This is a genomic window from Aeromonas sp. sif0611, assembly GCF_019218845.1.
Classification (GTDB): Bacteria; Pseudomonadota; Gammaproteobacteria; order Enterobacterales; family Aeromonadaceae; genus Aeromonas; species Aeromonas media.
Genome location: NZ_JAHUWU010000001.1, coordinates 749,071 through 804,450, shown reverse-complemented (window position 1 = coordinate 804,450; position 55,380 = coordinate 749,071). Strand labels below are relative to the sequence as shown.

At 61.0% G+C, this 55,380-nt stretch carries 55 protein-coding genes (2 of these 55 cut by a window edge); 21 read left to right on the top strand and 34 right to left on the bottom strand.

Translation table 11 applies throughout. The annotated features are described in order from the left end of the window. Together KW824_RS03490 and pepT are read right to left on the bottom strand one after the other, a co-directional pair. Positions 1-1,601, bottom strand: partial view of a lysophospholipid acyltransferase family protein gene (locus KW824_RS03490; RefSeq protein WP_218408919.1) — the 5' portion only. The gene continues 109 nt to the left of window position 1, outside the view; only the first 1,601 of its 1,710 coding nucleotides appear in the window; its start codon is at positions 1,599-1,601; its stop codon lies off the left edge, out of view. A gap of 175 nt (positions 1,602-1,776) precedes the next feature. After that, positions 1,777-3,003, bottom strand: coding sequence for a peptidase T (gene pepT / locus KW824_RS03485; RefSeq protein ID WP_218408918.1), 1,227 nt, complete (start codon positions 3,001-3,003; stop codon positions 1,777-1,779). Positions 3,004-4,067: 1,064 nt separating this feature from the next. On the opposite strand from pepT, the gene speA reads away from it, so the two are divergent. After that, the gene (gene speA, locus KW824_RS03480; protein ID WP_041206114.1) at positions 4,068-5,969 is read left to right on the top strand and encodes a biosynthetic arginine decarboxylase; all 1,902 of its coding nucleotides are present in this window, start codon (positions 4,068-4,070) and stop codon (positions 5,967-5,969) included. 278 nt (positions 5,970-6,247) lie between these two features. Further along, on the top strand, positions 6,248-6,436 hold the full coding sequence (locus KW824_RS03475; protein ID WP_043130089.1) for a hypothetical protein: 189 nt from the start codon (positions 6,248-6,250) through the stop codon (positions 6,434-6,436). 61 nt (positions 6,437-6,497) lie between these two features. Here the strand turns inward: KW824_RS03475 and KW824_RS03470 are convergent, their stop codons facing one another. Further along, a complete protein-coding gene (locus KW824_RS03470; RefSeq protein WP_005332718.1) occupies positions 6,498-6,788 on the bottom strand; it encodes a hypothetical protein in 291 nt (96 codons plus the stop codon). A 217-nt stretch (positions 6,789-7,005) separates the two neighbouring features. Next, positions 7,006-9,150, bottom strand: coding sequence for a bifunctional diguanylate cyclase/phosphodiesterase (locus KW824_RS03465; RefSeq protein ID WP_256351237.1), 2,145 nt, complete (start codon positions 9,148-9,150; stop codon positions 7,006-7,008). Positions 9,151-9,615: 465 nt separating this feature from the next. Here KW824_RS03465 and KW824_RS03460 point away from each other — a divergent pair, with 465 nt between their 5' ends. After that, positions 9,616-10,203, top strand: a complete 588-nt coding sequence (locus KW824_RS03460) for a histidine phosphatase family protein (protein ID WP_218408917.1) — start codon at positions 9,616-9,618, stop codon at positions 10,201-10,203. 347 nt (positions 10,204-10,550) lie between these two features. After that, on the top strand, positions 10,551-11,774 hold the full coding sequence (locus KW824_RS03455; RefSeq protein ID WP_218408916.1) for a type II restriction endonuclease: 1,224 nt from the start codon (positions 10,551-10,553) through the stop codon (positions 11,772-11,774). Between the two features lie 42 nt (positions 11,775-11,816). Here KW824_RS03455 and KW824_RS03450 read toward each other — a convergent pair whose 3' ends face one another. Next, positions 11,817-13,223 (bottom strand): DNA cytosine methyltransferase, encoded by a 1,407-nt coding sequence (locus tag KW824_RS03450; protein ID WP_305730011.1) that lies wholly within the window; start codon positions 13,221-13,223, stop codon positions 11,817-11,819. 116 nt (positions 13,224-13,339) lie between these two features. On the opposite strand from KW824_RS03450, the gene KW824_RS03445 reads away from it, so the two are divergent. Next, positions 13,340-13,819 (top strand): very short patch repair endonuclease, encoded by a 480-nt coding sequence (locus KW824_RS03445; protein ID WP_218408915.1) that lies wholly within the window; start codon positions 13,340-13,342, stop codon positions 13,817-13,819. Positions 13,820-13,889: 70 nt separating this feature from the next. Here KW824_RS03445 and KW824_RS03440 read toward each other — a convergent pair whose 3' ends face one another. Beyond that, positions 13,890-14,285 (bottom strand): hypothetical protein, encoded by a 396-nt coding sequence (locus tag KW824_RS03440; protein ID WP_218408914.1) that lies wholly within the window; start codon positions 14,283-14,285, stop codon positions 13,890-13,892. Positions 14,286-14,502: 217 nt separating this feature from the next. Between KW824_RS03440 and KW824_RS03435 the strand changes: the two genes are divergently transcribed. Next, a complete protein-coding gene (locus tag KW824_RS03435; protein ID WP_218408913.1) occupies positions 14,503-14,871 on the top strand; it encodes a VOC family protein in 369 nt (122 codons plus the stop codon). A gap of 25 nt (positions 14,872-14,896) precedes the next feature. On the opposite strand, the gene KW824_RS03430 is transcribed toward KW824_RS03435, so the two are convergent. Together KW824_RS03430 and gdhA are read right to left on the bottom strand one after the other, a co-directional pair. Beyond that, a complete protein-coding gene (locus KW824_RS03430; protein ID WP_218408912.1) occupies positions 14,897-15,100 on the bottom strand; it encodes a DUF3955 domain-containing protein in 204 nt (67 codons plus the stop codon). Between the two features lie 186 nt (positions 15,101-15,286). Next, positions 15,287-16,639 carry an NADP-specific glutamate dehydrogenase gene (gdhA, locus tag KW824_RS03425; RefSeq protein WP_218408911.1) on the bottom strand — a complete coding sequence of 451 codons (1,353 nt, stop codon included), beginning with the start codon at positions 16,637-16,639 and terminating at the stop codon, positions 15,287-15,289. Positions 16,640-17,274: 635 nt separating this feature from the next. On the opposite strand from gdhA, the gene rluF reads away from it, so the two are divergent. After that, positions 17,275-18,288, top strand: coding sequence for a 23S rRNA pseudouridine(2604) synthase RluF (rluF, locus tag KW824_RS03420; protein ID WP_043130079.1), 1,014 nt, complete (start codon positions 17,275-17,277; stop codon positions 18,286-18,288). Positions 18,289-18,331: 43 nt separating this feature from the next. Here rluF and KW824_RS03415 read toward each other — a convergent pair whose 3' ends face one another. Then, positions 18,332-19,570, bottom strand: a complete 1,239-nt coding sequence (locus KW824_RS03415; protein ID WP_218408910.1) for an MFS transporter — start codon at positions 19,568-19,570, stop codon at positions 18,332-18,334. Next, positions 19,563-20,066: a nucleoside deaminase gene (locus KW824_RS03410; RefSeq protein WP_256351236.1), complete on the bottom strand. Its 504-nt coding sequence runs from the start codon at positions 20,064-20,066 to the stop codon at positions 19,563-19,565. The genes KW824_RS03415 and KW824_RS03410 overlap by 8 nt, the downstream gene beginning before the upstream one ends. Before the next feature lie 121 nt (positions 20,067-20,187). Between KW824_RS03410 and KW824_RS03405 the strand changes: the two genes are divergently transcribed. Then, positions 20,188-21,045, top strand: coding sequence for a LysR family transcriptional regulator (locus KW824_RS03405; protein WP_218409084.1), 858 nt, complete (start codon positions 20,188-20,190; stop codon positions 21,043-21,045). A 71-nt stretch (positions 21,046-21,116) separates the two neighbouring features. Here KW824_RS03405 and KW824_RS03400 read toward each other — a convergent pair whose 3' ends face one another. The 5 genes from KW824_RS03400 to KW824_RS03380 all read right to left on the bottom strand — a co-directional run bounded on the left by KW824_RS03400 (position 21,117) and on the right by KW824_RS03380 (position 23,513). Next, complete coding sequence (locus KW824_RS03400; RefSeq protein ID WP_103859193.1) at positions 21,117-21,584, bottom strand: GyrI-like domain-containing protein; 468 nt, start codon at positions 21,582-21,584, stop codon at positions 21,117-21,119. A gap of 55 nt (positions 21,585-21,639) precedes the next feature. Then, positions 21,640-21,795 (bottom strand): pleiotropic regulatory protein RsmS, encoded by a 156-nt coding sequence (gene rsmS / locus KW824_RS03395; RefSeq protein ID WP_081805738.1) that lies wholly within the window; start codon positions 21,793-21,795, stop codon positions 21,640-21,642. A gap of 85 nt (positions 21,796-21,880) precedes the next feature. Beyond that, a complete protein-coding gene (locus tag KW824_RS03390; protein WP_041207030.1) occupies positions 21,881-22,351 on the bottom strand; it encodes an acyl-CoA thioesterase in 471 nt (156 codons plus the stop codon). Between the two features lie 14 nt (positions 22,352-22,365). Continuing rightward, the gene (locus KW824_RS03385; protein ID WP_182310770.1) at positions 22,366-22,665 is read right to left on the bottom strand and encodes a hypothetical protein; all 300 of its coding nucleotides are present in this window, start codon (positions 22,663-22,665) and stop codon (positions 22,366-22,368) included. Beyond that, positions 22,665-23,513, bottom strand: coding sequence for a DMT family transporter (locus tag KW824_RS03380; RefSeq protein ID WP_218408908.1), 849 nt, complete (start codon positions 23,511-23,513; stop codon positions 22,665-22,667). Before KW824_RS03380 ends, KW824_RS03385 begins: the two co-directional genes overlap by 1 nt. 63 nt (positions 23,514-23,576) lie before the next feature. Here KW824_RS03380 and KW824_RS03375 point away from each other — a divergent pair, with 63 nt between their 5' ends. Together KW824_RS03375 and KW824_RS03370 are read left to right on the top strand one after the other, a co-directional pair. Further along, entirely contained in the window at positions 23,577-24,230 is a 654-nt protein-coding gene (locus KW824_RS03375; RefSeq protein ID WP_218408907.1) for a tellurite resistance TerB family protein, read from the top strand. A 181-nt stretch (positions 24,231-24,411) separates the two neighbouring features. Continuing rightward, a complete protein-coding gene (locus tag KW824_RS03370) occupies positions 24,412-24,870 on the top strand; it encodes an N-acetyltransferase (protein ID WP_218408906.1) in 459 nt (152 codons plus the stop codon). 94 nt (positions 24,871-24,964) lie between these two features. Here the strand turns inward: KW824_RS03370 and KW824_RS03365 are convergent, their stop codons facing one another. From KW824_RS03365 to KW824_RS03345, 5 genes are all read right to left on the bottom strand, one after another. Beyond that, the gene (locus tag KW824_RS03365) at positions 24,965-25,669 is read right to left on the bottom strand and encodes a hypothetical protein (RefSeq protein ID WP_218408905.1); all 705 of its coding nucleotides are present in this window, start codon (positions 25,667-25,669) and stop codon (positions 24,965-24,967) included. Beyond that, positions 25,654-26,181 carry an RNA polymerase sigma factor gene (locus KW824_RS03360; protein ID WP_043130067.1) on the bottom strand — a complete coding sequence of 176 codons (528 nt, stop codon included), beginning with the start codon at positions 26,179-26,181 and terminating at the stop codon, positions 25,654-25,656. The genes KW824_RS03365 and KW824_RS03360 overlap by 16 nt, the downstream gene beginning before the upstream one ends. A 7-nt stretch (positions 26,182-26,188) precedes the next feature. Next, positions 26,189-26,608: a hypothetical protein gene (locus KW824_RS03355; protein ID WP_218408904.1), complete on the bottom strand. Its 420-nt coding sequence runs from the start codon at positions 26,606-26,608 to the stop codon at positions 26,189-26,191. Between the two features lie 52 nt (positions 26,609-26,660). Further along, entirely contained in the window at positions 26,661-27,467 is an 807-nt protein-coding gene (locus KW824_RS03350) for a substrate-binding domain-containing protein (protein ID WP_218408903.1), read from the bottom strand. Between the two features lie 120 nt (positions 27,468-27,587). Then, a complete protein-coding gene (locus KW824_RS03345) occupies positions 27,588-29,003 on the bottom strand; it encodes a PLP-dependent aminotransferase family protein (RefSeq protein ID WP_218408902.1) in 1,416 nt (471 codons plus the stop codon). Between the two features lie 121 nt (positions 29,004-29,124). Between KW824_RS03345 and KW824_RS03340 the strand changes: the two genes are divergently transcribed. From KW824_RS03340 to cydX, 3 genes are read left to right on the top strand one after another with little or no spacing between them, the layout of a single operon-like run. Further along, positions 29,125-30,696: a cytochrome ubiquinol oxidase subunit I gene (locus KW824_RS03340; protein ID WP_218408901.1), complete on the top strand. Its 1,572-nt coding sequence runs from the start codon at positions 29,125-29,127 to the stop codon at positions 30,694-30,696. Further along, positions 30,696-31,823, top strand: a complete 1,128-nt coding sequence (gene cydB / locus KW824_RS03335; RefSeq protein ID WP_218408900.1) for a cytochrome d ubiquinol oxidase subunit II — start codon at positions 30,696-30,698, stop codon at positions 31,821-31,823. Before KW824_RS03340 ends, cydB begins: the two co-directional genes overlap by 1 nt. 24 nt (positions 31,824-31,847) lie before the next feature. Further along, entirely contained in the window at positions 31,848-31,961 is a 114-nt protein-coding gene (gene cydX, locus KW824_RS03330; RefSeq protein WP_005310033.1) for a cytochrome bd-I oxidase subunit CydX, read from the top strand. Positions 31,962-32,024: 63 nt separating this feature from the next. On the opposite strand, the gene KW824_RS03325 is transcribed toward cydX, so the two are convergent. Further along, positions 32,025-33,197, bottom strand: coding sequence for an MFS transporter (locus tag KW824_RS03325; protein WP_218408899.1), 1,173 nt, complete (start codon positions 33,195-33,197; stop codon positions 32,025-32,027). Between the two features lie 471 nt (positions 33,198-33,668). Here KW824_RS03325 and KW824_RS03320 point away from each other — a divergent pair, with 471 nt between their 5' ends. Then, on the top strand, positions 33,669-34,475 hold the full coding sequence (locus KW824_RS03320; protein WP_218408898.1) for a Shedu immune nuclease family protein: 807 nt from the start codon (positions 33,669-33,671) through the stop codon (positions 34,473-34,475). Positions 34,476-34,720: 245 nt separating this feature from the next. Here the strand turns inward: KW824_RS03320 and dkgB are convergent, their stop codons facing one another. The 5 genes from dkgB to KW824_RS03295 all read right to left on the bottom strand — a co-directional run bounded on the left by dkgB (position 34,721) and on the right by KW824_RS03295 (position 37,450). Further along, complete coding sequence (dkgB, locus tag KW824_RS03315) at positions 34,721-35,524, bottom strand: 2,5-didehydrogluconate reductase DkgB (RefSeq protein WP_218408897.1); 804 nt, start codon at positions 35,522-35,524, stop codon at positions 34,721-34,723. 87 nt (positions 35,525-35,611) lie between these two features. After that, the gene (locus KW824_RS03310; protein ID WP_218408896.1) at positions 35,612-35,902 is read right to left on the bottom strand and encodes a putative quinol monooxygenase; all 291 of its coding nucleotides are present in this window, start codon (positions 35,900-35,902) and stop codon (positions 35,612-35,614) included. A gap of 174 nt (positions 35,903-36,076) precedes the next feature. Then, positions 36,077-36,442 (bottom strand): VOC family protein, encoded by a 366-nt coding sequence (locus KW824_RS03305; RefSeq protein WP_139750858.1) that lies wholly within the window; start codon positions 36,440-36,442, stop codon positions 36,077-36,079. 46 nt (positions 36,443-36,488) lie between these two features. Further along, positions 36,489-36,875, bottom strand: coding sequence for a DUF6404 family protein (locus KW824_RS03300; RefSeq protein WP_171269115.1), 387 nt, complete (start codon positions 36,873-36,875; stop codon positions 36,489-36,491). A gap of 227 nt (positions 36,876-37,102) precedes the next feature. Next, positions 37,103-37,450, bottom strand: coding sequence for a GFA family protein (locus KW824_RS03295; RefSeq protein WP_041206103.1), 348 nt, complete (start codon positions 37,448-37,450; stop codon positions 37,103-37,105). A gap of 246 nt (positions 37,451-37,696) precedes the next feature. On the opposite strand from KW824_RS03295, the gene KW824_RS03290 reads away from it, so the two are divergent. Beyond that, complete coding sequence (locus KW824_RS03290) at positions 37,697-38,599, top strand: LysR substrate-binding domain-containing protein (RefSeq protein ID WP_218408895.1); 903 nt, start codon at positions 37,697-37,699, stop codon at positions 38,597-38,599. 179 nt (positions 38,600-38,778) lie between these two features. On the opposite strand, the gene glpK is transcribed toward KW824_RS03290, so the two are convergent. Further along, on the bottom strand, positions 38,779-40,281 hold the full coding sequence (gene glpK, locus KW824_RS03285; RefSeq protein WP_041206102.1) for a glycerol kinase GlpK: 1,503 nt from the start codon (positions 40,279-40,281) through the stop codon (positions 38,779-38,781). Positions 40,282-40,310: 29 nt separating this feature from the next. Next, a complete protein-coding gene (locus KW824_RS03280; RefSeq protein WP_005327692.1) occupies positions 40,311-41,159 on the bottom strand; it encodes an MIP/aquaporin family protein in 849 nt (282 codons plus the stop codon). 489 nt (positions 41,160-41,648) lie between these two features. Between KW824_RS03280 and glpT the strand changes: the two genes are divergently transcribed. From glpT to tyrA, 6 genes are all read left to right on the top strand, one after another. Continuing rightward, positions 41,649-43,004 carry a glycerol-3-phosphate transporter gene (gene glpT / locus KW824_RS03275; RefSeq protein ID WP_218408894.1) on the top strand — a complete coding sequence of 452 codons (1,356 nt, stop codon included), beginning with the start codon at positions 41,649-41,651 and terminating at the stop codon, positions 43,002-43,004. 100 nt (positions 43,005-43,104) lie between these two features. After that, a complete protein-coding gene (locus tag KW824_RS03270; RefSeq protein ID WP_005328190.1) occupies positions 43,105-43,863 on the top strand; it encodes a DeoR/GlpR family transcriptional regulator in 759 nt (252 codons plus the stop codon). A 449-nt stretch (positions 43,864-44,312) separates the two neighbouring features. Then, a complete protein-coding gene (gene glpD / locus KW824_RS03265; RefSeq protein WP_218408893.1) occupies positions 44,313-45,800 on the top strand; it encodes a glycerol-3-phosphate dehydrogenase in 1,488 nt (495 codons plus the stop codon). A gap of 100 nt (positions 45,801-45,900) precedes the next feature. Next, positions 45,901-46,980 (top strand): glycerophosphodiester phosphodiesterase, encoded by a 1,080-nt coding sequence (gene glpQ, locus KW824_RS03260; RefSeq protein ID WP_218408892.1) that lies wholly within the window; start codon positions 45,901-45,903, stop codon positions 46,978-46,980. 330 nt (positions 46,981-47,310) lie between these two features. Then, complete coding sequence (locus KW824_RS03255) at positions 47,311-48,384, top strand: 3-deoxy-7-phosphoheptulonate synthase (RefSeq protein WP_218408891.1); 1,074 nt, start codon at positions 47,311-47,313, stop codon at positions 48,382-48,384. A 118-nt stretch (positions 48,385-48,502) separates the two neighbouring features. Further along, entirely contained in the window at positions 48,503-49,642 is a 1,140-nt protein-coding gene (tyrA, locus tag KW824_RS03250) for a bifunctional chorismate mutase/prephenate dehydrogenase (protein ID WP_182310523.1), read from the top strand. 66 nt (positions 49,643-49,708) lie between these two features. On the opposite strand, the gene hdfR is transcribed toward tyrA, so the two are convergent. From hdfR to KW824_RS03220, 6 genes are all read right to left on the bottom strand, one after another. Further along, a complete protein-coding gene (gene hdfR, locus KW824_RS03245; protein ID WP_218408890.1) occupies positions 49,709-50,584 on the bottom strand; it encodes an HTH-type transcriptional regulator HdfR in 876 nt (291 codons plus the stop codon). Then, positions 50,584-50,943 carry a DUF413 domain-containing protein gene (maoP, locus tag KW824_RS03240; protein ID WP_005328181.1) on the bottom strand — a complete coding sequence of 120 codons (360 nt, stop codon included), beginning with the start codon at positions 50,941-50,943 and terminating at the stop codon, positions 50,584-50,586. Before maoP ends, hdfR begins: the two co-directional genes overlap by 1 nt. A gap of 290 nt (positions 50,944-51,233) precedes the next feature. Continuing rightward, positions 51,234-51,716: a serine protease inhibitor ecotin gene (eco, locus tag KW824_RS03235; protein WP_005328180.1), complete on the bottom strand. Its 483-nt coding sequence runs from the start codon at positions 51,714-51,716 to the stop codon at positions 51,234-51,236. Between the two features lie 187 nt (positions 51,717-51,903). Then, a complete protein-coding gene (locus KW824_RS03230; RefSeq protein ID WP_218408889.1) occupies positions 51,904-52,461 on the bottom strand; it encodes a DUF1566 domain-containing protein in 558 nt (185 codons plus the stop codon). Further along, positions 52,458-53,816 (bottom strand): DUF1566 domain-containing protein, encoded by a 1,359-nt coding sequence (locus KW824_RS03225; RefSeq protein WP_218409083.1) that lies wholly within the window; start codon positions 53,814-53,816, stop codon positions 52,458-52,460. Before KW824_RS03225 ends, KW824_RS03230 begins: the two co-directional genes overlap by 4 nt. Before the next feature lie 62 nt (positions 53,817-53,878). Next, positions 53,879-55,380: the 3' portion of a proprotein convertase P-domain-containing protein gene (locus KW824_RS03220; RefSeq protein WP_218408888.1), read on the bottom strand. The gene runs 913 nt beyond the window's last position; the window shows 1,502 of its 2,415 coding nt (coding positions 914-2,415); its start codon lies off the right edge, out of view; its stop codon occupies positions 53,879-53,881.

Below are 55,380 nucleotides of genomic sequence, written 5' to 3'. Positions count from 1 at the left end.
GGGTCTATGCCAAAGTCCATGAACTGCACGCCCCCCGGCTCGCACAGCTCGGAGTATTGCTTGTAGAGGGTGGGGATGGCGCAGCCCAGGTGGTCGAGGCGGGCCTTGAGCGCCTTGAGATCGCTGCCGTAATCCACCCCCTCGAACAGGGGCGCCGTCTCGGGGTAGGGGCGGCGCGAGGGGGCCAGCGCCAACTCGGGGGCGAAGTGCTGGCGGTAGAAGCCCACCAGCAGATCCTTGGCCGCCGGCGGCAGGCTGCCGGAGAGGGTCACGGGCCCGAACAGATACCGATACTGGGGGTAGCGGGCCAGGTAGGCGCCTATGCCGAACCAGAGATAATCCAGCCCCCGCTTGCCCCAGTAGGCGGGCTGGATGAAGCTGCGGCCCAGCTCGATGGCCTGCTCCAGCCGGGGCAGCAGTCTCTCTTCAAACCCGAACAGGGTGTGGCTGTAGAGGCCGCTCACCCCTTTGCGCGCCAGCAGCTCGGCCACGGGGGCGAAGCGGTAGGCCCCTATGATGTCGAGGCGGGCCGGATCCCAGAGAATGAGGTGGTGGTAGTCATCGTCGAAGGCATCGAGATCCCGCCGCCTGCCCGAGCCTTCCCCCACGGCGCGAAACGCGATTTCCCGCAGCCGCCCCAGCTCGCGCAGGATCACAGAGTGGCCCTGCTCGTGGCGGCGATAGAGCAGGATGCGCTGGCCATCCGGGGTCTGCCCGAGCAGCTCGCAGCCATCCATGGCCTGATTGAGCTGGCGGCGATCCTCCGGCAGGGCGATGGGGGCCTCGGTCGCCAGGGGGCCCTTCTTCCCCTTGCCGAGGCGATAGAGATGGCGGCGCACCAGGGCGGCGGCTGTCTTGGGGGCGAGCTCCCCGAAGCTCTGGGGCGGGATGCGCTCCCCCAGGGTGAGGGAGATGCGCCGCCCCTGCTGGCGAAACAGCTGGCGCACCAGCAGCAGGGCGGAGGCGGGCTTGTGGAGCCAGGAGGCAAGATAGAAGGGGAGGCCATTGCGCCCGTCCAGATGGATGGGCACCAGCGGCGTGCGGGTGCGCCTGGCCAGCTTGATGAAGCCCCCCTGCCAGGGACCGTCCTTCACCCCCTTGGGGCCGAGGCGCGACACTTCGCCGGCGGGGAAGATGATGAGGGCTCCCTCCTGGGCCAGGTGCTCCCCCATGGCCAGGATGGCGCGCCTGTCGGTCTTGCCCCCCAGGTTGTCCACCGGCAGCAACAGGGGACGCAGGGGGGCAATCTGTGCCAGCAGCTGGTTGGCCACTATCTTGACGTCGGGGCGGATGCGGCCAAGCAGGCGCAGCAGGGCCAGCCCGTCCAGGGATCCTATGGGGTGGTTTGCGACTATGATGACCCGGCCGCTGGCGGGAATGTTCTCGAGTTCGGCCTCGCTCACCCTGTAGTCAAAATCGAGGGCGCCGAGGGCCTGCTCGACGAAGTCCAGGCCGCGCAGGTGAGGATGGCGCTTGGCAAACTCGGCGAAGGCCTCCTCGTTGAGCAGCCAGCTCAGCCCCTGCCGGAGCAGGGGACGGATCAGGGGTTGGGTGGCGAGGCGGGGCAGATGCTGCCCCAGCAGGGTATCGACGTTGAACATGGGCAAGGCTCCGCGGAACGTTGCCTCAGGGTGCCGCCCCCCGGTTTCCCCTTTGTGGCAGCGCCGTGACGGTTTGATGACCCGGGGCAGAGAGCCCGCTCATACCGCAGACCCGTCCCCGCTTATACCGCCGTTATTTGCTCCCACCCGGCCCCGCTCAGGACGGTGTCACTGCTTATTGCTCCCGCCAGGCCGAGGTGAGTTGCACCAGGGCCACCAGGGTGGCGACCGCCTTCTCCATGGATTGCAGCGGGATGAACTCGTGCTTGCCGTGGAAGTTGTGACCACCCGTGAAAATATTCGGGCAGGGCAGCCCCATAAAGGAGAGCCGCGCGCCGTCGGTGCCGCCGCGAATGGGTTTGATCTTGGGGACCACGTCGGCGGCCTCCATGGCGGCCCTGGCCAGTTCGACGATGTGCATGTGCGGCGCTATCTGGCTGCGCATGTTGCGGTAGTTGTCGGTCAAGTTGAGCTCGATGCGCGCCTTGGGGTTGTCCAGCTGCAGGGAGGCGACCCGCTCCTTGAGCTGCGCCTTGCGGGCGGCGAAGCAGTCGTCATCGAAGTCGCGGATGAGGTAGTGCAGGGTGGTTTCCTCCACGGTGCCTTCCATCCGGGCCAGGTGGAAGAAGCCTTCGTACCCTGCCGTGCACTCAGGGGTCTGCTCGGGAGGCATCTCGACGTGGAAGCGGGCGGCCAGGGTCTGGCTGTTGATCATGCTGCCCTTGGCGGTGCCGGGGTGCACGTTGTTGCCTGTGATGCGCACGGTGGCGCTGGCGGCGTTGAAGTTTTCATACTCCAGCTCCCCCAGTTCACCACCATCCACGGTGTAGGCCCATTTGGCCGGGAATCTCTCCAGGGGGAACAGATCGGCGCCGCGACCTATCTCCTCGTCCGGGGTGAAGCCTATCCAGAGATCCCCGCGAGGGATCTCGGGGTGGGCCAGCAGGTACTGGGCGGCGGTGAGGATCTCGGCGATGCCCGCCTTGTCGTCGGCCCCCAGCAGGGTGGTGCCGTCCGTGGTGATGAGATCCTGCCCCAGGTAGTTTTTCAGGCAGCGGTACTGGCGAATGGCCAGCACCTCGTCCCCCTTGCCGAGGCAGATGTCGCCTCCCTGATAATTTTCAATGAGCTGGGGCACCACCTGTTCTGCCTCGTAATCGGCGGTGTCCATGTGGGCGATGAGCCCGATGGCGGGCGCCTCTGGCTGGTTGCCCGGCAGGCAGGCGGTGAGGTAGCCGTGCTCATCCAGGGTGACCTGGGTCAACCCAAGCTGGGTCATCTCATCGAAGAGGGCGCGGGCGAAGACGAGCTGGCCCTCGCTGCTGGGACAGACAGGATTGGTCGCATCGGAGCGGGTATGAAAAGTCAGATAACGCAGAAAACGCTCAAGCAGGGTATCCATTGGCAGGCCTCTAACTACAAAAGAGGGACCATTGTGGCCAAGACGGCCGGGCCGCTTATTGCGTCAGCGCAGTTTTTGATGAATTTGTCGGGGCAGGGATCCCGGTGCACAGGGTGGCGGGAGGGGTCACCGCTCGAGGTATGAATGAATAAAAATTCCAAATTTAAAGCTGGTCATGCATATGCGAAAGGGCTGAATCTCCCCCCGGCCCAGCACTGGCAAGGGGTGGGGGAAAATGGCCGGTTCCCCTGTTATTTTCAGGGCCTATCCTGAGCGGCCTCATCCCTCGCCATCCCAGAGCCAGCCTTGCTGGCAGCAAGATTTGGCCCATCGTTCAAAACCCGTTTTTTAACACGATTTTTTATTGTCAGTGGCGCCGGTAAGTGTGTACACTCCGCGCCGATCCGAGGGTAACCCTGAGCAGGCAGAGGCCGCCAGACACCGACAGGATCAGACGCCTATAGGGCGAGGCACGCAGAAACGACAGACACTGCTGGGGAATGGTTTCTTTAATACCGGTTAGGCTCCGGTATCAGGGAGAACAACGGACTCTCATCCACCAACTGACCGAGTGGGCCAACGGCTCATCATCTTCCCTTGTCATGGGCGGTCACTGGCGTTGAGCGGGCTGTGGTGGTTGTCGTTTATCAACACGCGTGCGTGCTGACGTCTACCCTTCTCTTCCTTGAACCCTTCTCCTTCTGTCGGGATGGCTGCCGAATGATGAACGAACGGCGTGGCTGATGCCGGTTGTCATCAAAGTACCGCGGCGCCCCATTACAGTGGCACCGCATACCGTTGAGCTTGATGTAAAGCCACCAGCCCCACATCAAGACTCGTTACTTCCCAAGATCCACCAGGCAGCCTTGGCTTGCCGCGATGTGCAATAGAGGATCTGGCTGTGACAAGGCCCAGGGTCAGGCAACAACGCCTGCCGCCGCCGGCCGTGACGCACCGGGTGCCCGCAGGCAGCCTTTGCTCGCCGCATGTTGCAATCGATGGTCTGGATGTGATTGAGGGTAACGAAGGCGGCCTTCTGGCCGCTCATTTGCGAGGCATAGCCCATGACTAACTGGTCCAGCAAGGACTCCTTGAAGGTCTACAACGTTCCCTACTGGGGTGCGGGTTTTTTCAATATCAATGACGCCGGTCATGTGACCGTCTCCCCCGACAAGTCTCGTCCCGAGGCGCGCATCGTGCTGTCCGAGGCCATCGAACAGCTGCGCCAGTCCGGACTGACTACCCCGGTATTGCTGCGTTTCCCCGACATCCTCAAGAGCCGGGTCGATGCGCTGTTCAACGCCTTCGGTCAGGCCATCGAGAAGTCAGGCTATGAAGGGGACTACCTGTGTGTTTACCCGATCAAGGTAAACCAGCAGCGCCGCGTCATCGAGACCATCAGTCAGTCCTACAGCGACAAGCCGCGGCTTGGGCTGGAGGCGGGCTCCAAACCGGAGCTGCTGGCCGTGCTGTCCCATCATCATGAGCAAGGGTCCGTGATCGTCTGCAACGGTTACAAGGACCGCGAATACATCCGCCACGCCCTGCTGGGCAACCTGATGGGCCACAAGGTCTACATCGTGGTGGAAAAACCCTCCGAGCTGGAAATGGTGCTGGACGAGTCAGTTCGCCTCAACATCAAGCCCAACATCGGGGTGCGCGCCAAGCTCGCCTCCACTGGCTCCGGCATGTGGGAATCGAGCGGTGGCTCCATGTCCAAGTTCGGCCTCTCTGCCTCCCAGATCCTGGCGCTGGTGGAGCGTCTGCGCAGCCTCGGCAAGCTGGACTGCCTGCAACTGCTGCACTTCCACCTGGGCTCCCAGATAGCGAACATCCGCGACATCCAGGGCGGCATCCGCGAGTGCGGCCGTTTCTATGCCGAGTTGCGTCGTCTCGGCGTGCCCATCGACGTGGTCGATGTGGGCGGCGGCCTGGGTGTGGACTATGAGGGCACCCGCTCCCAGAGCCACTGCTCCGCGAACTACAGCCTGTCCGAGTACGCCAACAACGTGGTGTGGGGCATCGGCGATGTGTGCCGCGAGTTCGACCTGCCGCACCCGACCATCATCAGCGAGTCCGGCCGTGCCCTGACCGCCCACCACGCCGTGCTGGTCACCAATCTGATTGGTGCCGAAGGGGTGGAAGTGAACGACATCCATGCGCCGGATGAAGACGCCCCGACCATTCTGCAGAACATGTGGAAAGGCTGGCTGGACCTGCGCAGTGAAGACCCCTCCCTGCTGGAGATCTTCCACGACTCGGTGGCGGATCTGGGGGATGTGAACACCCAGTTCACCATGGGTCTCTTGAACCTGGAACAGCGCGCCTGGGCAGAGATGCTGCACCAGAATACCTGCCTGGCGCTCAAAGAGCTGCTCAACCCGGTCAACCGCAACCACCGCGCCCTGGCCGACGAGCTCTCCGAGAAGCTGGCAGACAAGTGCTTCGCGAACTTCTCCCTGTTCCAGTCCCTGCCCGATGCCTGGGGCATAGGTCAGGTGTTCCCCGTGATGCCACTCACCGGCCTCGAGCGTCCGCTCACCCGCCGCGGCATCCTGATGGACATCACCTGTGACTCCGACGGTCAGGTGGAGCACTACGTCGACGGCCTGGGTGTCGAGAGCACGCTGCCGATGCCGGAGTATGCCGAGAACGAAGAGTGCCACGTCGGCTTCTTCCTGGTGGGTGCCTACCAGGAGATCCTGGGGGATCTGCACAACCTGTTCGGTGATACCCACTGCGCGGAAGTGTGGCTGGACGAGGAAGGCAAGATGGACATCCGCAACGTGGTGCGCGGCGACACCGTCGACCAGCTGCTGCGTTACGTCAACATCGACCCGTCCGTGATCCGCGAGAACTATCAGCGGATCGTCTCCCACCCGGCGCTGGACGACGCAACCCGCAAGGCCCTGCTCGACGAGCTGGAGCTGGGTCTGCAAGGCTACGCCTACCTGGAAGACGAATAAGCCACCGGCTGATTCGCCCCGTCGGTGCAAAGACGGGAATGAGAAACGGCGCCTTCGGGCGCCGTTTTTGTTGCCAGGATCTGCCCTGCGGTGATGCACGGGGCGAATACCCGTCTCCATTCGAAGAGCAGGAGCCAGCCATGGGCCCTGGCAGGCCACAGATCCGGCAGATATCCTCGCCTGCCTGCCGTTTCCCTTGATCCACATCAAATGGGACTCGGACCGGTTATTTTACGGTCAGGAGTGTTGTTGATGGGATGTAACAAAAGGATGTGCATATGGAACTGGAAAGGGACCCGAGATGCTATACCGACGTCTGTATCGACGGTAAGTGGTATCACTACGATCATTGCAGCACCCACGTCTACATGCTGATGGGGGGCGCGGCGCCGAGCCTGCAACTGGCCTGTGAGCCCGGTAGCGAAGAGGAGCTGATCGCCATGCTCCAGCAACTGACCCGCGGCTGAAGCAGGGCTGTCTCATGGCCATCGGGCAACACGCCGCGATGGCCACCTTCTGTTTTTCCTCTCAGCCGTTCGTCTTGCGACCAAACAGTTTCTTGCCCATCTCCATCAGGGCGCTCGCTGCGGCATAGCTGCTGTCTGACTTGCCCACCTCGTCCGCCACATAAAGGAAGTCTGACTGGTACTTCTCCACCGCCTCCTGGGGGTTGGTGGCATCGATGAAGTCCTCCTGCACCTCGAACCCCTGCGCCAGCAGCTCAGCCTTCTCCGCCAGAAAGCTGGGGGAGGCCATGTCGACATAGGTGTACTGCTGCCGGTTGGAGGCCGGAATGCTGAAAAACTGGTATCTGGCCATCTGTGCTCCTCGCTTGCGCGGCGTTGTCTTGATGTGATCGGCTCTCGCCGAACGGCCCCTTGTTTGCCGTCTGCGCAAGGGGTAGAAAGCAACATTCGAGTCTTTGTTGGGCAGCCTATCCCGAGTCAGCGAGAGATGCAATTGGAGAACGTGCTCGGGGAAGGGGAGGGGCGAGCGCAGCAGAGTGCAATGGAATAGCCCCTGCGTCAGGCTGTGCTCAGGCGAGCACGCCACCCGCATAGGGCTCTCGGTGAGGCTCATCGATGTGGCTGTGGGCCAGCAGCTGTTCCCCCGGCATGGGGCGCCCGAGCAGATAGCCCTGCAGGGTGTCGCAACCCAGCTCGGTCAGCAGGGTGCGCTGCTCGGGGGTCTCCACCCCCTCAGCCACGATGCGCATGTCCAGGGCCTGACCCAGGGCGATGATGGCGGCGATGATGGTGGCATCGTCCCCCTCGTGCGTCAGGGTGGCGACGAAGCCCCTGTCAATCTTGAGCTCGTTGGCAGGGAAGCGCTTGAGGTAGAGCAGGCTGGAGTAGCCGGTGCCGAAGTCATCGATGGAGATACCGAGCCCGAGCTCGGCCAGGCGATTGAGGATGGCCAGGCTCTCCTCGGCGTTCTCCATGGCGGTGGATTCGGTGATCTCCAGGGTGAGGTGGCGCGCCTCGAGCCGGTGACGACGCAGTGCACCCTCCACCTCTTGCAACAGGCCTGGGCTGGCCAGCTGTATGGTGGAGAGGTTCACCGCCACGCTCCAGTCGTGATGACCCGCTTCCCGCCAGCGGCTCATCTGACGGCAGGCCTCATCCATTACCCAGTTGCCGATGGGGATGATGAGCCGGGTCTTCTCCGCCAGGGGCAGGAAGCGGGCCGGGGAGATGGTGCCATATTCCGGATGCTGCCAGCGCAGCAGCGCCTCGGCACCGACCACCCGGCCGCTGCGGGCGTCGTACTTGGGCTGATAGTGTAGGACCAGTTCCTCCCGCTCCAGGGCATGGCGCAGCGCCTGTTGCAGCAAAAACTGCTGGTGGGCGTTGGCATTCATGGCGCTGTCGAAGCAGTAGTAGCCGTTGCGCCCTCGCTCCTTGGCGTAGTACATGGCGGCATCGGCGTTGAGGGTCAGCTCGTGCAGGCTGGTGCCATCCTGGGGATAGACGGCGATGCCGATGCTGGCGGTGATGTGCAGGCTGTGATGCTCCCACTCATAGGGCTGGGCCAGGGCAGCCAGCAGGCGCTCGGCGAAGGCCGTGGTCTGGCTCAGATCCCCCGGCGCCAGGGCCAGCACAAACTCGTCCCCGCCAAAGCGCGAGGCGGTGTCGCTCCCCCCGAGCAGCCCGGTGATCCGCGCCGCCACCTCGGCCAGCAGTAGATCCCCGGTGTGGTGACCGTGGGCATCGTTGATGATCTTGAAGCCGTCGAGGTCGAGAAACAGCAGGGAGAAGCTGCGCTGGCTGTGCTGGCACTCCTGGATGCGCTGCTCCAATCGGGTGGCAAACAGCAGCCGGTTCGGCAGCCGGGTCAGGCTGTCATGGAGCGCCAGCTTGATCAGCTCGTCGTGGGCCAGGTGCAAGGAGGTCGAGAGACGGGCGGCGTGGGCATCCAGCATGGAGAGCACCAGGGCGATGGCGAACACCGCCAGGGTCACTATGATGATGACGGTCGCCAGCCATTGGGTATTGAGGCCGGTATAGAGGGCGCCGCACAGGCTCCCCTGTGGGAACTGGGCTGCCGCCATGCCGGTGTAGTGCATGCCGATGATGGCGGCTCCCATCACCAGGGAGGCGACGGCCTTGCGAAAGAAGGCGCGGGGCGTGCTGTTGCGCAGCCGAAACGCAATCCAGAGCGCGGCGCCGGAGGCGAGCACGGCGATCAGGATGGAGAGCGCGAAGAGGCCGCGGTGGTAATGAATGCCGGGATCTATCTTCATGGCCGCCATGCCGATGAAGTGCATGGTGGCGATGCCGGCCCCCATCAGCAGGGCGCCCCCCGCGATATGGCGCCAGGGCAGTTGGGGACGGCTCACCAGCCAGAGTGCGAAGGCCGAGGAGCCGATGGCCGCCACCAGAGAGAGGCCGGTCAGGGTCAGGTCGTAACCGAGCGCGATGGGCAGGTTGAAGGCGAGCATGCCGATGAAGTGCATGGACCAGATACCGAATCCCATGGCGAAGGCGCCCCCCGTGAGCCAGAGGGCGGCGGCCCGGCCCTGACTCTGGCTCACCCGGCTTGTCATGTTGAGCGCCGTGTAAGAGGCGAGCACCGCCACCAGGATGGAGAAAAACACCAGATCCTGGCTGTAATAACTGTCGAGCATGGGGTGGGTCGCGGTCACTTCATTCACTCTGGGATGGAAAACGGCCTGAGCCATGGCCGGACTGGAGAAGAAAATCGGGCTGGGGATTGTACACCAGGGGCGTCCCAAATCGCCCAGCTATACGCACCAAAATGGACCCTGGATCAGAGTAAAAGCACTGAATTTATCCCTTGATGGCAAGGCCCTCCCGCGCCCTGTCCAAAGGTGGGTTCCAAATTTTCTCGTTTGGAAAACAGGGGCATGGAAAATCTGGGAATAGATAGCTCCGGTCGTGACCTGCTATTGAAATACGGCTCAGGGAGAGTCCTGGAGCTGCTTTGTAGTGCTGGCCCCTCCATTCATGTGAGGTGCTTTGGGCGTGGTGCTTGTTGCCGTACAGTTGCGTTCACCATGACCATAGGGATGTGATGTCACAGTGCCATATAGGTATCTGGCTTCGTTTGCGCCTTGGTTGACCCGACACATCTGTTATCATGCGTCTCCCGCTTTCGTTATCTCGTTGAACCTGCAGGAGAAACCATGTCTCGAACCCTCTATTTGCTGCGCCACGGCCAGACCCGTTACAACGCCGAATTGCGGTTGCAGGGACGCTGCAACTCGGATCTGACCGCCAGGGGCGAAGCCCAGGCCCTCGCCATGGGGGCCCGCCTGGCAGATCTCCTGGCTGAGCCCGCGAGCTGGACCCTCTATGCCAGCCCCCTTGGTCGTGCCCGTCAGACGGCGGAGCGGGTATGCCAGCAGCTTGGCTTGGATAAGGAACGCATCGTCTGGGACGAACGGCTGGTGGAGCTGGGCATGGGGGAGTGGGAGAGCCGCCGGGTTCCCGAGCTGTTGGCGGCCCATCCCGAGCTCGATCTGGAAGAGCCGGATTGGTATCTGCAGGCCCCGAATGGAGAGAGCTTCCTGAGCATTCAGCGCCGGGCCCAGGCATGGCTGCAGGACGAAGGCATTGCCAAGCAAGCCATCGTCGTCTCCCACGGTCTGTTCGGTGCCATGCTGCGCGGCGCCTATGCCGATCTGGATTACCTCACCACCTGGACGCAAGAGCTGCCGCAGGATGCCTTCTTCAAACTCAGTGGCGGCCGCATAGATCGCATCGAGTGCTAACGCCAATGAAAACACCTCGCGGATGGGGGAGGTGTTTAAGAGGGCTTGGTGTTTTATCTAAAGCGAGTTAACCAATCGCCAGCTTTGCTGCCTCTTCCCACAAAAATGGTGGCATTACTCATTGTGCTCGGCCGTTAAGGGGCGTTGTTGCCCAAATTAGATGTAAGAACGTTGCTTACTCAGCCCCAAGTGACCGTTACACTTGGGGCTTATTACACATACGGAAACAGTGCCACAGTTTGTAGATTGAGTGATGTGATCGCTTTACGAAGCAATAACATATTGATGCATCAGGCAATCAGTCGCGTTACTCTGTAGCCTCCTTGCCTATAGACAGAGCAATAAACATGTTTGAACAGCTTGCTGATGTTTTTTCTTTTGCCGCATTCAAGTACCTCTCAGCCGTTGATGCAGATTCAGAAAGTTCCCACCAACATGAAATCGGTGGCCTTGTGAAAGCCGGTATTGGCCGGGAGTTGGGGATGCCTGATGATGGAAGTCAGCTCACTATCCGGGCGACGATGGTCTATTTGAGTGAGAGCTATGATGAACCGCTGGTCTCGGAAGATATCGTTACCTGGTATGATGTTCGGTATCAGAAAGAGGAGCGAGGGGCGGAGTGGCGGCTTTACTACAAATCAAATGACGTCAGCAATCGTTTCAAGCCCGGTGATTTTTTCCTGATTGCCCTGACCCGGGATGGTTCCCTCCTAATGATATTTTGTCCTCCACAAAGTGATTTTGAATTGCAAATTCGATCACTATTTAGTGCTAGAAATGTTAAAGCGAATAAGAAAGGGCTTACACGACTCAAGATAGGGGGGGGGTTAGCAGTCCCTATTAGAGTAATGCTTTCTCGTTATGGAATAAATCTAAACTATAACAAGAAAGATTATCTGGATGTTATTCTTGATAAGTTTGGTTCTGAATTTCCAACAACAAAAGAGTTCTCCACCTTCGCACGAACATTGGCAAATGAAATTTGCCCTATTGAGCAGCCTGATGAGGCATTGATTGAATGGATGGCTGTAGAAGAATCTGCATTCAGACAATTGGAAAGACATATAGTTGAAGAAAAGTTAGCGGTTGGTTTTGGCGAGAATCGTATTGATGTTGATGAATTTGTTTACTTCTCCCTGAGCGTACAGAATCGTCGCAAATCTCGCAGTGGTCATGCGTTTGAGAATCATATTGAGTTTATTTTAAAAAAGTCGGGTGTTAATTTTGAACGTGGTGGTTTAACTGAGACACGTCAGAAACCAGATTTCATATTTCCAGGCTCGAATTGTTATGCTGATGAGCATTTTCCTTCCGAAAAGCTGAGGATATTAGGGGCTAAAACCACTTGTAAAGATAGATGGCGTCAAGTCTTGGCAGAGGCTGCTAGGGTAGAGCGTAAGCATCTAATTACCATGGAGCCTGCAATTAGTGAGAATCAGACAGAACAAATGCAAGCAAGTAACTTGCAACTTGTTGTGCCTACAACTATTCAGCAAACTTATGCACCTGAACAGCGAGCTTGGTTAATGTCGTTTAGAGACTTTATTGATGAGGTAAAGGGGATACGGTAATCAGAGTAAGCCCACCAATAGTTTACGGTGGGCTTTTAGTTATTATTTCTTGGTTTTCATTATATATGGCTTCATCAATTTGGCCACGGCAGCAAACACTGGAACTACGACAGAGTTGCCAAATTGGCGATAGGCTTGGGTATCTGATACGGGGATCCTGAATTTATATTCACCCGGTTGTTCAAATCCCATTAGTCTTGCACACTCTCTGGGAGTAAGACGGCGTGGTCTGTTTTGCTGATTTTGCTCATTATTGAAGTCGGTCTCTGCCAATGCCATATCCCAACCACGATCAATCAGAATCTCAGAGCCATCTTTATGGTAGCGTGCAGAAAGTGTTCTTGCGACCGTTGCTGGATTTTTGGGGTCAACAAGACCATAACCAAAGCCATTTCCTTTGGCTTGATGTTTTTTTGCATACTGATATAAATAAGACCACAACTTGGGTGTCAAAATATATTTTGAGTCGAGATTTTCAACTGGTTCAAGCAGGTCTGCGAAAGTAATCCGATTTTCAGGAAATAGCATGGCAACATCTTTTAGCGTGAACCCTTCATGCAGGTTCAGATCTTTTCTGAAACCGACAAGTACAATACGTTCTCGGTGCTGAGGGATGAAGTGTTTGCCATCTATAATTTTGGGGTCATTCGAGCCATTGACATCCAAATCTGAAACCCAATAACCCAGCTCGGTTAATGCTTCCTTGATTACCCGAAATGTATTCCCTTTGTCATGGCTTTTCAGGTTTTTGACGTTTTCCAGTACAAATGCCGTTGGTTTTTTAGCATCAATGATACGAGCTACATCAAAGAAAAGAGTCCCCTGAGCCTCGCACTCAAAGCCATGAGCGCGGCCAAGAGAGTTCTTTTTGGATACACCCGCTAGGGAGAATGGCTGACATGGGAAGCCAGCCAGCAATACATCATGATCCGGGATTTCTTTATCTATATGGGCATACACAAAATCACGATCATCATTTTCTGGCATAGTGATTTCACGGATGTCCGAGTTGAACTTGTGATGTGTCTCATCACAGTACCAGTTGGCCTTATACGTTCTGACAGCCTGTTCATTCCATTCACTGGTAAAGACACATTGACCACCAATATCCTCAAAACCCTTACGAATACCGCCGATACCGGCAAACAGGTCAATAAACTTGAAATCATAGTGACCGTGATGTTTGGGGGGAGAGGGGATCAGCCCCTTCAGCATCTCAGTTTCAGCATGGGTCAGTGGCTTTTGCTCGATCTTGCCATTTAGCCACCGATTCAGTGACTCACGAGTCCATTCGTTATCGCCCTGAGTGCGCAATTTTTCAGCAATTTTCTTTTGATCATAGATGTCGAGGACCTTCTCCATCAGCCGTCGATCTTCGGCCTGGCGTTGTGCATAGAAGGCTTGGTCTTCTTCAGGGGTGTTGTAAACGGGCATTGTTGAGTGTTTCATATCCAAATCTGGAGCGTGTTGCTGTTGTCGAAATCTTATCACTCATTTTACCCAGAGAGAATGCCGGAGCTGTAAAAAAATACAGTATCCATCATCAGCTTCAAACGAGGTTCTGTATGGCTGACATTGTGGATGTAGAGACTAGAAGTCGGTTCATGACTGGCATCAAAAGTGTCAACACCAAACCGGAGATGCAGGTCCGTCAGCTTTTGCACCAAGCTGGCTTTCATTTTCGTCTTCATGATCGGCGCTTGCCCGGCACGCCCGATATCTGGTTACCACGTTGGAAAGCAGTGATAGAGGTGAATGGCTGTTTCTGGCATGGGCATATGTGTCATCTGTTTAAATGGCCACGTAGCCATGAGGCTTTCTGGAGGGATAAAATTGAGGCCAATCAGAGGCGAGATCAGGTCCATCTTCATGAGTGGACAGATCTTGGAATCAAGAGTCTGACAATTTGGGAATGTGCTTTAAAAGGAAAAAAACGCCATGATCACGAGAGACTGATAAAAGTTATATCTTGGTGGTTGCATGAAAGCGACTGTCATGGAGACATTTCAGGCGGGGAAGAATTGAGTCTTATTAATATGGTATGAACTATAAGTCAGTGCCGGTCAGAGGGATGCATCCATGACCGACTAAATGGTTGATGATTTTATATATCATCTATTTTAAGATGAGCCATTCAGGAGTTTTTTGGTATCCAGCGCTACCTTGAGAAATCAGCTCACAATGAATATTCCCCTTGGGATCAAAACCAATTATGATATTGTCACCTGCCTTAGCTTGACTCATAACTTGATTGGTTTGAAAATAAAGGCGATATTCTGAACGAGTTGGATGTAATTCTCTTGCATCATACCATGTCAATTTTGAGCAAAATATTTCATCAGAACCTCTAATTGAAAATGATGCCAAGATTTCTATCTTATTAGCTCCGAATAATCGTTTGAGTTGAGTTACCCCATTAAATTCATGTTGATTGGATCGTGATGTATCGGCTTCAACTGCTGATAATGTTTTTACACAAGAGGCACTGAAGTTGATTGGTTTGATAGACATGTCGGTTCCTTATTTTTCTTAGAACTGATTTCAAGTGTATCGTTATGATGCTCGTATCAAGATAAGGCACCATGTGAGACTTTTTGTCAATGTTGGAGCATTCAAAGATTATGGTTCTTGAACGAACCGCCTGGTGGGGGCTTTGCGGAGCAAGGCACAGTCTCTGCCAAGGGGACTGGGTATGATGGGGTGGGGATCACCACCACAGGGAGCATGCATGATCAGCCATATCGACCATCTGGTATTGACGGTGAGCGACATCGAGCGGGCGGTGGCCTTTTACAGCCGCGCCTTCAAGATGGAGCCCATCACTTTCGGGGCGGGGCGCCGGGCCCTGCGCTTTGGCAACCAGAAGATCAATCTGCAATTGCTGGGGGAGGAGCGGCGCAACCGGGCTCAGGTGGGCTCTGGGGATCTCTGCCTCATCACCCGCTGGCCCCTGGATCAGGTGATGGTCCAGCTCGCGAGCCAGGGGGTCGAGATAGTGGAGGGACCGGTGACAAAAAGCGGTGCCTGCGGCCCCATAGAATCGGTTTATTGCCTGGACCCGGATCAGAACCTTATCGAGATCAGCCGCTATCGCTGAGCACCTCTGGCGCGTCACAACGGGTTTATTCCCCCTTGGCGAGGAGTCTGCGCAGCAGAGGGCGCAAGGTGAGCACCATGCCGACGAAGAGCAGCAGATAGCCCAGGGGCAGCAGGGCAAAGGGCTCGTGCAGGAATCCCTGTGCATCCACTGTGGTGCCAAGCAGGTTGAAGGCCCCAAAGCAGCCGAGCCCGGCCAGGATCAGGAGGGCGCCTATGGTCGTTGTCATCTCGTTGTCCTCGTTCGCGCATGAAAGAGGAGTGAGGGTGTCATGGCTGGGTGAAGTGGGCGTGAAGTGGCGCCGGGCATGCAACCTGCGATCGCCCAGATGAAAGCGACAGCGATGCATCTAACACAACAGGGCAGCCATGGGCTGCCCTGTTGCTTTTGGGGGCGTTTCGGGGAGTGGCGGGAACTAGCAGACCCCTTGCGCCAGCATGGCGTCGGCCACTTTGACGAAGCCGGCGATGTTGGCGCCGCTTTCGTAGTTCACATGGCCGTCATCCTGATCCACCTGGCCGTAGCGCACACAGGTGGCGTGGATGCTGGTCATGATCCCCTTGAGGCGGGCGTCCACCTCCTCCCGGGTCCAGGAGAGGCGCTGGGCATTCTGGCTCATCTCGAGACCCGAGGTGGCAACCCCACCGGCGTTGGCGGCCTTGCCTGGGGCGAACAGCACCCTGGCGTCGTGGAAGAGGCGGATGGCTGCGGCGCTGGAGGGCATGTTGGCCCCCTCGGCCACCAGCTGTACGCCGTTTGCGATCAGGGCGGCGGCGTCCGATGCATCGAGCTCGTTCTGGGTGGCGCAGGGAAGGGCGACGTCGGTCGCCAGATGCCAGGGAGTGCGACCGGTGCAGAACTCCAGCCCCAGCTCATGGGCGTAATCTGCCACCCGCTTGCGCTGCTCGTTTTTAAGCTCCATCAGGCGTGCCAGCTTCTCGGGGGTGAAGCCGTCGGGGTCATAGACGGTGCCGCCGGAGTCGGAGGCGGTGATGACACAAGCGCCCAGCGCCATCGCCTTCTCGATGGCGTACTGGGCCACGTTGCCCGAGCCCGACACCGAGACCCGCATGCCATCGAGGGACTGGCCGCGATGGGCCAGCATGGCCTCGACGAAGTAGAGCAGGCCGTAGCCGGTGGCTTCCGGGCGAATGAGGCTGCCGCCAAAGGAGAGCCCCTTGCCGGTGAAGACGCACTCGGCGCTGTTGGTGAGCTTCTTCATCATGCCCGCCATGTAGCTCACTTCGCGCCCACCGACCCCGATGTCGCCCGCCGGCACGTCGGTGTTGGCCCCGAGGTGGCGATAGAGCTCCAGCATCAGCGCCTGGCAGAAGCGCATCACTTCCCCGTCGCTCTTGCCCTTGGGATCGAAATCGCTGCCCCCCTTACCGCCGCCCATGGGCAGGGTGGTGAGGGCATTCTTGAAGGTCTGCTCGAAGGCGAGGAATTTGAGCACCGAGAGATCCACCGAGGGGTGGAAGCGCATGCCTCCCTTGAAGGGACCGATTGCGCTGTTGTGCTGAATGCGGTAGCCACGGTTCACCCGCACCTGACCCTGGTCATCCACCCAGCTCACCCGAAACTGCACGAGGCGCTCGGGCTCCACCAGCCGCTCCAGCAGGCCGTGTTGCAGGTAGCGGGGGTGACGCTCCACATAGGGCCAGATGGAGGCGACGACCTCACTCACCGCCTGGATGAACTCGGGTTGGTGGGGGTTGCGGCTGGCCACCTGGGCCAGGAATGCCTCCTGAGAGAGGGAATGACTCATCTGTGACTCCTGTAATAAAGGGAAATTGGCCTCTTGCCAGAGAAGGGTCGGCGCCGCACCCTGCTTTATATTCGACGTTGAAAGTGAATACGGATAAAAATTTGTTTCGTGGCGGTAATTGCCGACAATGATGGCGGTGACGCCGCTACATGGCCGATACGAACGTGATAATTCGCGCTGGCGAAAATCTTTTTATGCATTTTTAGTCAATAAATAGCAAGTTTTAGTTCATCCCTCTCTATGGGTATCCTTCGACGCTCTCTGCGATCGTTGGCTTGTCGCTCCAGGTTGGGCAGGGGAGAGGAGGGCGGGAGCAGGAGCAAGGAAGGGGGCGAAAGGGCAAGAGGAGCCTTATCTGAGGGGCAGCATCCGCCGGGCGGCGCACCCTCTTCGGGGCGGATGGCAGGATCCGATGCACGGGGCGGGGCAAGGGATGGCGCAATATGCTACTGTAGCGGCGTTTTTTTGAGGAAAGGGCGGCCTTGCCCTTTTGAAGAGACTGATTGCAGGCGCTTTTTGTTGATTCTTTTTGTAGATTCTTTTTTGTTGATGGAACTGTATGCAGACCAACCCGACCATGACCTGGCTGACTGAGCCGACACTTCTTCTGAACTCCACTATCTGGCAGGTGACCCATGCTGGCCGATGAATCCATGCGCCTGAACAAATACATCAGCGAGAGCGGCATCTGCTCCCGTCGCGAGGCCGATCGCTTCATCGAGCAGGGCCACGTCTACATCAACGGCAAGCGGGCCGGGATCGGCGATCAGGTGTTTGCCGGGGATCTGGTCAAGGTGAACGGTCAGGTGATCGAGGCGCGGGAGGCGGACAGCCTGGTCTTCATCGTGCTGAACAAGCCGGTGGGCATCGTCTCCACCACGGAGGCGGGGGAGAAGGACAACATCGTCGACTTCGTCAACCACAGCACCCGCATCTTCCCCATAGGGCGCCTCGACAAGGACTCCCAGGGGCTCATCTTCCTCACCAACCACGGGGATCTGGTGAACAAGATCCTGCGGGCGGGCAACGATCACGAGAAAGAGTACCTGGTGACCGTGGACAAGCCGGTGACCGACGAGTTTATCCGGGGCATGGGGGCCGGGGTGCCCATCCTCGGCGCCGTCACCAAGAAGTGCAAGGTGAAACGAGAAGCCCCCTTCGTGTTTCGTATCACGCTAGTGCAGGGGCTGAACCGCCAGATCCGCCGCATGTGCGAGCACTTCGGCTTCGAGGTAACCAAGCTCGAGCGCATCCGCATCATGAACGTCAGCCTCAAGGGGTTGCCGGTGGGGGAGTGGCGCGACCTTACAGACGACGAGCTGATCGAGCTGTTCAAGCTCATTGAAGATTCCTCCTCCGAGGTGAAACCGGCCAAGGGGGAGAAACCCAAGACCCCGGCGGCGCAAACCACCAAACCGGCTCAGGGCAAGAAGCCGCGCCGCGACGACGATCACGAGATTGGCGGGCGCCCCAATGTGCCGGGCCCGGAGGCCTTCGAGAAGAAGAGCCCCGCAGGCAAGGGCGGCGTGGGCAAGGGAGTCGCTGCTAAAGGCGCCGCTGGCAAGGGGGCCCTGGCCAAGGGGGGCAAGCCGGCCACTGCGGGCAAACCGCGCACCAACCAGGGTGGACGGCAGAAGAAGGGGCGCTAAGGCGCCCCGTCACTCGCTTTTCAACTTGCTCAATACACCGGCCCTAGGCCGGTGTATTGCTTTGTGCCGTCTGGCCCCGTTGGCTGACAGGAGCCGCAGGCTGTCGCATCACGCGGGCGTAGTGGCGCGGATCCAGACGCAGTACCAGCAGGCTCATCAGCGCCAGCCCCCCCAACTGCCACTGCCAGGCGCTGGCGAAATCGCCGCTCAAGTGGTGCAGGCGCGCCGCCACCCAGGGGCCCGTGGCTGCCAGCATGAAGCCAAACCCCTGCATCAGGGCGCTGAGGCTGCCGGCGCGCCTAGGATCTGGCAGGTGATCCAGCGCAATCACCATGATGAGGGAGAAGCTGCCGCCAAGCCCGGCGCCGCACAGCAGGCACCAGAGGATGGGGGCGACTTCTGGGGCGAGCCAGAGGCCGCCAAAGCCCGCCACCTGCATCACAATGGCGAGCCCCATCCAGGGGCGCCTGTCCAGCTTGCGCGCCGCCAGCAGCGGCAGACCCAGGCCGCTCACGGTCTGGGCCAGGGCCAGCCAGGCCACCAGTTCGCCCCCCTGCTGGGGGCTCCACCCCAGCGCCAGGTAGGCGGGGGCCAGCCAGGCCACGACGATACCGTAGCCGCTGTTGATGATGCCAAAGCAGGCGATCAGCAGCCAGGCGCGGGGCAGCGCGATCAGCCGCTGCTCCCCTGATACGAGGGAGTGCGGCGCGGCGGCGGGCAGGCGCACCCACCAGCCGAGCCAGAGAAGGGCCAGCAGCACCGGCAGGCTCCACAGGGCCAGCGCCCGGGACCAGTCGAGGTGCACGGCGACCCTGGGGGTGAGCACGGCACCGAGCGCCCCGCCCCCCATCATGCAGGCGGAGAAGATCCCCATCACCAGAGGCACCTTGCCCGCGAACGTCCCCTTGATGAGGCCGGGCAGTGTCCCCTGCACCAGGGCCGACCCCAGGCCGCACAGGGCGGCGCTGACGATAAGCAGGGTACTGCTCGCGAGATCGAGGCGCAGGGCGCTGCCCAGCATCAGCAGCAACAGGGCCGTGCCGAGCAGGGGGCGCGGCCCGGTCTTGTCGAGCAGGGCCGGGGTGAGCAGGACGCCGACCCCGATCAGCAGCAACGGCAGCAGGGTGACCCAGGCCAGCCTGTCCATCCCGAGCGCCAGTTGGGCATCTATCTCCCCCGCCAGGGGGCCGATGGCGGTGAGGAAGGGGCGCAGATTGATGCCAATGAGCACCACCAACACCAGCAGGGCGTTGCTGCCGGAGGGAAGCGGGCGCTTAACCATGGGATTGGGGGCCGTAGAGGGCGGCGGCCGGGATGGGGCTTGGCAGCTTGATCAATGGCAGGGGCGGCGGACTCAGCGGCAGGCGCAGCGCCGCGTAGGCCGCGCTGCTGTCAAAGCCGAAGGGGGCCGCGTCTTCATTGTCGAAGGCGTAGTAGACGGCACTGATGCCGTTCATCACCAGGGCGCACAGACACATGGGGCAGGGATGGCCGCTGGCGTAGACCACGGCGCCCTTGAGCGGCCCATGTTGGCTGGCGGTGCGCAGCGCCTCGAGCTCGGCGTGGCGGGTGGGATCCCCCGCTTCCAGCATACGGTTGACGGCGCTCGCCACCAGCTGGTTGTCTCGCACCAGCAGGGCGGAGAAGGGGCGGCCCCCCTGCTGACGGTGGGTCAGTGCCAGCTGAAGGGTCTGTTCCAGCCACCCCTGATGGCTGGGGGCCGAGACGGTGCTGAGGGCGTTGACGGGGCGTGTTCCGGACTGGGGGGGCTGTGACATGGATTTTCCTGGCAAAAGAGAGGAGTGACGGCAGCCTAACGGGGCCGCAAGTCATTTGGAAATTAAATGATAAAATGACTTTCAGTGATTTTATAAATGGAGCCCTCCCATGGAGCGACCCTTGCTGGATCCCCACCTGCTGCAGAGCTTTGTCGCCATCGTCGAGACCGGCAGCTTCACCCGAGCCGGTGAGCGGATGCATCTGACCCAGTCCACCATCAGCCAGCAGATGCGCCGCCTCGAGCAGCAGCTAGGTTGCCCACTGCTCGACCGATCCGGCCGCCAGGTGGTGACCACGGCCCAGGGGGAGACCCTGCTCGGGCTGGCGCGCCGCATCCTGGGGCTGCTGGCCCAGGCGGAGAATCGGGTGGGGGAGGCGAGCCTGCCCCTGCGCCTCGGGGTGCCGGAGGATTTCGCCGCCGGTGCCATGACGGCGGTGCTGGCGGCCTTCGCCCGGCAATACCCCGAGGTGAGGCTGGAGGTGCAAAGCGATCTCAGCCACGCCCTGTGGCAGGCCTTCGAGGCGGGGGAGCTGGATCTGGCGCTGATCAAGCAGGGGCGGGGGCAGGGGGAGCCCATCGCCCGCTGGCGCGAGCCGCTCGCCTGGGTCGACAGCCGCGACTGGCCCGCGGGGGAGCGGGATCCTGTTCCCCTGGTGGTGTTTCCGAGTGAAGGCCTCTACCGGCGCCAGATAACCGACGCCCTGGATGCCAGGGGCATTGCCTGGCGCATCGCCTACGTGAGTGCCAGCCTCGCCAGCCTGCAGGGGGCGGTGAGCGCGGGCATAGGGGTGAGCCTGTTGCCCACCCGCTTGCTGCAGCCCGATCAGGTTGAACTGACACACTGGCCGTCGGTGCGCCCGGTGGAGCTGGCCCTGCACCTGGGGGCAGGGGGCAGTGAGCCCCTCAGCCGGTTGCGCGAGGCCCTGATCACGCTCTGTGACGAGGTAATGGGGGAGGAGGCAATCGTACCGCGCTGAGCAGGGCAGCGCGGCGCCGAACAGTGCCGTGTTGAGACGTGCCCTGCGAAGGCCACTTTCGTCTCAGCCCCTCAGGCCAGGGCTTGCCTCGGTACCACGGCGAGCCAGACTTCCACCTCCCCACAACCGCTCTTTGGGTCAAATTTGTCGCCGTAGCGCTCAAAGTCCGGCTTGTGGGCGGACTCATAGTCCGAGTGTGCCAGCCAGTCCAGCGCCTGTTGCCAGGTGTGTGGCAAGGCATCGACATGGCCCAGATGGCGAAAGACCGCATAGGTTTGGGGGGCGATGCGCATCCGACCAAGCCCGGGGGGGAGCACCTCCAGGGCGGCGACCTCCACCGCACACATATACTCGCATTGCGTGGCAGTTGCGCCGCAGATGACGCCGTAGGCGTGCTCCCCCAGCTGACCCGGCAGGGGACCAAGGGCGCTGAAGTCACGCCACTGGCCACCGAAGTCACCGTGCTGGAAGTCGTGATGGCGACGCAGGCCGCCAAGCAGCATGGCGTTGCCGGTTTCGAAGCGAACGGGGTCTGACATGGTGCCTCCTGGGTTGTAGGAGAAGGGTTGAAGGGACAGGGTCGAGGTGACAGCGTCAGTGCGCCCGGCCTTCCTCACGCTTGCGCTCATAGTCCTGGCGAACGATGGCGAGCGCTGCCAGGACGAGATCCGGGGCAATCTGGTTGGTTTCCAGCAGTTCTATCAGATCCACCGCGAGTTTGACCTCGGGCGGTGCAGTTTCCAGTGACATCTTGGTTTCTCATGGGGCAGCGTGGTCGCCATTATAGCGCCCCGGGCGGCGAAGACACGCCTCGGCTGCCCGGGTTTGACGGGTGTCACATGTGCTGGCGCATCTCCTTGTCGAGCTCCTCGCGCAGGGTCATCAGCTTCCTGGCGTACTGCTGCAACTGCAGATCCTGCTCGCTCACCGGCTGCCATTGGGGCACAGGACTCGGTTTGCCGTGCTCGTCCATGGCCACGAAGATGATGATGCAGTGGGTGGTCTTGTGGCGCGCAGGGTCAGTGGGGTGGCGACTGTAGACATCTACCGCCAGGTGCATGCTGGTGGTGCCGGTGTGGATCACCTTGGCGTGCACCTCCACCAGCTGGCCTATCTGGATGGGGCGTAAAAAACGGATGCCCCCCACATAGACGGTGACGGCATAGCCGCCACACCAACCGGCGGCGCAGGCGTAGCCGGCCTGATCGATCCACTTCATCACCATGCCGCCATGGACCTTGCCTCCGAAGTTGACGTCGGCCGGTTCGGCCAGAAATTGCAGGGTCAGTTCGCGGGGTGGGATCATGCTCTCTCCTCGGCTTATTGCCGGTAACTCTTGCGATAGGCCTCGGCCTGCTGGCAGGCGGGCACCTTGGAAAAATCGGGACGCTTGTTGCCCTCGCGCTGGCCGAAGCTGGCAAACTCCTGCTGGCAGCGGGTCGTTTTGCCCCCCTCCTTGATACAGGCGTCGATGCGCTGCTGTCGGCCCTGCACGATCAGCAGTTGCTGGGCGTCGGAACAGGCCCGATCCAGCCCGGCTTGATGGGTTTCCCGATCCTGCTCTATGGCGAGCAGGCCGCTCGACAGGCTGCTGGCGAGCAGCAATATGACCATCTTCATCATGCTTTGTCTCCTTGTGGGGGGCGTCCCGCTATGACCAGGGCTAAGCCCCCCAGAATGCCCAGAGATGACAATAACAACCGCAGCGACCAGGACTCATCCAACCAGATGATCCCGGCCAGCGCCGCAAGCAGGGGCACCAGCAGCTGGACGCTGGCGGCCAGGGTGCGTCCCAGTTGGGGCAGCACCAGATACCAGAGCGCATACCCAAGGCCGGAGGCGAGGGCCCCCGAGGCCAGGGCGTAGCCAATGGCCGCCGGGCTGGCCTCAAGCCGGCCAAGCAGCAGGTAGAGCAGCGCCGCCGGCAGGCTGGCCCGCAGGAAGTGACCGGCATTGGCGGCGATGGGATCGGCAAAGCGTGAGGCCCGCAGGGTATAGCAGGCCCAGGCGATGCCGGCGCCTATCATCAGGGCCGCCCCCAGGGGATCCGGCGCCCGGATGCCGGGCAGCAACAGCAATACCAGCCCTGCCATGGCGAGCAGCAGGCCAGCCCACTGGCGCAGTGGCAGGGACTCTCCGCGCAGCAGGGGCGGTGCCAGCATGCTGAGCTGGACGGCGGCAAACAGCAGCAGGGCACCGGTGCCTGCGGTCAGGGTGAGATAGGCGAACGAGAAGGCGGCGCCATAGGCGATGAGCGCGAGGGCACCCCCCCAGTCTCCTTGGCGCGGCGACTGGTGGCGAACCCGGCACAGCAGGATCAGCATCAGGGCGCCGCTGGTCAGCCGCAGCAGGGTAAACAGGGCCGGATCCATCCGCTCTTCGAACAGGGCGAGGCGGCAGAGTACCGAATTGGCAGCGAACGCAGTGAGCGTCAGCAGGGTCAGCAGCAACAGGCGGGGTAGTGGCATCCATTCACCTTGAGTTCAGCGGCGGCGGCCCAGCATGGCATCTCATGCAAATGAGGAGGCCCCATGAAACAGATGCTGGAGCAATTGATGGGAGCTGGCAAGGGCTGGCTCAACGATGGCGGCGACACGCGCAAGGCCCAGATGAAGGGCATGGCCCAGGGTGGGCTGGCCGCCGGGGCCATGGCGTTGCTGCTTGGCAACAAGAAGATGCGTAAATACGGCACCAAGGTGGCGGCGGTGGGCGGGGCGGCGGCCCTCGGCGGGCTGGCCTACAAGCTCTACCAGGACTGGCAGCAGAACCAGAGTGCGCCAGCGGCCGGCACGCCCCATCCCCTCAACGAGCTGGCGGGCGCCGAACTGGATGCCCGCGCCAGCCTGCTGGTGCGCGCCATGGTGGCGGCGGCCCGGGCCGACGGCCACATCGATGCCGCCGAGCGCCAGAAGATCCAGCAGTACCTGACCGAGCAGGGCCAATCCGATGCCGCTCGCTGGATTGACGCCGAGCTGGCTCGCCCTCTGGATCCCCAGGCCCTGGCCCGTGAGGTCACCGACATGGAGCAGGCCACCGAGGTCTATCTCGCCTCCCTGCTCGCCGTCGAGGTGGATCATTTCATGGAGCGCGGCTATCTCGACGAGCTGGCCCGGGCCCTGAAACTCGATGACAACCTGAAAGCCAGCATAGAACGCCAGGTGGCCCAGCTGGGTGCTCCGGGTTGAGCCCGTGCTGCCATCAGGATTGTTCACAAGGCCCCGTCACGGGGCCTTGTGGTTTGTTGCCATCCGTTTGGCCATCCTGAATGGATACATTCGGCGCTTCACCTTGGTGCCGACTCCTCCTATGATGAACCCTCCCCCAGGCCTTGGGGTCAGTTCGTCAGCCAAATGCAAGGAGCACCCATTGGAAATACGCAAGGCAACCGAGCAGGATCTCGACGCTATTGTCGAGCTGGATCGGCAGATAGGGCAGATCCACTTCGAGCAGGCTCCCGAGGTGTTCTGCCCTCCCTCTTCGCGGCAGCGGGCGTTTCTGCTGGACGCCATCCAGAGCGAGGGGCGACTGTTTTGTGTCGCCGTGGTGGAGGGGGTGGTAGCGGGGTTTCTGACTGCCCGAATCGATATCAATGAAGCCATTCCGTTTCTTACCAAGCTGCCCGTCTGTCGGATCACGACTGTGGTGGTGGATGAGCACCACAGATCCCGTGGCATAGGCAAGGCACTGATCGCCCATTGCGATTGCTGGGCCAAGGCCCGCGACGCAAGCCAGATCCGGCTGGAGGTGATGTCATTCAATGACAGAGCCAGGTCGCTTTACGAATCCCTTGGCTTTACCCGGCAGTCTGAAACGTACGCCAGATAGCCCGACGTCCGGTGAATAAACAAGGCCCCATCATGGGGCCTTGTTGTTGCTGTTGTTGAAAGTGCAGCGCGTGGTGAAAGTGCTGCGATCGTGCTTAGCTCTCCGCCGGCCAGGGGCCGAGCTCGATGCAGTGGCCACGATAGAGCGGGTGTTCGCTCCCCGTCGCCATCACCAGCAGTTCGCTGCTCTGTTTGAGCTGCTGCCATTCGGTGGGGGTCATCAGGCGGCCCGCCATGACCTCTCTGAGTGGGGCCAGGGGCACCAGCAACTGTGACTCGCTGTCGCGCATCCAGAGCATGGCGTCGGCGGGCAGGCGCAGCGGGTTCGCCAGATTCTGTTGCAAGCGGATGCTGGACTGACCCGGCCGCTTGCCCTGATAGGCCACCAGCACGAAGGGGGCCTCCTCGCCCGCGGAGGACATCGTGGCCAGGTAGCGCACCGGCTGGATGGGCGCGGAGTGCCAGGGAAGCAGCGGTTGGAGCCATATCCCCAGCAGCAGGGAGGCGGCCATGGCGAGCGGCCACCACAGGCGATGGGGCCTGGATTTGGGGGAGATCCCCTGTGCTATCCCGTGCCAGATCTGGCGGGGCAGGGGCGGGGCGGGTTGAGGCTGGCGCAGCAGAGGATCCAGATGTTGCTGCCACTGTTCAATCCACTGCCACCAGCCAGGATCGCGGGCCATCAGGCGGCTCATCCTGGCCTGCACCCGCGGGCTCAGGGTACCCAGTACATACTCGCCGGCGAGCCGCTCGCGCAGGGCGGGGTCTCGATAGCGTTTAGGGGTCATTGAGTCAGGCATAGCTTGAGCTCCTCCAGTCCGCGCCGGATCCAGGACTTGACCGTGCCGAGCGGGGTCTGGGTGTGGCTGACTATCTCCTGGTGGCTCAGGCCGTGCCGATAAGCGAGCACTATGGCGTTGCGCTTGTCGGCACAGAGCCGTCCGAGGCAATGCTCGAGGGAAAAAGAGGGGGCCAGCCCCTCTGTCTCCTGGCCGGGCTTCTCCTCCCAGGACTCATCCAGTGGGGTCTCCCCGTGGCGTTTCTTCGCCCTCAGGGCGTCGATGGCCAGATGGCGCATGCACTGGCAGAGCCAGGCCCAGGGGTAGTCGACGGGATAGGCGCTCTGACCGTGCCAGATCTTCAAAAAGCCCTCCTGCAGGATGTCTGCGGCCCACTGCTTGTCCTTGAGCAGGGCGTGGAGCATGGCATACAGAGGCTGGCCCGTCAGCCGGTAGAGCGCTTCAAATGCCTGCTTGTCCCTCTGCCGGCTGCGGGCGAGCAGGTGGGCAAGTTGCTGGTTGTCGATATTCACTCAGACCTCATAGTTGGACGCGGTGCCAGACATTCTTCACGCCGTCCCCGCTGCTCTGGCCGGGCTGATCATCCTTGATCCAGCGATAGAGCGGTTGGCCACGGTAGCTCCATTGATAGTTGCCATCGTCGCGCAGGATCAGGCTGATGCCGACGTCTGCCGCGCTGCCGACGCCCGCCTTGGCCTGCTCCGCGCTGGCCAATGCTGGCGGCCACTTTTCGGCGCACTCAGCATAACAGGTTGATTTTCCTTGGGCATCCTTGTCGAAGCGGTAGAGGCTGAAGCCCTTGGCATCGACCAGATAGGTCTTGCCGTTCTCGGTCATCCGGGCGATGGGCAACTGCTCGGCCCCGCTCAGGGGCTGGGTGTCCAGGGCCCAGGCCGAGGCGAGGGGCAGGCAGGCGAGGGTGATGAGGAACTTGTTCATGGTGTTCTCCTTGGGTCTGTTGGCGATAGTCTTTTGGCTATGGAAGGCAGGGTTAACGGGTCCAGCCATCCTGGGCGAAGAAGGGCTCGCCTTGGGGGCTGTCGATGAAATCGATAAAGCGCTGGGTACTGGGATCTGCGCCCTGCGCCTTGGTGATCAGCAGACCGCGATAGATGCGGCGTTCCGGCTCGATCTCGACGAAGTCGGCCTTGTCCTGGTGGTTCAGGGGCCAGTGCACCCAGGTGATCCAGGCATCGGCCTGCTGATGGGTGAAGGCCCGGAAGCTGGCGCCGCTGCCCTGCTCGAAGGCGACGATGTTGCGCCTGAGCTTCTGCACATCGGCCAGCTTGCCCCTGCGCCCGGCCACATCTTCCCAGAGCCCAGTGCCCGAGGTGTTGTAGCTGCCGAGCCCTTCGGTCACCACCACCTTGAGGGATCGGTTGATCAGATCCTCCACCCCGGTGATCTGCGCCGGGTTACCCTTCTGTACCGCGATGACGCTGCGGCGCAGGTAGTAGGTGTGGGCGCTCTCCCTGTCGAGGAAGGGGTAGCTCTGCAGGTAGGCGGACATGGATTGCTCGGCCCCGGCGAAGATGAGATCCGCATCCTTGACGGCCCTGTCACGCCAGCTATGTTCGGGGCCGGCGGTGACCTCGACCGGGATCCCGGTCTCCTGCTGGAAGGCTGCGGCCGCCCGTTTTAGGGCGGTGTCCGGGCCACCGGGACCGTAGAGGCGGATCACGCCATCACCGGCCTGATGGACTGGGTCGGTCTGGGCATCGGGGGAGAGGGGGGCGGCCTGCAGCGGCTGGTTGAGGGCAGAGCAGAGCAGGGCGAGCCAGAGGGGTTGGGATTTCATCGTCTCTCCTTGATTGAGGTTCAAGCAAGAGACGAAGGAGGGAGGCGATTGGATGCAGCTTAGGAAAAATTAATTTATCAATAAAGCCGAACCCGCCTCAGGCGCAGCTATCGATATAGGCTAGGAGCCTCCCAGCTGCTGGTGGACCAGGGCCGCCAGCCGGGTGAGGGCGGCCTCCAGCGCCGGGCTCCAGGGATGGGCGCTGTTGAGGCGCAGGCAGTGGTTGTGCTGGCCCTGGCTCGAGAACAGGGCACCGGGGGCCAGCGAGAAACCGTTGCCCAGCGCCTGGGCATAGAGGGCCCGGCTGTCGAGGCGCGCGTCGAATGTCAGCCAGAGGAAGTAGCCGCCGTCCGGGGTCGAGATATGCACCTCGTCCTGGAAGAGGCGCAGCAGGGCCGCCCGCATCTGCTGCTGGCGCTGGGCCAGGGTGTGGCGCAGGCGGCGAAAGTGGGCATCCACCCCGCCCTGGCGCAGCATGTCGGCGAGCGCCAGCTGGCTCGGCACATTGGTGGACAGCGTCGACATCAGTTGCAGCCGCTGGATGCGCTCGGCATGGGATCCGGCCACCACCCAGCCGACCCGAAAGCCCGGCGCCAGGCACTTGGTCCAGGAGCCGCACAGCAGGCTGTCGCCCCGGGCGTCCCAGCGTTTGATGGGGCTGGGGCGCTCGCGGCCAAAGTAGAGCTCGGCGTAGACGTCGTCTTCCACCAGGGGCACCTCATGGGCGTTGAGTAGCGCCATCAGTTCCTGCTTGTGGCCATCCGGCATGGTGTGGCCGAGCGGATGCTGGACGTTGCCCATCAGCCAGCACGCCTTGATGGGGCGCTGGGCCAGGGCCTCGGTGAGCAGGGCGAGATCGATGCCCACCCCGGGGATCACGGGTATTTCCACCACGTTGAGTTTGAGCCGCTCTATGGCCTGCAGGGCGCCGTAGAAGGTGGGGGACTCCACCACCACCCAGTCCCCGGGCTCGGTCAGTACCTGCAGGCTTAAGGAGAGCGCCTCCATGGCACCGGTGGTGATGATGATCTCCTGGGGATCCACCGCCAGGCCGTCGTTGGCGTAACGCTGGGCGATGGCGCGGCGCAGCGCCTCGTTGCCGGGGGGAAGATCTGCCACCGTGCTGAAGGGATCGAGGCGGCGCATGCAGCTCGCCAGGGCCCGGCCGAGCTGGGGGTGGGGGAAGAGGGCGGGATCCGCCACCGCGAGCCCCAGCGGCACCAGCTCCCGGGACTTGCTCGCCTGCAACACCTCGAACACCAGATCGTTGATGTCCACCGAGCCGCTGTAGTGGGCCTGCTGGGCTGCGCTGGCAGGCAGCGGGGAGGGGGCGGCCTTGACGTAATAACCGGACTGGGGCCTGGCCAGGATGAGGCCGAGGCTCTCGAGCAACTGGTAGGCCTGCAGCACCGTCATGGGGCTCAAATGATGGGTCTTGCAGCTCTGGCGGATGGAGGGGATGCGCTCCCCCGGCTGCCAGAGGCCGCTCTCTATCTGCTGCTGCAACAAGGCAGCCAGCTGACCGTAACGGGACATGGGGTGGCCTAAACTGTTATAGGTGGATTTCACTATAACTGCATCTGTTATAGGTGTCATGGCACGTGTTGTACTTAACGGGCGAAAACCTGTCTGTTAAATGCAACATAGAGAGTCATGCATGATAAGCCTGGATGATGTGGTCAGCCTCTCCCGAATACAGTTCGGCGCGACGGCGATGTTCCACTTTCTGTTTGTGCCCCTCACCCTGGGACTGTCCTGGATCCTGGTGATTGCCGAGTCCGCCTACGTGATGACCGGCAAGGTGATCTACAAGGACATCACCCGCTTCTGGGGCAAGCTGTTCGGTATCAACTTCGTCATGGGGGTCACTACCGGCATCACCCTGGAGTTCCAGTTTGGTACCAACTGGGCCTATTACTCCCACTACGTCGGCGACATCTTCGGCACCCCGCTGGCGGTAGAGGGACTGATGGCCTTCTTCCTGGAGTCCACCCTGGTGGGCCTCTTCTTCTTCGGCTGGGACAAGCTCTCCCGGGGTCAGCACCTGCTGGTGACCGCGCTGGTGGCGCTCGGCTCCAACCTCTCCGCACTCTGGATCCTCATCGCCAACGGCTGGATGCAGAATCCGGTCGGTGCCGAGTTCAACCCCATGACGATGCGCATGGAGCTGACCGACGTGGCGGCGGTGATCTTCAACCCGGTGGCCCAGGTTAAGTTCGTCCACACTGTGGCGGCGGGCTATGTGGCGGCCTCCCTGTTCGTGATGGGGGTGAGCAGCTGGTATCTGCTGCGCCGCATGGAGGTGCGCTTCGCCCTGCGATCCTTTGCCATCGCCTCGGGCTTTGGCCTGGCCGCCATCCTCTCTGTCATCGTGCTGGGGGACGAGTCGGGCTACCGCTCCGGGGAGGTGCAGAAGGTGAAGCTCGCCGCCATAGAGGCGGAGTGGGAGACCGAACCCGCCCCTGCCTCTTTCACCCTGTTTGGCCTGCCGGATCAGGATGACGAGACTACTCACGCGGCCATCAAAATTCCCTACCTGATGGGCATCATCGCCACCCGCTCCCTCGATGAGCAGGTGACCGGCCTTAAAGATCTGAAGGCGCAGCACGAGGCGCGCATTCGCAGCGGCATGCTGGCGTATGACGCCCTGGAGGCGCTGCGCTCAGACGGTAGCAATGCCGAGGCCCGCGCCACCTTCGAGCGTCACCGCGCCGATCTCGGCTACGGCCTGCTGCTGACCCCCCATGCCAAGGAGATAGGCAAGGCGGACGAGGCGGCCATCGCCCGGGCGGTCGACGACTCCATTCCTCAGGTGGCGCCGCTGTTCTGGAGCTTCCGGCTGATGGTGGGCATAGGCGTGGTGTTGCTCGGGCTCTTTGCCGCCGCCTTCCTGCAACTGTGCCGGGGCAAGCTGGTGCAATCCCCCCGTCTGCTCAAGGCGCTGTTCTGGTCTATTCCGCTGCCCTGGATTGCCATAGAGGCGGGTTGGTTTGTGGCCGAGTTCGGCCGCCAGCCCTGGACCATCAGCGACGTGCTGCCGGTGTCGGCGTCCGTCTCCTTGCTGCAACCTGGGCAACTCTGGTTCAGCCTCATCTCCATCTTCCTTATCTACAGCACGCTGCTGGTGGTGGAGCTGTTCTTGTTGCGTCACGTGATCCGCAAAGGGCCCGCCAGCCTGCAGACGGGTCGTTATCAAGGTGAAGTGTTGAAAAACGGGAGTCCCGTCTGATGGATTACGAAACCCTGAAACTCATCTGGTGGGGGCTGGTGCTCTTCCTGCTCATCGGCTTTGTGGTGATGGACGGCTTCGATCTCGGGGTCGGCATGTTGCTCCCCGTGGTGGCCAACACCGATGAGGAGCGGCGCGTGCTGCTCAACAGCGTGGGCCCCGTGTGGGAGGGCAACCAGGTGTGGCTCATCGCCGGTGCCGGCACCCTGTTCGCCGCCTGGCCCCTGGTCTATGCCGCCTCCTTCTCGGCGCTCTATGTGCCCTTCATGTTCCTGCTGTTCGGCCTCTTCCTGCGCCCGGTCGGCTTTGACTATCGCAGCAAGCTGCCGGATCCCCTGTGGCGCCGCTGGTGGGACAGGGCCCTGGTGATGGGGGCCCTGCTGCCGACCCTGGTGTTTGGCGCGACCCTCGGCTTCTTGCTGCAAGGCTTGCCGTTTCGCTTCGACTCGGCCCTTCGCATCCACTACGGCGCCTTCGATTTCAACTGGCCGCTGCTGTTGACCTGCATGGGCACGGCGCTGGCTCTGCTGATGCTCCATGGCAGCAGCTTCCTGCAGTGCAAGACCCAGGGGGTGATAGCACAGAGCTGCGCCCGCCAGAGCCGCTGGCTCGGCCCATTGGCGAGTATTCTCTTTGCCCTGGGTGGTTTCTGGCTTAGCCAGATGCGCGGTTACCGGATAGCCGAGATCGGGGATCTCAACAGCGCCCTGACGCCCCTGATGAAGCGGGTAGTGACGGCCCCGGATGGCTGGTTGGGCAACTTTATGGCGCACCCCTGGCTCTGGACTGTGCCTGCCCTGGGTCTCTTGCTGCCGCTCTTGAGCACGCTGGCAAGCGCCCTGGGCCGGGGGCGGCTGGCCATCCTCGCCAGTGGCGGTGCCTGCGCCGCCATGATGCTGACCGTGGCCATCGCGCTCTTCCCGTTTGTGCTGCCCTCGTCCCTGGATCCGTCGAGCAGCCTGACCCTGTGGGACGGTACCTCCAGCGAGCACACCCTCTTCATCATGCTGGGCATAGTCGCCGTGCTGATGCCCATCAACATCGGCTATACGCTCTGGGTCTATTGGGTGGCGCGGGGCAAGATGAGTACCGAGCAGGTGCGCCAGCAGGGCCATAGCCTTTACTGACACAGGAATTGAGGAGTTGTTGATATGTGGTATTTCACCTGGATTTTGGGGCTGGGGTTCGCGCTGCTGTGCGGCCTGGTCAATCTGCTCTGGCTGGAGGCGCGCTGGGCTGCGGATGAGGATCTCAAGGAGTCTTGAGCCGCGCTATGTTGCCAATGAAAAAGGCCGACACCGGGTGTCGGCCTTGTCGTCTGTGGGAAGTTAAACCGCCAGCGCCAATTTGGCCTCGCGCTTCTCGCTGACGTGGGTGAGGCCATAGGCCAGCAGCACGATCAGCGCCCCAATCCAGGGGGTGTGCATCAATCCGAGGTGCTCCACCACGAAACCGCCCACCACGGATCCCAGCGCTATGCCGACGTTGAAGGCGGCGATGTTGAGGCCGGAGGCCACATCCACGGCATTGGGGGTGTGGATTTCGGCCTGTTTCACCACCAGTACCTGTAGCCCCGGCACGTTGCCGAATGCGAAGGCGCCCCACACCAGCACGGTGAGCACTGCCAGCACCGGATGGGGCGCGGTGAAGGTGAGCATCAGCAGGATGAGCGCCAGACCGCCAAACATCAGCTTCAAGGCGGGCAACGGGCCCATCTTGTCCGCGAGCTTGCCGCCCCAGATATTGCCGACGGCCACCGAGACCCCGTACACCAGCAGAATGAGGCTCACCGCATTGGCACCAAAACCGCTCACCTGCTGCAAGATGGGGGCGAGGAAGGTAAAGGCGGTGAAGGCGCCGCCGTAGCCCAGGGCCGTCTTGGCGTAGACCATCAACAGGGGCTTGTGGGTCAGCACGGCGAGCTGTTCACGAAGACTGGAGGCCGCGCCTTTTGGCAGGTCGTTCGGGATGAGCAGCAGGCTGCCTGCCATGGCGATGACCCCGAGTGCGCTCACCACCAGGAAGGTCTCGCGCCAGCCAAAGACCTGACCAATCCAGGTGCCGAGCGGCACGCCTGTCACCAGGGCAACCGTGAGGCCGCTGAACATGATGGCGATGGCACTCGCCGCCTTCTCCTTGGCCACCAGGCCGGTGGCGATGGTGCTGCCTACCGAGAAGAAGACCCCGTGGGCCAGACCGGTGAGGATGCGGGCGACGATCAGGCTCTCATAGCCCGGTGCCTGCCAGGCCAGCAGGTTGCCGGCGGTGAAGAGGGCCATCAGGCCCACCAGCAGCCACTTGCGCGGCAGCTTGCCGGTGAGCGCCGTTAAGATCGGCGCGCCGATGGCGACGCCGAGGGCATAGAGGCTGACCAGCAGGCCCGCCGAGGGGAGCGAGACATTGAGCTGCTCGGCTATGGTGGGGATCAGCCCCACGATCACGAATTCGGTGGTGCCGATCGCAAAGGCACTCAGGGTGAGGGCAAACAACGCCAGTGGCATAACAACTCCTTGGATAGTGGCTCCCGACGGGAGAATGGCGCCAGTATGCCGAGGGCGTTTATTGGTAAAAATGACGGTGACATCAAATTACTTTTGATCTATTTGCAGCAATAGCCGAAATGTTGATGTAGTGGTAAGGTGGAATGCCTACTCTGGGCGAAGTTAAGATGTCTGCCGCGCAGGCCCACCATCGGAGATTTTAATGACGGTTCAGGCTGTGGAGTTGACGAAGTTAACCAACTCAAAAAAATTCAAGATGTTACTACCTGGCTCCTGACAACACAGATGAAAGTGCGTGAGCGATCTCCTATGCAGGTATCTTGTGTGACAAAGCTCTGAACCATTTCGCGGTGATTATCCAGCAATGCTTGAATATCATGTAGCAGTTAATTTGTATTGATATTGAAATAATCACATACATAATGGCACCAGTGAAGCTATAAATTTTCTAAATCATAAGTAGGGGTTCTTATGTTTATCATTGGACAAGCTATCAACGATAAAAAGAAAGAGTTTATTGATCTGCTAAACAAAAATGAGAGTGAACAGGTATATCAGACTTATCTTGAAGAGAACACAATGTTCATTCCAAGGGAGTTTGAGCAAAATCATGGTATTCATTTCAGTACGGTGTTTAGGAAGTTACCTTTATCGAGTGATTATAAACCAGACTTTGTATATCTATCAAAAAGCTCTGATAACTGGAATGTAGTGTTGGTTGAAATCGAAAAACCATCTTCAAAATATTTTAAAGCAAACTCTACTATATTTCATACGGACTTCAATGTTGCTTTGCAACAAATCAACACTTGGAGGGCATGGTTTGAAGATGAATCCAACAGAAATCATTTTAAAAATAATACGCTGCAAGGCTTTATTGAGCCAGCTCACATGGGACGGAATCCGTTTAATTTTAAATATGTTCTGGTGCATGGCCGTAGGGAGGAATACGAAAGTAATGTGCAAAAAACTGCACTCATAAGAGGTCAGCAAAGAAGTGATTTCTCAATAATATCATTTGACAGTTTGGCTGAAAACATCGAAAGAAAATATAAGTTATATATTGGAGTTAAGAAAAACAATCATTACAAATTAATATCAAAAGAATTTATTGATGAGAGCATTTTTGCATGGATGGATACAAGTGTGTTAGTTATTACACAAGATATATACGATGATGCACTTTCAAAGTCGGAAACTTGGCATCATTTTAAGCCTACAAAAGATGGGATGATTAAAGTAATGGAGGCTGTTCTTCCAGTTATTAGACGAATTTGAGTGTGAAAAATAAAACAAGAAAATAGGCGAAAATTAGCTTGCGCTAGAATAATATTCTAAATACTCCATTTATTTTGGTAGTGGCCTTTTCAACTTTGCTAGCATGCGGACATCTGAGTTTAGTGTTGACAGAGAGGATGTTATCTGGCGAAGAACAGCAATGGTAACGCACCAAACCAAAAAAGCGGGAGGCATAGTGCCTCCCGCTTCCACGCGATCATGATGCAGTTAAATGTTCTGATGGATTAATCCCAGGCAGGTGCAAAGTCCGGGTTGGCGCAGCGCTCGCCCCGCTCCAGAGTAGCGATGGCGGCCATCTCATCGCGACTGAGTTGCACCTTCAGCGCAGCCAGGTTGGCGGCGAGATTCTCCCGTTTGGTGGAGCTCGGGATCACCGTCATGCCCTGGGCCAGCAGCCAGGCGAGCGACACCTGGGCCGCCGAGACGCCGTGGCGCTTGCCGAGCTCCATCAGGAGCGGCTCGGCGAGCACCTTGCCATAGGCCAGCGGCATATAGGCGGTGATGGCGATGCCGTGCTCCTGGCAGAACGCCACCACCTTGCGGTTTTGCAGCAGGGGGTGGATCTCCACCTGCTGGTGGGCGATGGCGCCCGGCCCCAGGATCTCGATGGCCTGCTGGAGCTGAGCCACGGTGAAGTTGGAGACCCCTATCTCCCGGGTCAGGCCCCGGGCCTTGGCCTCGGCCAGCTGCTCCAGATAGACCGCCATTGGCACCTCATCCTTGGGGGAGGGCCAGTGAATAAGCGCCAGATCCAGATAGTCGGTGCCCAGCTTTTCCAGGCTCACTTCAAGGCTCGGGATCACCTTGCCCGGGCCAAACTCGCTGATCCACACCTTGGTGGTCAGGTAGATATCCTGGCGGGGGACGCCGCTTTCGTTCATCAAGCGGCCCACTTCGGCCTCGTTGTCATAGATCTGGGCAGTATCGATATGGCGATAGCCGAGATCCAGACCCTGCAGCAGGGAGTCGCGCAGGGGCTGATCCTTCAGGCGAAAGGTACCAAGACCCAGGTTGGGCATCTTCATCATCATATTCCTCAACTTATTGTTTCTACGCTCAATATTGTATCGGCCCATCCCGCATCCAGGGTGGGCAGGGGCAGGCCGCAGCTGGATTCAGGCTAGTTGATAGCGGCGTACATTGGTGCTGGCAAACCAGCCCTGGGTGTTGGTCATGAAGGTGAGAAAATGGGGCTGCTGCTGGTGGGCACTGAGGGCGGCCTCACTTTCCCACTCCTCGTGGATCATCCAGCCTTGGGGGCTATCCAGGCTCTGGTGCAACTGGTAGCAGAAGCACCCGGGCTCTTGCAGGGTAGCCGCTATCAAGGGGCCCAAGGCGGCGCGACACTCGGCGGTGAATTCAGGCTTGGCCTCAAGCTGGGCAATCACAATCACGGGGGATGACATCTGAACCTCCTCGTTAAGACGAGAATCAGTATGCCCGCCGCCTATCATGGAAAACAGGGCAGCAGTCGCAAAACACTATTGAGAGGAAAGCAGCAATGAATGGGCAGGGGCGAGGTGGAGGTGAGGAAGTCAGGGAGGTAAAGGAGCAGGGAACGCCGGAGCGCCCCCTTGCCATCAGGCATTGGCCGGCTCTGACCAGACCGCGAATTCGTTGCCGCTGGGTTCGACAAAGTGGAAGCGGCGGCCGCCGGGGAAGTCGAACAGCGGGCGGTTGATGATGCCACCATGATGCTGCACCTTGGCCTGGGTGGCCTCTATGTCGGCGCTGTAGAACACCAGCAGGGCGCCACCCTGATGGCTGTGACTGCACATATCTGCGCGGTAGAAGCCGCCATCCAGCCCTTCCCCTTCGAAGGCGCAATAATCGGGGCCGTAGTCGGCAAATTGCCAGCCAAAGGCGGCGGTGAAGAAGGCCTTGGTCGCGGCGAGATCCCTTGCCGCAAACTCCACATAGTTCAGTTTCTCATGGGCCTTGGTCATGGTAGCTTCCTTTTGTTTCAAACGATGTGTGATGGCGGCCGCGTGATTATCTGGGCTGCCAGCGTTTCTGTGTCCGTGGCGTGGAGCAGGGCAGAGCCCCCCAGGGGGTCAGCTTTAGCTGTAGCCGACGGATCTGGAAGAAAATGGCCATCAGCAGACCGAAACAGAGGGTGAAGAAAGTGGCCTGACGCAGGGCATATTCCAGACTCACCTCATGTTCCCGGCCCAAAAACCACATCAGCAGTCCCCAGATGATGCCAGTCGGTAGCCCCAGTGCGAGCAGATTGATCATGAAACGCTCATAGTGGGGCGGCCTCAGCTGCCAGCCAGTTCGGCGCAGCAGACGGTATAGCGGCGGGTCGTAATTGGGCTCCTTCACACCCTTGCTTGCCAGCTCTTTATGGGCGGCGAATAGACGGTGTTCAAATAACATTGTGCTTCCTTTGTGTGGTAGCAGAGCAGGGCTCACGATGAGATGCCTGCCCAGAATATCCCTATGTGGGCGCCGATTGTAGCCTTTTTTTCCGGCTGGGGTGTTAGCGCCGGATCACATCGAGCCGTGCAGGAGAAGGGGAGAGCGGGCGGTGGGGATAGAGAGGGACGGCCAGAGGGAAGAGAGGCACCTCCGGCCTGATTGACAGCGTCAGACGGCTTCTATGGTCACAGCGCCCGACCATCGTAGTGCTGCACCGGCAGCGACTCGGGCTCTATCCCCTCCAGGCAGCGGACATTGATGGCGACGATATGGTTGCCCTTGGGATCCACGCCTTCGCCATAGGGGTGCATGCCGCACACTGGGCAGAATCTGTGTTTGACCACATGCTTGTTGAAGGTGTAAGTGCTGGCCGCCTCGTCCGGGGTCAGCAACCTCATCTTGTCATGGGGCATGATCCACAGCAGGGACCCCTTGCGCTGACAGATGGAACAGTTGCAGGCCATGACCTGGCTCAGCTCCCCTTCGACTTCGAATGCCACCCTGCCGCAGTGGCAGCTTCCCTTGTATTTCATCACCCGACTCCTTGTTCTCTGGCTTGATCCTTAGGCAGGTACCGAACCACTTGTCTGCCAAAGGCCATCTTCATTGCCCGCAGCGCTTGTCCCGATGGGATGCGCGAACCGACTCAGTATAGCCATCCCGCGTCGGACGCCTCTGGCGGGCTAATGCGCGCAGGTGACCCCGAGCGGGCCATGGCGCTTGCCAACTCATCGCCATAATGACTATAAAGCCCCATGACTCTTGCCAGGATGACAACAATGAAGACCCATTCCGATGAACTGACCCTGTTCGTGGCCGTGGTGGAGGCGGGCAGCTTTCGCCAGGCGGCGGAGAACCTCGGGATGGACAACTCTGTGGTGAGCCGCGGCATCAAGCGCCTCGAAGAGAAGCTCGCCACCGTGCTGCTCAACCGCACCACACGTCGGGTCAGCCTGACCGAGGAGGGGAGCTGGTTCTATCAGCGGGCGGTGAAGGTGCTGACCGAGATGAGCGAGGCGGAGAGTCATCTGCTGATGCGCCGGGAACAACCCGAAGGGGTGTTGAGAGTCGACGCCGCCACCCCTTTCATCCTGCACCGGCTGGTGCCCATCATCGGCGAGTTTCGCCGCCGCTATCCGGGGATCGAGCTGCAACTGCACAGCTCCGAGGGCTTCATCAACCTGATGGAGCGGCGGGTGGACATGGCCATTCGCATCGGCGAGCTGACGGACTCCTCCCTGCGGGCCCTGTCGCTCGGACGATCCAAGCTGCGGTTGCTCGCCTCCCCCGACTATCTGAAGGCGCGCGGCACCCCGCGCCAGCCGGCGGATCTGCTGAGCGGCCACGAGCTGCTCGGCTTTTTGCACCCCGATCACCTCAACCACTGGCCGCTGCTGAGCAGTGAACAGGGGGACAGGTTCGCCATCACCCCGACCTTGCGGGCCAGCAGCGGCGAAACCCTGCGTCAGCTGGCGCTCAGAGGTCAGGGGATCGTCTGCCTGTCGGACTTCATGACGGGAGAGGACAGGGCGAGCGGTGCCCTGGTGGAGGTGCTGGCCCGCAGCAACAGCGGCGCCTCGCGCCCCATCCATGCGGTGTTCTACTCCGATGCCCAGCGGGATATCCGACTGCGGGTCTGGCTCGACTTCCTCAAGGAGCAGCTCGGCGCCGAGGCGTTGTAGGAGGCGGGCAGGAGGTTGCACTCTCTGCCGACCGCTTTCTACCAGAGGGAGGAGATTGCATACCTTTCTTGACGAAGGGGGGGGGACAAAGGGGGCGCTCGCGAGCGCCAATAAGAAGAGGCCGACATTGCTGTCGGCCTCTTTGTTTTCTTCATCTCAAGGATGTGCCGGTTACCCGATCACTCCTCTTCAGCCCAGCGGCGTGAACGCTCCACCGCCTTCTTCCAGCCGTTGTAGCGTTTGGCACGATCTTCCTTGTCCATCTGGGGGATGAACTCGCGATCGACGCTGAACTTGTCTTCCAGCTCTTCGGAGCTCTTCCAGAAACCGACGGCCAGGCCTGCCAGGAAGGCGGCGCCCATGGCGGTGGTTTCGATGCGGGTCGGACGCACCACTGGGGTGTGCATCATGTCGGCCTGGAACTGCATCAGGAAGTCGTTGGCTACGGCGCCGCCGTCTACCTTGAGGGCAGCCAGCTTGATGCCGGAGTCCTGCTGCATGGCATCCAGCACGTCGCGGCTCTGGTAGGCGATGGATTCCAGCGCGGCACGGATGATGTGGTTGCGGTTGGCGCCGCGGGTCAGGCCGACCATGGTGCCGCGAGCATACGGATCCCAGTAGGGGGCGCCCAGACCGACGAAGGCCGGTACCAGGTAGACGCCGTTGGTGTCGCCAACCTTGGAGGCGAAATAGTCGGTGTCGCGGGCATCGTGGATGATTTTCAGCTCATCACGCAGCCACTGGATGGTGGCGCCACCCATGAATACCGCACCTTCCAGCGCGTAATTCACTTCCCCTTTCGGGCCGATGGCGACCGTGGTCAGCAGGCCGTTGCTGGAGCGGACCGGCTCTGTGCCGGTGTTCATCAGCAGGAAGCAGCCGGTGCCATAGGTGTTCTTGGCCATGCCTTTCTCGAAGCAGAGCTGGCCGAACAGGGCAGACTGCTGGTCACCGGCGATACCGGCGATGGGGATGCGGGAGCCGCCGCCACGGGTGGTGTAGCCATAGACCTCGGAGGAGGGTTTGACCTCTGGCAGCATGGAGGCGGGGATGCCCAGCTCGTCCAGCATCCGCTCGTCCCACTTCAGATCGCGGATGTTGTAGAGCATGGTGCGCGACGCGTTGGTCGGGTCGGTGACGTGCACCTCGCCGTTGGTCATTTTCCACACCAGCCAGGTGTCGATGGTGCCGAACAGCAGCTCGCCGTTCATCGCCTTCTCACGTGCCCCTTCCACGTTGTCCAGGATCCACTTCACCTTGGTGCCGGAGAAGTAGGCGTCCAGCACCAGGCCGGTGTTCTCGCGTACGTACTCTTCCAGGCCGCGGGCCTTGAGCTCTTCACAGATGGCGGCGGTGCGGCGGCACTGCCAGACGATGGCGTTGTAGATGGGCTTGCCGGTGGCTTTCTCCCACACCACGGTCGTTTCACGCTGGTTGGTGATGCCGATGGCGGCGATCTGCTCGCTGTGCAGGCCGCTCTTGGCCAGCACTTCGGTGAAGACGGAAGACTGGGTTGCCCAGATCTCCATGGGGTCGTGCTCGACCCAGCCCGCTTTCGGGTAGTGCTGGGTGAATTCGCGCTGGGAGGTCGCGACTATGTTGGCATCCTGATCGAACACAATGGCACGGGAGGAGGTGGTACCTTGATCCAGCGCGACGACAAATTTCTTTTCAGCAGACATGATGTTCTCCACGTTTGGGGGGACCGCTCTTAGGCGGCGGCCTCTTCTTTATTGGACAGCTTGGCGGCTTCTTCGGTCACGACACGGTTGCCCGGGACGCAGGGAGCCAGCACTTTCACATACAGAGCGGTACCCAGCTGGGCGCCGACGATGGGGCCGAGGATGGGGACCCAGAAGTAGGGGTTGTCGCGACCACCGGTCAGGGCCACATCGCCCCAGCCTGCAAAGAAGGCGAACAGTTTGGGACCAAAGTCACGGGCCGGGTTCATGGCAAAACCGGTCAAGGGGCCGAGGGAGGCGCCGATCACCGCGATCAGGATGCCGATCAGCAGGGCGGCGGCGAAACCTTTGGGGGCGCCGTTGTTGTTGTCACCCAGCGCCATGATGCCCAGCATCAGGACGGCGGTGATCACCAGCTCGACCGCGAATGCCTGCATGTTGCTGAGCAGGGCATTGGGGTAGGTGGAGAAGATGCCGGCGGTGCCGAGGCTCTCTACGCTGCCGCGCACCACGTTGTGGGTCAGTTCCCACTGGGTGAAGAGGTTGCCATAGAGGAAGTAGACCAGGGCGGCGGAGGCGAAGGCGCCCGCTATCTGGGCGATGATGAAGGGCACCACCTTGCGCTTGTCGAAGCCGCAGAAGGTCATCAGCGCCAGGGTCACGGCCGGGTTCAGGTGGGCACCGGAGATGCCGCCGGTCACGTAGATGGCGATGGCGACCCCCAGGCCCCAGGTAATGGAGATTTCCCATTGCCCGAAGTTGGCGCCAGCCAGCACCAGGGCGGCCACACAACCAACGCCGAAGAAGATCAGCAGGCCGGTGCCGATAAACTCGGCGAGGCACTCGCCGAGCAGGGTATTGGGTCTTTGTATGCTCATAGTTGTTATTCCTTATATCCACCCAGAGTAGGTTTGATGTTCCGTTTCGTTATCTTGCATTCCCATTTCTTGCGTCCGAAAACGTTTCTTCTTGTTGTTTGAGCTGACGCAAACGTTATGCTCGTTTGCGCTCGTTCTTGGACGAGAGAGAAAATAAACCTTCTGTGCCAATTCACCAGACCCCCGCCACCGGAAATGTGGACAAGATCCCATTCATTGCTAAGAAAATGTGACGAAAAGCAACAGTTAGCGGCATTAATACTCCTTAGTGGGTAGCTAAGTTCCTTGCCCTGCAAGGGCTGGAGGCCGATGCGCGATCACTCATCGGGTGACATTCTTTGTAATAAAACTGCAATAATTTAGCCTTCATCACAGATTAAATGTTCACATATGAGCACAATAGGCTCGCTTGCGAAGTAAGGACTCAACTGGTCGCAGGCATGATCGGGGCACCCTCAATCGCCCATAACAACAATAAGGAAGCAGAACATGCTTAGTCTCTTCAGGCCTGCACCCCACATCGACCGACTACCGGCCGACAAGGTGGACCCCTTCTACAAACGCATGCGTTGGCAGGTGTTTTTCGGGATCTTCTTCGGTTATGCCGGCTACTACCTGGTGCGCAAGAACTTCAGTCTGGCGATGCCCTATCTCATCGAGCAGGGCTTCTCCCGCGGTGATCTGGGGCTGGCCCTGTCCGGTGTCTCCATCGCCTACGGTCTCTCCAAATTCCTGATGGGGAACGTGTCGGACCGCTCCAATGCGCGCTACTTCCTCTCCGCCGGCCTGCTGCTCTCGGCCGGTATCATGTTCATGATGGGGACGGTGCACTGGGCCACCTCCAGCATCGCCATCATGTTCGTGCTGTTGTTCCTCAACGGCTGGGTCCAGGGCATGGGCTGGCCGCCCTGCGGTCGCACCATGGTGCACTGGTGGTCACAGAAGGAGCGGGGCGAAATCGTCTCGGTCTGGAACGTGGCCCACAACGTGGGTGGCGGCATGATAGGTCCGCTGTTCATCCTCGGCATGGGCTGGTTCAATGATTGGCGCAGCGCCTTCTATGTGCCGGCTGCGGCTGCGGCTGCCATCGCGGTGATCGCCTTCTTCGTGATGCGTGACACCCCGCAGTCCGTGGGTCTGCCACCCATCGAGGAGTACAAGAACGACTACCCCAAGGATTACAACGAGAGTCACGAGCAGGAGTTCTCCGCCAAGGAGATCTTCATTAAGTATGTGTTGCACAACAAGCTCTTGTGGTACATCGCGATTGCCAACGCCTTCGTCTACCTCATTCGCTACGGCGTGCTGGACTGGGCACCGACCTACCTCAAGGAAGCCAAGGACTTCAGCGTGGATCACTCCTCCTGGGCCTACTTCCTTTATGAGTGGGCGGGGATCCCGGGCACCCTGCTGTGCGGCTGGATTTCGGACAAGATGTTCCAGGGCCGCCGCGCCCCGGCCGGTATCCTGTTCATGGTGCTGGTGACCGTGGCCGTGCTGGTCTACTGGTTCAACCCGGCGGGCAACCCGACCATCGACATGATGGCCCTGGTCGCCATCGGCTTCCTCATCTATGGCCCCGTCATGCTGATAGGCCTCTATGCCCTGGAGCTGGCGCCCAAGAAGGCCGCCGGTACCGCGGCAGGCTTCACCGGGCTGTTCGGTTACCTGGGCGGCGCGGTCGCGGCCAACGCCATGCTGGGCTACACGGTCGACCATTTCGGTTGGGACGGCGGCTTCCTGGTGCTGACCATCTCCTGCGTGCTCTCAATCGTACTGCTGGCCCTGACCCTCAAGCACGAGAACATCTCGATCGCCCACAAGGCCGCTGCCGACAAGGCATAAAACGTGATCCTGCCCTTATCAGTCCGAAAAGGGATAGGGTACACTGCCAAAGGCCCCGCAATGCCGGGGCCTTTTTTCGTCTCTCAAGCGGAGTGCAAGCGTGAAGCAAACCCAACGACATCTGGAGATCCTGGACGTTCTGACAAGGCAGGGCTTTGTCTCGACCGACGATCTGGTGACCCATTTTGACGTCAGCCCCCAGACCATTCGCCGGGATCTGAACGATCTCGCCGAGCAGAACAAGATCCGGCGCCATCACGGCGGGGCCTCCCTGCATTCGAGTACCGTCAATACCGCCTACAGCGCCCGCAAGGTGATGCAACTCAAGGAGAAGGAGCGCATCGCCCGTGAAGTAGCGGCCAATATTCCCGACGGTTCATCGCTCTTCATCGACATCGGCACCACCACGGAAGCCATCGCCCGCGCCCTGCTCGATCACCGTGAGCTGCGGGTGGTCACCAACAACCTCAACGTGGCCAGCATCCTCACCGCCAAGGATGACTTCACCGTCATCATCGCCGGTGGCGAGATCCGCAATCGGGACGGGGGCATCGTCGGGGAGGCGACCCGTGACTTCATCGGCCAGTTCCGCATGGATTATGGCGTCATCGGTATATCCGGTATCGACAACGACGGCTCCTTGCTCGATTTCGACTATCACGAGGTGAAGATAGCCCAGGCCATCATCGCCCACTCCCGCCAGGTGTTCCTGGCCGCCGACCACACCAAGTTCGGGCGCAATGCCATGGTCAACCTCGGCAACCTCAACCAGATCCACGCCCTGTTCACGGATCAGGAGCCGCCGGAGAAGCTGATGCGACTGATGTCCCAGCATCAGATCGCCTGCCACATCTGCTGAGTATTCCCACGCCGCACTAGCATCAGGCCGCCGTCAGGCGGCCGCTTTCTTGCTGCTCTCTAACGGGGTCCCCAGGCGGGGCGCCTTGCCCCTGCAGCCTCTCTCCTTCTGTCCCTGTGGCGCCGTCTCGGCCGGTCGCTGTAAAAGCAAGGGTTCTCTTCTCGTCCTCGGTGGTTTGCCTATGGGCAATCTCTGCTTCAGGGCCGGGCTCCTTCGGCCTCGGCCAGCCGCGCCCGCATCCGTTGCGGCAGCTTAGTCCCGGCAGTAGGGACAATGGCGAGGGCTTGGGGCGGCACTTTGTCACCGACCGGCAGCATTTTTAGCATTGTCAGAACAATCGCGATCACATTTCCCTCATAAAATGTTCGTTTATCATTTTTTCATGTTCTAATATGAGCGAAATCAAACATTGCCGGCATGGCGAACACAAAATAAGAAAGTAGGTGAACATGAGCGAACATTATGATCTGGTCGTCGTCGGCGGCGGCATCAACGGGGTCGGCATTGCGGCGGATGCGGCGGGGCGGGGGCTGAAGGTGGCGCTGTTCGAGGCGCAGGATCTCGCCTCGGCCACCTCGTCCAACTCCAGCAAGCTGATCCACGGCGGCTTGCGCTATCTCGAACATTACGAATTCCGGCTGGTGAAAGAGGCACTGGCGGAGCGGGAGGTGCTGCTCGGCATGGCGCCGCACATCGCCCGTCCCATGCGCTTCCGCCTGCCCCATCGCCCGCACCTGCGCCCGGCCTGGATGATCCGTGCCGGCCTCTTCCTCTACGACAACCTGGCCAAGCGCGACAAGCTCAAGGGCAGTTGCGGCCTGCGCTTCCTGCCGCAAGATGGTCTCAAGAGTGGCATCAACAAGGGGTTCGAGTACTCGGACGCCTGGGTCGACGACGCCCGTCTGGTGGTGCTCAACGCCATGATGGCCCGGGACAAGGGCGCCGATGTGCAGACCCGTACCCGCTGCGTCAAGGCGGTGCGCGGATCCAAGCACTGGACCCTGACCCTGGAGCGGGAAGGGGGCGAGCAGTTCAACGTCACCTGCCGTGGCCTGGTCAATGCGGCCGGTCCCTGGGTCAAGACCTTCTATGACGAGAGCCTGCACGAGAAATCCCCGCGCGGCATTCGCCTCATCAAGGGCAGCCACATAATCGTGCCGCGCATCCATGAGCGCGAAGAGGCATATATCCTGCAAAACGAGGACAACCGCATCGTCTTCGTCATCCCCTACCAGCAGGACTACTCCCTCATCGGCACCACGGACGTGGAGCACCATGGCAGCCCGCGGGAGGCGAAGATCAGCGAGGCCGAGATAAATTACCTGTGCAAGGTGGTCAACGCCCACTTCACCCGCCAGATTGCGCCCTCCGAGGTCATCTGGACCTATGCCGGGGTGCGGCCGCTGTGCGATGACGAGTCCGACTCACCCCAGGCGGTGACCCGCGACTACACCCTTGAGCTCTCCGGTGAATCCGACGGGGCGCCGCTCTTGTCGGTGTTTGGCGGCAAGCTCACCACCTATCGCAAGCTGGCCCAGGCCGCCTGCAACAAGCTCAAGCCCTGGTTCAGCCAGATGGGCGAGGACTGGACCGCCACCAGCCGTCTGCCCGGCGGCGAGTTCGACTGCTCCACCACCGAGCTGGCCCGCGCCTACTTGCTCGAATTCGACTGGCTGGACGAGCGCAGCGCCCGCCGCATCGCCGAGGCCTATGGCAGTCATGCCCGTCTCTGGCTGCACGAGGAGCGTGGCCAGCACTTTGGCGCCGGGCTGTACGAGTCGGAAGTGCGCTATCTGATCAGCCGCGAGTGGGCCCACTCCCTGGAGGATATCCTGTGGCGTCGCAGCAAGCTGGGGCTGCGCCTCTGTGATGCCGAGCAGCAGCAACTGCACGCCTGGCTGGAGCAACACCATCACGCCCTGCCCAAGGCAAGCTGATGAAGAAGCGGGCGGCCCTTGCCGCCCGCCGTTAAACTGCAATAAACCTCTGCTATAACAACTACCTACATCCAATAAACAATAACAAAGAGCCGTTCTTATGAAACAACCTCACCTCTCCCTGGTGGCCTTTGGCCTCGGGGTTGCCCTCGCATTGCCCGCCCTGGCCGCAGATGACGGCAAGATAGTGATCGCCCACCGCGGCGCCTCCGGCTACCTGCCCGAGCACACCCTGGAGTCCAAGGCGCTGGCCTATGGCATGGGGGCCGACTATCTGGAGCAGGATCTGGTGATGACCAGGGATGACCAGCTGGTGGTGATGCACGATCACTTCCTCGACGGCATCACGGACGTGGCGACGCGCTTCCCCGGCCGTGCCCGCCCGGACGGCCGCTACTATGTGGTGGATTTCACCCTGGCCGAGGTGCGCTCCCTGCGCATGACGGAGCCGTTCCAGCTGGTGGAGGGCAAGCAGGTGCCCGTCTATCCGGCCCGCTTCCCGCTGTGGAAGTCCGACTTCAAGATCCACACCTTCCAGGAAGAGATAGAGATGATCCAGGGGCTCAACAAGAGCACCGGCAAAGAGATCGGCATCTATCCGGAGATCAAGGCCCCCTGGCTGTTCCGCCACGAGGGCAAGGACATCTCCAAGGCGGTGCTGACCGTGCTCAAGGAGTACGGCTACACCGGCAAGAGCGACAAGGTCTATCTGCAGAGCTTCGACGTGGATGAGCTCAAACGCATCGACACCGAGCTGATGCCGGCCCTCGGCATGGACTTGAAGCTGGTGCAGCTGATGGCCGAGACCGACTGGAACGAGACCATGGTCTACGACGCCAAGGGCAAGGCGACCCCCTACGACTATGGCTGGATGTTCAAGCCGGGTGCCATGAAGACCATAGCTGGCTACGCCGACGGCATAGGCCCCTGGAAGCCGATGATAGTCACCGAGCCGGGTACGCCGGGCAAGCCGGTGTTCACCGCCATGGTGAAAGAGGCTCACGCCGCTGGTCTCAAGGTGCACCCTTATACCTTCCGCCAAGACGAAGGCCAGATCCCGCCCTATGCGAAAGACTTCACCGACCTGCTCAACATCTTCCTCTACCAGGCGGACGTGGACGGGGTGTTCAGCGACTTCCCGGACAAGGCGGTGGCGGCCATCAAGGCCCACGGCAAATAATAAAAGAAGAGCAACACGGGAACGCAAGCGGGGCCAGGTGCCCCGCTTTTTTATGGCGGCAGGCCGGCAAAGGCGTGATGAGGCATAGGGTGTAATTATTTGTTTACGTTTTTCATGGTGCAGAGGGCCTTTCACACGCTACTTTCTGGCTGTTTTGGTCACGGGAGTGGTCATTAATCCATCTGTTGATGCAGTAAACCGCTAGTTTCACTTGATTGTTTGTTTTTCCTTGGTAAGGTGAGGGCGGTTGCGTAACAAAGCGCTGACTTGTGTAAACAAATGAATACACCTTGGCGCAATTGGCTTGAATACAGTAGAGAGAATGAGAAAATGCAAAGAGATCCCCTGAACAACATCCATATCCAGTCCGAACAAGTGATGATCACGCCTGCCCAGCTCAAGGAGAAGCTACCCATCTCCGACAAGGCGCTGGCATTCGTGCAAGGGGCCCGCAATACCATAGCCGACATCATCCACCGCCGGGATCACCGCCTGCTGGTGATCTGTGGACCCTGCTCCATCCACGACATGGACGCCGCCAAAGAGTACGCAACCAGACTCAAAGCGCTGCATGATGCCTACCAGGACTCTCTCTACATTGTCATGCGGGTCTACTTTGAGAAGCCACGCACCACGGTCGGCTGGAAGGGCTTTATCAACGATCCGAACCTCGACGGCACCTTCGACGTGGAGCTGGGGCTGCACCGCGCCCGCGAGCTGCTCTGCTGGCTGGCGGAGCTGGAGTTGCCGCTGGCGACCGAGGCGCTCGATCCCATCAGCCCGCAATACCTGGCCGAGCTCTTCTCCTGGTCGGCCATCGGCGCCCGTACCACAGAATCCCAAACCCACAGGGAGATGGCCTCCGGCCTCTCCATGCCGGTCGGCTTCAAGAACGGCACAGACGGCAACCTCGGCACCGCCATCAACGCGCTGCAGGCAGCCTCCAGCCCCCACGCCTTCATGGGGATCAACCAGCAGGGCCAGGTCGCCTTGTTGCAGACCCAGGGTAACCCGGATGGTCACGTGATCCTGCGCGGCGGCAAGCACCCGAATTACGATTCGGTCAATGTGTCGCTGGCGGAAGAGGCGCTGGAAAAAGCGGGTCTGCTGCCCGGTCTGGTGGTGGATTGCAGCCACGGCAACTCCAGCAAGGATCACCGTCTGCAACCCAAGGTGGCGGACAACGTCATCCACCAGATCCAGGAGGGCAACCGCTCCATCATAGGGGTGATGCTCGAATCCAACCTGTTCGAGGGCAACCAGTCCAGCGAGCAGCCCAAGTGCGAGATGCGCTACGGCGTCTCCATCACAGATGCCTGCATCGACTGGGAGACCACGGCGGATCTGCTGGCCCGCTGCCACAGCCAGCTGGCGGCGCCGCTCAAGAGCAGAACTGCGCAGTAAGTCGTGATATCTTGTCGTAACTGATTGAACCATAGAGGTATCACTGCCCACGCGGTGATACCTTGTTGCCTATTGAATCACAGGACGCCGCCGCCAGCGGCGCCGGCAGGGACTGGATATGGCTGAAGAGTTGAATGCCCTCAGGGACAAGATAGATGCGGTGGACAAGCAGCTTATTGATCTGCTGGCCGCCCGTCTGGCCCTGGTGGGGGAAGTGGGTGAGGTAAAGAGCCGGCACGGTCTGCCCATCTATGCACCGGATAGGGAGGCGAGCATGCTGGCCCGCCGCCGCGCCGAGGCCGAACGGCTGGGGGTGCCCGGGGATCTTATCGAGGACGTGCTGCGCCGGGTGATGCGCGAATCCTATATTCTGGAATCCACCAGCGACAAGGAGCACCACTTCAAGTGCATGAAGCCGGCCCTTGGCAAGGTGGTCATCATCGGCGGCCAGGGCCAGCTTGGCCGCCTGTTCGGCCAGATGTTCGGCCTCTCCGGCTACCGGGTCGAGACCCTGGAGCAGGGGGACTGGCCGCGCGCTGACGAGATCCTTAGCCGTGCGGGTCTGGTCATGGTGGCTGTGCCCATCGATATAACCTGCCAGGTCATCGACCGGCTCGGCAAGCTGCCTGCGGATTGCCTGCTGGTGGACGTCACCAGCGTGAAGTCGGCACCGCTCGAGCACATGCTGGCGGTGCACCAGGGGCCGGTGCTGGGGCTGCACCCCATGTTCGGGCCGGATGTGGCGAGCCTCGCCAAGCAGGTGATCGTCTGCTGTCAGGGCCGCGACCCCGCCGCCAGCCAGTGGCTGCTGGATCAGATGACCATCTGGGGCGCACGGCTGCAGCAGGTAGAAGCCAAGGCTCACGACGAGGCCATGACCCTCATTCAGGCGCTGCGCCACTTCGCCACCTTCGCCTACGGCTGGCACCTGTCGCGGGAGCAGGCCAATCTGGATCGCCTGCTGAGTTTGAGCTCCCCCATCTACCGGCTGGAGCTCGCCATGGTGGGACGGTTGTTTGCCCAGGATCCCCACCTCTATGCCGATATCATATTGTCGTCACCGCAGAACCTCGCGATGATCCGCCGCTACTACCAGAACTTCGGCGAGGCGCTGGGGCTCCTGGAGCGGGGGGACAGGGACGGCTTCATCGAGGCCTTCTCGCAAGTTTCCAGCTTCTTCGGCGAACATGCCGACGAGTTCCTGCGCGAGAGCCGCACCCTGCTGGCCCAGGCCAACGACCGTCGTCACCATGGCTGACGGCACGCATCCATAACAAAGGGGCCGCTTGGCCCCTTTTTTCATGCTGGTCAGGCTGAGGCCCGGCTACTCGGCGGATGGCAGCCGCAGATCGGCGCCATCCCAACCGAGCGGCAGGGTGAGCAGCTGATCGATGAGTTCACGGCGATCGGATTTCTCCAGATAGGCGAGATAGAGCGGGCGACTCAGCGCCTGTCCCCCTTCCACCAGGTACAGTTGTCCCTGCTCCAGGAAAGGGCTCACCATACGCCGTGGCAGATAGGCGGCACCCCCATTGGCCAGCACGAACTGCAGCGCCATGCTGGCCGAACTCGAGTGCAGCACCGGGGTCTTCTGCAGGCTCTGCAACCGGCTGGAAGGGGGCTCGAAACTGGTGCCCCAGTCGAGGTGAATATGGGGCATCTGCATCAGGCTGTCCGCATTGGCGGCCGGCTCCCGGCTCACCAGCTCGAACACCAGCTCGCCTATGGGATGCAGGGCTATCTCGTCTATCTTGGTCGGCTCGGAGAGCAGGGCGAGATCGAGGGAGCGCTCCAGCAACTGGCGGCACAGGTGCTCGCGAGACGCCGTCTCGAGCCGCACCGCGAGACCGGGGGCCAGGGCATAGACATGGTTGAGCCAGTCATTGAAGTCGAGCTCCCAAAACACCGCGGGTGCACCTATGGCGAGCTGCTGACTGAAACCGGGGGAGAGGGCCACGTCCTGCCTGGCGCGGCCCAGGGTATGCAAGATGGCGTCTGCGTAAGGCAGCAGACGCTCACCGGAGGCGGTCAGACGGATGTTGTTGCGATGGCGGGCAAACAGGCTGACCCCGAGTTGTTGCTCGAGCTGGCGGATCCGAAAGCTGACCGCCGACTGGGTCAGGTAGAGATTCTCGGCAGCCCGGCCAAAATGCCGGGTCTTGCTGACCTCGATGAAGGTCCGAAGCAGCTCGGTATCCATTAATCGAGGGACTCGTCGCTGCCACCGCCGCCACCGCCCTCAAAGCTGCCGCCTGCATCCTCATTGGCGCCACCCGCGACTGTGCACAGACGGTGCACCCGCTTGGGACCAATCACCTTCAGGTACTTGAACCATACCTTGGCATGGGGGTTGCTGCCGGCTGCGCCAGACTTGACCTGCTCGATGAAGGCGCTTTCTACGTCATCGCGGGGGGCCAGGTTGCCCTGATAGAGCGCCAGCATCACTGTGCCGTACTTTTCCAGACTGTCCGCTTCGGCCACGGTGAATTCGCCACTGCGACGCAGGCCACGGGGAAAATGTTTGAAGTCGTTGAAACGCTTGTCTGATTCGAAGCTCATAGTGCTCTTGTTCTGGTTAGTTTGACCTTTGCGGGCAAGTATCATCAGGCCGTCGCAGAGTGCAAAATCAATTTTCTTACTATGTTAATAAATATCTTTTATCGAACAGCCTTTGTCTCATCCCGAGGGAGAATTTTGCGGTCCACAGCACAAAAAGCCTGAAAAATAGTGGAGTTATGTCAGGTTTTGTACAGCTGGACCCGGTCCCTGCAGGGTGAAAACAATAAAATAAAGGCGCCATACGGCGCCTTTATTTGTTCATGGATTGGCTGAACCTGAGCGTCGGGCACTCATTCAATCATGGCTGGCTGCGCCAGGTTGTCGGCACGCCACAGACGGTAGCGCACTTCATACTCCTGCGGCACATAGATGACGAACGGCAGCTTGGAGTTGTAGTTCACGAAGAAGCCCTGACCATAGATCTGGACGAAGCTCTCTTTCTTCTGGCCATCCGGGCAGGCCATCAGGGTGCTGACAGGACCCGAGACCTGGCCCAGGGTCAGGTAGTTGTAGCCCCAGCCCTTGACGCTGTGCTGTTCCAGGTTGCCGGCGAAGCGGGGCAGGTTGCAGTCCACCAGCATCTTCTTGCCCACTTGCAGTTCGACCATCATGTCGGCTTCGTTTTCGACTTCCGGCAGGCGGATCACGACACGTTCCTGGTTCACTTCGGCGGCAGGGAACATGCTGATATCAAATTTTTTCGGTTCGGCGGCGAAGGCATGGCCACCCAGTAACAAGGCGCCCAGCAGGCTAAAACGCAATACGGTTTTCATCTGTACCTCATGGGATTGGTTCAACGCCGCTAGACTAACCGCTCTGCCCGTTTCACGCCAGCGCTCCGGCGCGCAAAACCAGCCTGAACCGGCACAGGGTGACGTAATTTGATGCTTTTTTGACGCCTTCCACCCCAAAGGGGCCATTCGGGGGAATTCCGGGCAGGGGAGTCCCCGCCCGGACTGCTCACCTTACCAGCAGCACCTGCTTTGCCCAGGAGCCGGGGGCCCGCATGCCGACGGCGCCACTGGTGATGTCCAGATAGGCGACGCCCTTGCTGGCGGGCACCGGGGTCGAGGACCAGAGGTAGACATAGCCGTCGTTCACCTCCTTGCCGTCCCCGGCCATGGCGCGGGGGAAGAGGGTTTCGTTCAATGCCGGCTTGTAGCAGGCGGATTCCAGTATGCTGGTGAGCTCCTTGATGGTGGGCAGGCGCCAATCGGTATGCCCGCCGAAACCGTGGAGGGCATGGCTCGGCTCGGTGCGGATCCGCTCTGCGGTCAGCAGGGCCTGTTGCCAGTAGAGCCGGGTCGGCTCGCCGCTGCAGCTTCCATTCTGCCAGCTTTGGCCGAGCTGGCAGCGCATCCAGGTGAGGCCGGAGGCCCGGTCGGTGACGGTGCCGTTGCCGCGATCCAGGAAGCGGGAGCTGGGGCTGGTGCGCGGCAGGGTGTCGTCGCAGATGGCGATGGCCAGTGCCAGCGGGCTGCACAGGGTGAGCAGCAGAGTCAGAAGATACTTGTTCATCGGGTTACCTCGGCCACAAGGCGCAGTTGTATGGCATTGATTTCATTTTCGTTCTGGACGCCATAGGGGTAATCGGTGCCCGCATCCTCCCCCAGGAACTGAGGGCTGATGACGGCGATGGGGACGCTCTCGAGGCGTCGGGATGGGGTCAGGGTCTGGGTCCAGTAGCTGCCATTGAAGTCGCCGCTCGAGGGACCGACGTCGGGGAAGTAGCGCACATCCAGGCTGACCAGCTGGCCATCCTGGCGGGCGAGGGAGCCGTAGTGTTGCAGACTGCCGAGCTCCAGGGCCGTGGGCAGGCGCCAGTGCCCTATGCCGCAGAGTCGTTGTCCATTGAGCCACTGACGATACTCCTCGGTGGAGCAGATGGCCTCCCCCTCTGGGCAGGCATAATCCAGCTCCGCCTGACTGGGGTGATAGTTGCCAAACTCCCAGGCGAAGACTTTGTGCAGATCCCTCGGGCTGTCGGCATCATCGAGCTTCTTCTCCCAGACGAGGCCGGTGTTGAGATCCTCCACGCACTCCCACTCGTCGGCATTGTCCGCCAGGGGCTGCCCCTTGCCGTCCAGCTTGCGATAGCGCAGGGGCGCCTGGCCCAGGCTCGCCTCCTGGCCCGGGTGATCCGCAGGCTCCTGGGTCAGCAGGTAATCCACCCCGTCCGTGTAGGTGGTGACGCCGCTGGCGGTCACCAACGCCCGGGGTTGCTGCTGCATCAGCACGGCGGCGAGTCTGGCCTGTTGGCTCAGGAGCTCGGGGCTTGCGGCAAAGTGCCGGGCGAGCTCGGGCAACAGGGTAACCAGCCCCTGCCAGATCTGGCGTTGGCGCTCGCCGGTGGCGAGACCGGGCAGGCTGGCGGCGTCATCCCGTGTCGTCAGGGCGAGCGCCTCCAGTGCCCTGTTGAACTCCTCCAGCTGCACCAGGGCCGCAAGTCCCTGACCCGGTTGCAGGGGCGCCAGGGCGAGCAGCAGTTCGGTCAGGGCCTGGGCTGGCGGGATCCCGTCCGCGACCCTGGTCTGCAACAGCGTACTCAAGGGGGTGGGGGTGAGGTGCTGATCGTCCAGGCGCGCCGCCGGGTGGGTCAGGGTCAGGGCGCCCGGATCCCGGGGGATGAACAGCAAGGGGCTGGTGAGCAGGCCGGGGGCGCTGGCGCTCAACTGGCGCGCGCCAGCCTCGCCACTGACCACAGGCTCGCCTGGCTCGCAGTTGTCGTTCTGGTTCAGGTTGACGCACAGGGTGCCTGCTGCGGGCAGGTTGACCGTCAGACGGTAGTCCGGCGCGGTCAGGGGCGCCTCATCGGATCCGCCTCCACCACAGGCGCTGAGCAGGGGGGCCAGCAGACAGGCCAGCGGGGTCATTCTCATCTTCATTTCTTGTCCTTGGCGGGGCCTTGGCCCCTCTTTACTTTTATGGGGATGGATCAGCCGCGACGGCAGAGGCGGCGCCAGAGGGTGAGCGGCAGCAGCCAGAGCAGGTTGACAGTGCCGCCCCCGCTGCTGTCCGCGGTGTCGAAGTGGATGATGCCGTCATCCGGCGGGGCGACGGGCTCACCACACTGGGCGCCTGTGCGCTGGCTGATGCTCCAGCCGGTGATGCGCCCCTGATGGCCCGGCTTGCTGTCCACCACCTCCAGGGTCCAGCGACCGGCCAGCGGCTCTCCCACCAGGGGGGTGAAGGGCTGCAGGGGCAGCAGCTCGGTGGGGAAGACCCCCTTGAGCCGTGGCAACGGGCTGTATCCCTTGTCCCAGATCTGGATGCGGGTGCCTGAGGGGGAGTTGAGCCAGATCTCCAGCTCATCCAGGGCCTGGTGTTGCAAGTCCAGATTCAGCTGCAGGCGATCGCTCACCCGGGCGTCACTCTTCTCCAGCACCAGGCTGGTTTCGCTGATGCCGCGTATCTCCTCGCTCTGGGCATCCTTGAGGGTCAGCGGCTGGCCGTTGGCCCGGCTGATGACGGGGGTGCCTATGGGCAGGGTGAGGGACTGCTGCCACTGACGCTCGGTCGGGCTGGTGCCGCTCATGGCGAGGCTCACCGGCAGGCTCATCTCGTCGCCACAGGTCAGCGGGCTGGCGGCCAGCAGTCGCACTGTGGTGGTGAGGCTGGCTCCGGCCGCCAGGGTGGTCGCTGACCAGGCCAGGGGATCGGCCTGCAAGCCGGCGGGCAGGGACAGGGTCAGGGCGTTGAGGGTCACCGGGCTGCTGCCGGCGTTGCTGAGGTTCAGTTGCACCGACTGACGCTGCCCCAGCGCAAGGGCGCTGCCCTCGGCCAGGGCGATGTTGACGGGGGCCTGCAGCAGCCCGTGCTGGCGAAACGCCTGCTCCAGATGGCGGGCATAGGAGCGCGCCGGATAGAGGCGTGCCGCCGTGTCCACGGTAATGCGGGCCAGCTGCGGCATGCGGATGGCGGGCCCTAAGCCGAAGTGAGACTCGATGACGAGGCGATCGAACTCGTCCCGCGCCTCTTCCCCGTGTTCGGCTACCGACGCCAGCAGGGCCTGGAACAGCGGGGTGCCCCACAGCTGATCCCCGTTGCTGCCGTTGATGGTGCGGTGGGCCGGGTAGTTGTAGTCCGGGTGGTAGCGGGCCCGAGCATCGTCCAGCTGGCGCGGGGTGCGGTCGGTGAAGCGGGCATCCCAGTTGAACACCATGGCGGGCTCGAACTGGCGGCCCGCCTCGCTGCGCTGGCGATGGCTGGCGGCCAGGAAGTCGCCGAAGCCCTCGCCGATGGCGCCCCAGTCCCCCTCTTCCCCGAGATCCGGCACTATGTGGTGCTGCACCCCGTGGCCGAATTCGTGCCAGATCACCATGGGATCCTCGGCATCGGGGACGCCGCTGCGGCCCAGCTCCAGCCGGCGCTCGAACGGATCATAGAGGGAGTTGTCCTGATAGCCTGCGTCCGTGTCGACGTCGAGGGCGCCGGGGA

What these genes read in the sequence shown, in the direction of transcription:
- pepT (WP_218408918.1), bottom strand. Translation starts at nt 3,003, where the DNA reads ATGGATACCCTGCTTGAGCGTTTTCTGCGTTATCTGACTTTTCATACC.
- speA (WP_041206114.1), top strand. Translation starts at nt 4,068, where the DNA reads ATGACTAACTGGTCCAGCAAGGACTCCTTGAAGGTCTACAACGTTCCC.
- KW824_RS03475 (WP_043130089.1), top strand. Translation starts at nt 6,248, where the DNA reads ATGGAACTGGAAAGGGACCCGAGATGCTATACCGACGTCTGTATCGAC.
- KW824_RS03470 (WP_005332718.1), bottom strand. Translation starts at nt 6,788, where the DNA reads ATGGCCAGATACCAGTTTTTCAGCATTCCGGCCTCCAACCGGCAGCAG.
- KW824_RS03465 (WP_256351237.1), bottom strand. Translation starts at nt 9,150, where the DNA reads ATGGCTCAGGCCGTTTTCCATCCCAGAGTGAATGAAGTGACCGCGACC.
- KW824_RS03460 (WP_218408917.1), top strand. Translation starts at nt 9,616, where the DNA reads ATGTCTCGAACCCTCTATTTGCTGCGCCACGGCCAGACCCGTTACAAC.
- KW824_RS03455 (WP_218408916.1), top strand. Translation starts at nt 10,551, where the DNA reads ATGTTTGAACAGCTTGCTGATGTTTTTTCTTTTGCCGCATTCAAGTAC.
- KW824_RS03450 (WP_305730011.1), bottom strand. Translation starts at nt 13,223, where the DNA reads ATGAAACACTCAACAATGCCCGTTTACAACACCCCTGAAGAAGACCAA.
- KW824_RS03445 (WP_218408915.1), top strand. Translation starts at nt 13,340, where the DNA reads ATGGCTGACATTGTGGATGTAGAGACTAGAAGTCGGTTCATGACTGGC.
- KW824_RS03440 (WP_218408914.1), bottom strand. Translation starts at nt 14,285, where the DNA reads ATGTCTATCAAACCAATCAACTTCAGTGCCTCTTGTGTAAAAACATTA.
- KW824_RS03435 (WP_218408913.1), top strand. Translation starts at nt 14,503, where the DNA reads ATGATCAGCCATATCGACCATCTGGTATTGACGGTGAGCGACATCGAG.
- KW824_RS03430 (WP_218408912.1), bottom strand. Translation starts at nt 15,100, where the DNA reads ATGACAACGACCATAGGCGCCCTCCTGATCCTGGCCGGGCTCGGCTGC.
- gdhA (WP_218408911.1), bottom strand. Translation starts at nt 16,639, where the DNA reads ATGAGTCATTCCCTCTCTCAGGAGGCATTCCTGGCCCAGGTGGCCAGC.
- rluF (WP_043130079.1), top strand. Translation starts at nt 17,275, where the DNA reads ATGCTGGCCGATGAATCCATGCGCCTGAACAAATACATCAGCGAGAGC.
- KW824_RS03415 (WP_218408910.1), bottom strand. Translation starts at nt 19,570, where the DNA reads ATGGTTAAGCGCCCGCTTCCCTCCGGCAGCAACGCCCTGCTGGTGTTG.
- KW824_RS03410 (WP_256351236.1), bottom strand. Translation starts at nt 20,066, where the DNA reads ATGTCACAGCCCCCCCAGTCCGGAACACGCCCCGTCAACGCCCTCAGC.
- KW824_RS03400 (WP_103859193.1), bottom strand. Translation starts at nt 21,584, where the DNA reads ATGTCAGACCCCGTTCGCTTCGAAACCGGCAACGCCATGCTGCTTGGC.
- rsmS (WP_081805738.1), bottom strand. Translation starts at nt 21,795, where the DNA reads ATGTCACTGGAAACTGCACCGCCCGAGGTCAAACTCGCGGTGGATCTG.
- KW824_RS03390 (WP_041207030.1), bottom strand. Translation starts at nt 22,351, where the DNA reads ATGATCCCACCCCGCGAACTGACCCTGCAATTTCTGGCCGAACCGGCC.
- KW824_RS03385 (WP_182310770.1), bottom strand. Translation starts at nt 22,665, where the DNA reads ATGAAGATGGTCATATTGCTGCTCGCCAGCAGCCTGTCGAGCGGCCTG.
- KW824_RS03380 (WP_218408908.1), bottom strand. Translation starts at nt 23,513, where the DNA reads ATGCCACTACCCCGCCTGTTGCTGCTGACCCTGCTGACGCTCACTGCG.
- KW824_RS03375 (WP_218408907.1), top strand. Translation starts at nt 23,577, where the DNA reads ATGAAACAGATGCTGGAGCAATTGATGGGAGCTGGCAAGGGCTGGCTC.
- KW824_RS03365 (WP_218408905.1), bottom strand. Translation starts at nt 25,669, where the DNA reads ATGCCTGACTCAATGACCCCTAAACGCTATCGAGACCCCGCCCTGCGC.
- KW824_RS03355 (WP_218408904.1), bottom strand. Translation starts at nt 26,608, where the DNA reads ATGAACAAGTTCCTCATCACCCTCGCCTGCCTGCCCCTCGCCTCGGCC.
- KW824_RS03350 (WP_218408903.1), bottom strand. Translation starts at nt 27,467, where the DNA reads ATGAAATCCCAACCCCTCTGGCTCGCCCTGCTCTGCTCTGCCCTCAAC.
- KW824_RS03345 (WP_218408902.1), bottom strand. Translation starts at nt 29,003, where the DNA reads ATGTCCCGTTACGGTCAGCTGGCTGCCTTGTTGCAGCAGCAGATAGAG.
- KW824_RS03340 (WP_218408901.1), top strand. Translation starts at nt 29,125, where the DNA reads ATGATAAGCCTGGATGATGTGGTCAGCCTCTCCCGAATACAGTTCGGC.
- cydB (WP_218408900.1), top strand. Translation starts at nt 30,696, where the DNA reads ATGGATTACGAAACCCTGAAACTCATCTGGTGGGGGCTGGTGCTCTTC.
- cydX (WP_005310033.1), top strand. Translation starts at nt 31,848, where the DNA reads ATGTGGTATTTCACCTGGATTTTGGGGCTGGGGTTCGCGCTGCTGTGC.
- KW824_RS03325 (WP_218408899.1), bottom strand. Translation starts at nt 33,197, where the DNA reads ATGCCACTGGCGTTGTTTGCCCTCACCCTGAGTGCCTTTGCGATCGGC.
- KW824_RS03320 (WP_218408898.1), top strand. Translation starts at nt 33,669, where the DNA reads ATGTTTATCATTGGACAAGCTATCAACGATAAAAAGAAAGAGTTTATT.
- dkgB (WP_218408897.1), bottom strand. Translation starts at nt 35,524, where the DNA reads ATGATGAAGATGCCCAACCTGGGTCTTGGTACCTTTCGCCTGAAGGAT.
- KW824_RS03310 (WP_218408896.1), bottom strand. Translation starts at nt 35,902, where the DNA reads ATGTCATCCCCCGTGATTGTGATTGCCCAGCTTGAGGCCAAGCCTGAA.
- KW824_RS03305 (WP_139750858.1), bottom strand. Translation starts at nt 36,442, where the DNA reads ATGACCAAGGCCCATGAGAAACTGAACTATGTGGAGTTTGCGGCAAGG.
- KW824_RS03300 (WP_171269115.1), bottom strand. Translation starts at nt 36,875, where the DNA reads ATGTTATTTGAACACCGTCTATTCGCCGCCCATAAAGAGCTGGCAAGC.
- KW824_RS03295 (WP_041206103.1), bottom strand. Translation starts at nt 37,450, where the DNA reads ATGAAATACAAGGGAAGCTGCCACTGCGGCAGGGTGGCATTCGAAGTC.
- KW824_RS03290 (WP_218408895.1), top strand. Translation starts at nt 37,697, where the DNA reads ATGAAGACCCATTCCGATGAACTGACCCTGTTCGTGGCCGTGGTGGAG.
- glpK (WP_041206102.1), bottom strand. Translation starts at nt 40,281, where the DNA reads ATGTCTGCTGAAAAGAAATTTGTCGTCGCGCTGGATCAAGGTACCACC.
- KW824_RS03280 (WP_005327692.1), bottom strand. Translation starts at nt 41,159, where the DNA reads ATGAGCATACAAAGACCCAATACCCTGCTCGGCGAGTGCCTCGCCGAG.
- glpT (WP_218408894.1), top strand. Translation starts at nt 41,649, where the DNA reads ATGCTTAGTCTCTTCAGGCCTGCACCCCACATCGACCGACTACCGGCC.
- glpD (WP_218408893.1), top strand. Translation starts at nt 44,313, where the DNA reads ATGAGCGAACATTATGATCTGGTCGTCGTCGGCGGCGGCATCAACGGG.
- glpQ (WP_218408892.1), top strand. Translation starts at nt 45,901, where the DNA reads ATGAAACAACCTCACCTCTCCCTGGTGGCCTTTGGCCTCGGGGTTGCC.
- KW824_RS03255 (WP_218408891.1), top strand. Translation starts at nt 47,311, where the DNA reads ATGCAAAGAGATCCCCTGAACAACATCCATATCCAGTCCGAACAAGTG.
- tyrA (WP_182310523.1), top strand. Translation starts at nt 48,503, where the DNA reads ATGGCTGAAGAGTTGAATGCCCTCAGGGACAAGATAGATGCGGTGGAC.
- hdfR (WP_218408890.1), bottom strand. Translation starts at nt 50,584, where the DNA reads ATGGATACCGAGCTGCTTCGGACCTTCATCGAGGTCAGCAAGACCCGG.
- maoP (WP_005328181.1), bottom strand. Translation starts at nt 50,943, where the DNA reads ATGAGCTTCGAATCAGACAAGCGTTTCAACGACTTCAAACATTTTCCC.
- eco (WP_005328180.1), bottom strand. Translation starts at nt 51,716, where the DNA reads ATGAAAACCGTATTGCGTTTTAGCCTGCTGGGCGCCTTGTTACTGGGT.
- KW824_RS03230 (WP_218408889.1), bottom strand. Translation starts at nt 52,461, where the DNA reads ATGAACAAGTATCTTCTGACTCTGCTGCTCACCCTGTGCAGCCCGCTG.
- KW824_RS03225 (WP_218409083.1), bottom strand. Translation starts at nt 53,816, where the DNA reads ATGACCCCGCTGGCCTGTCTGCTGGCCCCCCTGCTCAGCGCCTGTGGT.